53 protein-coding genes and 1 pseudogene are annotated in these 54369 nt (G+C 43.3%); 37 read left to right on the top strand and 17 right to left on the bottom strand.

Annotation, left to right across the window (positions count from 1 at the left end; all coding sequences use genetic code 11):
- The 3 genes from GPUN_RS08210 to GPUN_RS08200 form a co-directional block, all read right to left on the bottom strand.
- Nucleotides 1-553, bottom strand: a 553-nt coding sequence (locus GPUN_RS08210; RefSeq protein ID WP_040520694.1) for an XdhC family protein, incomplete at its 3' end; no start/stop codon positions are given.
- Nucleotides 553-2895, bottom strand: a complete 2343-nt coding sequence (xdhB, locus tag GPUN_RS08205) for a xanthine dehydrogenase molybdopterin binding subunit (protein ID WP_006005473.1) — start codon at nucleotides 2893-2895, stop codon at nucleotides 553-555. The genes xdhB and GPUN_RS08210, both read right to left, overlap by 1 nt.
- Entirely contained in the window at nucleotides 2888-4552 is a 1665-nt protein-coding gene (locus tag GPUN_RS08200; RefSeq protein ID WP_006005471.1) for a xanthine dehydrogenase small subunit, read from the bottom strand. Before GPUN_RS08200 ends, xdhB begins: the two co-directional genes overlap by 8 nt.
- 190 nt (nucleotides 4553-4742) lie before the next feature.
- Here GPUN_RS08200 and GPUN_RS14800 point away from each other — a divergent pair.
- The 9 genes and pseudogenes from GPUN_RS14800 to rplI form a co-directional block, all read left to right on the top strand.
- Nucleotides 4743-4940, top strand: a pseudogene (locus GPUN_RS14800) (TetR/AcrR family transcriptional regulator); the annotation flags it as partial.
- 12 nt (nucleotides 4941-4952) lie between these two features.
- Entirely contained in the window at nucleotides 4953-5402 is a 450-nt protein-coding gene (locus GPUN_RS08195) for a TetR family transcriptional regulator C-terminal domain-containing protein (RefSeq protein WP_342341483.1), read from the top strand.
- A gap of 111 nt (nucleotides 5403-5513) precedes the next feature.
- On the top strand, nucleotides 5514-6185 hold the full coding sequence (gene tmpT, locus GPUN_RS08190) for a thiopurine S-methyltransferase (RefSeq protein ID WP_006005467.1): 672 nt from the start codon (nucleotides 5514-5516) through the stop codon (nucleotides 6183-6185).
- An 89-nt stretch (nucleotides 6186-6274) separates the two neighbouring features.
- On the top strand, nucleotides 6275-6769 hold the full coding sequence (locus tag GPUN_RS08185) for a hypothetical protein (protein ID WP_006005465.1): 495 nt from the start codon (nucleotides 6275-6277) through the stop codon (nucleotides 6767-6769).
- A gap of 223 nt (nucleotides 6770-6992) precedes the next feature.
- Nucleotides 6993-7937 (top strand): SPFH domain-containing protein, encoded by a 945-nt coding sequence (locus tag GPUN_RS08180; RefSeq protein ID WP_006005464.1) that lies wholly within the window; start codon nucleotides 6993-6995, stop codon nucleotides 7935-7937.
- Nucleotide 7938: 1 nt separating this feature from the next.
- Entirely contained in the window at nucleotides 7939-8415 is a 477-nt protein-coding gene (locus GPUN_RS08175) for an NfeD family protein (RefSeq protein ID WP_006005462.1), read from the top strand.
- A 152-nt stretch (nucleotides 8416-8567) separates the two neighbouring features.
- Nucleotides 8568-8999 (top strand): 30S ribosomal protein S6, encoded by a 432-nt coding sequence (gene rpsF / locus GPUN_RS08170; protein ID WP_006005460.1) that lies wholly within the window; start codon nucleotides 8568-8570, stop codon nucleotides 8997-8999.
- Nucleotides 8999-9226, top strand: a complete 228-nt coding sequence (rpsR, locus tag GPUN_RS08165) for a 30S ribosomal protein S18 (protein WP_006005458.1) — start codon at nucleotides 8999-9001, stop codon at nucleotides 9224-9226. Before rpsF ends, rpsR begins: the two co-directional genes overlap by 1 nt.
- A gap of 26 nt (nucleotides 9227-9252) precedes the next feature.
- Nucleotides 9253-9705 carry a 50S ribosomal protein L9 gene (gene rplI, locus GPUN_RS08160; RefSeq protein ID WP_006005456.1) on the top strand — a complete coding sequence of 151 codons (453 nt, stop codon included), beginning with the start codon at nucleotides 9253-9255 and terminating at the stop codon, nucleotides 9703-9705.
- Between the two features lie 363 nt (nucleotides 9706-10068).
- Here the strand turns inward: rplI and GPUN_RS08155 are convergent, their stop codons facing one another.
- The 4 genes from GPUN_RS08155 to GPUN_RS08140 form a co-directional block, all read right to left on the bottom strand.
- Nucleotides 10069-12180: a YjbH domain-containing protein gene (locus tag GPUN_RS08155; protein ID WP_006005454.1), complete on the bottom strand. Its 2112-nt coding sequence runs from the start codon at nucleotides 12178-12180 to the stop codon at nucleotides 10069-10071.
- Nucleotides 12177-12911 carry a capsule biosynthesis GfcC family protein gene (locus tag GPUN_RS08150; RefSeq protein WP_006005452.1) on the bottom strand — a complete coding sequence of 245 codons (735 nt, stop codon included), beginning with the start codon at nucleotides 12909-12911 and terminating at the stop codon, nucleotides 12177-12179. Before GPUN_RS08150 ends, GPUN_RS08155 begins: the two co-directional genes overlap by 4 nt.
- 1 nt (nucleotide 12912) lies before the next feature.
- Entirely contained in the window at nucleotides 12913-13587 is a 675-nt protein-coding gene (locus tag GPUN_RS08145; protein WP_040520693.1) for a YjbF family lipoprotein, read from the bottom strand.
- A 67-nt stretch (nucleotides 13588-13654) separates the two neighbouring features.
- Nucleotides 13655-14041, bottom strand: coding sequence for a hypothetical protein (locus GPUN_RS08140; RefSeq protein WP_006005449.1), 387 nt, complete (start codon nucleotides 14039-14041; stop codon nucleotides 13655-13657).
- A gap of 472 nt (nucleotides 14042-14513) precedes the next feature.
- On the opposite strand from GPUN_RS08140, the gene GPUN_RS08135 reads away from it, so the two are divergent.
- From GPUN_RS08135 to dnaB, 3 genes are all read left to right on the top strand, one after another.
- A complete protein-coding gene (locus GPUN_RS08135; RefSeq protein WP_006005447.1) occupies nucleotides 14514-15701 on the top strand; it encodes an acetyl-CoA C-acyltransferase in 1188 nt (395 codons plus the stop codon).
- A 31-nt stretch (nucleotides 15702-15732) separates the two neighbouring features.
- Complete coding sequence (locus GPUN_RS08130; protein ID WP_006005445.1) at nucleotides 15733-15957, top strand: hypothetical protein; 225 nt, start codon at nucleotides 15733-15735, stop codon at nucleotides 15955-15957.
- Nucleotides 15958-16453: 496 nt separating this feature from the next.
- On the top strand, nucleotides 16454-17869 hold the full coding sequence (dnaB, locus tag GPUN_RS08125) for a replicative DNA helicase (protein WP_006005439.1): 1416 nt from the start codon (nucleotides 16454-16456) through the stop codon (nucleotides 17867-17869).
- Between the two features lie 117 nt (nucleotides 17870-17986).
- On the opposite strand, the gene GPUN_RS08120 is transcribed toward dnaB, so the two are convergent.
- Both GPUN_RS08120 and GPUN_RS08115 read right to left on the bottom strand, forming a co-directional pair.
- Nucleotides 17987-19183, bottom strand: a complete 1197-nt coding sequence (locus tag GPUN_RS08120; protein ID WP_006005437.1) for an OmpA family protein — start codon at nucleotides 19181-19183, stop codon at nucleotides 17987-17989.
- A gap of 347 nt (nucleotides 19184-19530) precedes the next feature.
- On the bottom strand, nucleotides 19531-19998 hold the full coding sequence (locus GPUN_RS08115; RefSeq protein WP_006005435.1) for a transcriptional repressor: 468 nt from the start codon (nucleotides 19996-19998) through the stop codon (nucleotides 19531-19533).
- A 326-nt stretch (nucleotides 19999-20324) separates the two neighbouring features.
- Between GPUN_RS08115 and nudC the strand changes: the two genes are divergently transcribed.
- The 8 genes from nudC (at nucleotide 20325) to GPUN_RS08070 (ending at nucleotide 27013) form a co-directional block, all read left to right on the top strand.
- Nucleotides 20325-21092 (top strand): NAD(+) diphosphatase, encoded by a 768-nt coding sequence (gene nudC, locus GPUN_RS08110; RefSeq protein ID WP_006005434.1) that lies wholly within the window; start codon nucleotides 20325-20327, stop codon nucleotides 21090-21092.
- Between the two features lie 70 nt (nucleotides 21093-21162).
- Nucleotides 21163-22227 (top strand): uroporphyrinogen decarboxylase, encoded by a 1065-nt coding sequence (gene hemE, locus GPUN_RS08105; protein ID WP_040520691.1) that lies wholly within the window; start codon nucleotides 21163-21165, stop codon nucleotides 22225-22227.
- A gap of 274 nt (nucleotides 22228-22501) precedes the next feature.
- A complete protein-coding gene (locus GPUN_RS08095) occupies nucleotides 22502-22819 on the top strand; it encodes a hypothetical protein (protein WP_040520713.1) in 318 nt (105 codons plus the stop codon).
- A gap of 136 nt (nucleotides 22820-22955) precedes the next feature.
- Nucleotides 22956-23162, top strand: coding sequence for a cold-shock protein (locus GPUN_RS08090; RefSeq protein WP_006005424.1), 207 nt, complete (start codon nucleotides 22956-22958; stop codon nucleotides 23160-23162).
- Nucleotides 23163-23642: 480 nt separating this feature from the next.
- Nucleotides 23643-24113 (top strand): Cys-tRNA(Pro) deacylase, encoded by a 471-nt coding sequence (gene ybaK / locus GPUN_RS08085; RefSeq protein ID WP_040520711.1) that lies wholly within the window; start codon nucleotides 23643-23645, stop codon nucleotides 24111-24113.
- Nucleotides 24114-24202: 89 nt separating this feature from the next.
- On the top strand, nucleotides 24203-25123 hold the full coding sequence (locus GPUN_RS08080; protein WP_006005420.1) for a glutaminase: 921 nt from the start codon (nucleotides 24203-24205) through the stop codon (nucleotides 25121-25123).
- A 95-nt stretch (nucleotides 25124-25218) separates the two neighbouring features.
- A complete protein-coding gene (locus GPUN_RS08075; RefSeq protein WP_040520689.1) occupies nucleotides 25219-25725 on the top strand; it encodes a DUF3087 domain-containing protein in 507 nt (168 codons plus the stop codon).
- Nucleotides 25726-25813: 88 nt separating this feature from the next.
- Nucleotides 25814-27013 (top strand): DEAD/DEAH box helicase, encoded by a 1200-nt coding sequence (locus GPUN_RS08070; protein ID WP_006005414.1) that lies wholly within the window; start codon nucleotides 25814-25816, stop codon nucleotides 27011-27013.
- Between the two features lie 98 nt (nucleotides 27014-27111).
- On the opposite strand, the gene dps is transcribed toward GPUN_RS08070, so the two are convergent.
- The gene (gene dps, locus GPUN_RS08065; RefSeq protein WP_006005412.1) at nucleotides 27112-27681 is read right to left on the bottom strand and encodes a DNA starvation/stationary phase protection protein Dps; all 570 of its coding nucleotides are present in this window, start codon (nucleotides 27679-27681) and stop codon (nucleotides 27112-27114) included.
- Nucleotides 27682-27970: 289 nt separating this feature from the next.
- Complete coding sequence (queG, locus tag GPUN_RS08060; RefSeq protein WP_006005409.1) at nucleotides 27971-29164, bottom strand: tRNA epoxyqueuosine(34) reductase QueG; 1194 nt, start codon at nucleotides 29162-29164, stop codon at nucleotides 27971-27973.
- A gap of 6 nt (nucleotides 29165-29170) precedes the next feature.
- Here queG and GPUN_RS08055 point away from each other — a divergent pair, with 6 nt between their 5' ends.
- The 12 genes from GPUN_RS08055 (at nucleotide 29171) to GPUN_RS08000 (ending at nucleotide 42812) form a co-directional block, all read left to right on the top strand.
- Nucleotides 29171-30676: an NAD(P)H-hydrate dehydratase gene (locus GPUN_RS08055; RefSeq protein ID WP_006005407.1), complete on the top strand. Its 1506-nt coding sequence runs from the start codon at nucleotides 29171-29173 to the stop codon at nucleotides 30674-30676.
- Nucleotides 30673-31152, top strand: coding sequence for a tRNA (adenosine(37)-N6)-threonylcarbamoyltransferase complex ATPase subunit type 1 TsaE (tsaE, locus tag GPUN_RS08050; protein ID WP_006005405.1), 480 nt, complete (start codon nucleotides 30673-30675; stop codon nucleotides 31150-31152). Before GPUN_RS08055 ends, tsaE begins: the two co-directional genes overlap by 4 nt.
- A complete protein-coding gene (locus tag GPUN_RS08045) occupies nucleotides 31149-32576 on the top strand; it encodes an N-acetylmuramoyl-L-alanine amidase (RefSeq protein ID WP_006005403.1) in 1428 nt (475 codons plus the stop codon). The genes tsaE and GPUN_RS08045 overlap by 4 nt, the downstream gene beginning before the upstream one ends.
- A gap of 30 nt (nucleotides 32577-32606) precedes the next feature.
- On the top strand, nucleotides 32607-34529 hold the full coding sequence (mutL, locus tag GPUN_RS08040) for a DNA mismatch repair endonuclease MutL (protein ID WP_006005401.1): 1923 nt from the start codon (nucleotides 32607-32609) through the stop codon (nucleotides 34527-34529).
- Complete coding sequence (gene miaA / locus GPUN_RS08035) at nucleotides 34526-35461, top strand: tRNA (adenosine(37)-N6)-dimethylallyltransferase MiaA (RefSeq protein ID WP_006005399.1); 936 nt, start codon at nucleotides 34526-34528, stop codon at nucleotides 35459-35461. The genes mutL and miaA overlap by 4 nt, the downstream gene beginning before the upstream one ends.
- A gap of 65 nt (nucleotides 35462-35526) precedes the next feature.
- Nucleotides 35527-35772: an RNA chaperone Hfq gene (gene hfq / locus GPUN_RS08030; RefSeq protein WP_006005397.1), complete on the top strand. Its 246-nt coding sequence runs from the start codon at nucleotides 35527-35529 to the stop codon at nucleotides 35770-35772.
- 18 nt (nucleotides 35773-35790) lie between these two features.
- A complete protein-coding gene (gene hflX, locus GPUN_RS08025) occupies nucleotides 35791-37074 on the top strand; it encodes a ribosome rescue GTPase HflX (protein ID WP_006005395.1) in 1284 nt (427 codons plus the stop codon).
- Nucleotides 37075-37208: 134 nt separating this feature from the next.
- Nucleotides 37209-38369 carry an FtsH protease activity modulator HflK gene (gene hflK / locus GPUN_RS08020; protein ID WP_006005393.1) on the top strand — a complete coding sequence of 387 codons (1161 nt, stop codon included), beginning with the start codon at nucleotides 37209-37211 and terminating at the stop codon, nucleotides 38367-38369.
- Nucleotides 38370-39254, top strand: coding sequence for a protease modulator HflC (gene hflC, locus GPUN_RS08015; protein ID WP_006005391.1), 885 nt, complete (start codon nucleotides 38370-38372; stop codon nucleotides 39252-39254). It abuts the gene before it with no gap.
- A gap of 258 nt (nucleotides 39255-39512) precedes the next feature.
- On the top strand, nucleotides 39513-41120 hold the full coding sequence (locus tag GPUN_RS08010; RefSeq protein WP_006005389.1) for an AbgT family transporter: 1608 nt from the start codon (nucleotides 39513-39515) through the stop codon (nucleotides 41118-41120).
- Nucleotides 41121-41256: 136 nt separating this feature from the next.
- A complete protein-coding gene (gene hemH, locus GPUN_RS08005) occupies nucleotides 41257-42345 on the top strand; it encodes a ferrochelatase (RefSeq protein WP_006005387.1) in 1089 nt (362 codons plus the stop codon).
- Nucleotides 42342-42812: a DUF4112 domain-containing protein gene (locus GPUN_RS08000; protein WP_006005385.1), complete on the top strand. Its 471-nt coding sequence runs from the start codon at nucleotides 42342-42344 to the stop codon at nucleotides 42810-42812. The genes hemH and GPUN_RS08000 overlap by 4 nt, the downstream gene beginning before the upstream one ends.
- Before the next feature lies 1 nt (nucleotide 42813).
- On the opposite strand, the gene GPUN_RS07995 is transcribed toward GPUN_RS08000, so the two are convergent.
- A complete protein-coding gene (locus GPUN_RS07995; protein ID WP_006005383.1) occupies nucleotides 42814-43176 on the bottom strand; it encodes a DUF2237 family protein in 363 nt (120 codons plus the stop codon).
- A gap of 130 nt (nucleotides 43177-43306) precedes the next feature.
- On the opposite strand from GPUN_RS07995, the gene ubiG reads away from it, so the two are divergent.
- Nucleotides 43307-44113 carry a bifunctional 2-polyprenyl-6-hydroxyphenol methylase/3-demethylubiquinol 3-O-methyltransferase UbiG gene (gene ubiG, locus GPUN_RS07990; protein WP_006005381.1) on the top strand — a complete coding sequence of 269 codons (807 nt, stop codon included), beginning with the start codon at nucleotides 43307-43309 and terminating at the stop codon, nucleotides 44111-44113.
- A gap of 129 nt (nucleotides 44114-44242) precedes the next feature.
- Entirely contained in the window at nucleotides 44243-44851 is a 609-nt protein-coding gene (locus GPUN_RS07985) for a glutathione S-transferase family protein (protein WP_006005378.1), read from the top strand.
- A 100-nt stretch (nucleotides 44852-44951) separates the two neighbouring features.
- Here GPUN_RS07985 and GPUN_RS07980 read toward each other — a convergent pair whose 3' ends face one another.
- Together GPUN_RS07980 and GPUN_RS07975 are read right to left on the bottom strand one after the other, a co-directional pair.
- Nucleotides 44952-46643: a cisplatin damage response ATP-dependent DNA ligase gene (locus tag GPUN_RS07980; RefSeq protein ID WP_006005376.1), complete on the bottom strand. Its 1692-nt coding sequence runs from the start codon at nucleotides 46641-46643 to the stop codon at nucleotides 44952-44954.
- Nucleotides 46640-47716 carry a ligase-associated DNA damage response exonuclease gene (locus GPUN_RS07975; RefSeq protein WP_006005374.1) on the bottom strand — a complete coding sequence of 359 codons (1077 nt, stop codon included), beginning with the start codon at nucleotides 47714-47716 and terminating at the stop codon, nucleotides 46640-46642. The genes GPUN_RS07980 and GPUN_RS07975 overlap by 4 nt, the downstream gene beginning before the upstream one ends.
- Before the next feature lie 121 nt (nucleotides 47717-47837).
- Between GPUN_RS07975 and GPUN_RS07970 the strand changes: the two genes are divergently transcribed.
- On the top strand, nucleotides 47838-48950 hold the full coding sequence (locus GPUN_RS07970; protein WP_006005372.1) for a cystathionine gamma-lyase: 1113 nt from the start codon (nucleotides 47838-47840) through the stop codon (nucleotides 48948-48950).
- Between the two features lie 36 nt (nucleotides 48951-48986).
- Here the strand turns inward: GPUN_RS07970 and GPUN_RS07965 are convergent, their stop codons facing one another.
- Nucleotides 48987-49427: an aldolase/citrate lyase/malate synthase family protein gene (locus GPUN_RS07965; protein ID WP_006005370.1), complete on the bottom strand. Its 441-nt coding sequence runs from the start codon at nucleotides 49425-49427 to the stop codon at nucleotides 48987-48989.
- A gap of 334 nt (nucleotides 49428-49761) precedes the next feature.
- On the opposite strand from GPUN_RS07965, the gene GPUN_RS07960 reads away from it, so the two are divergent.
- Together GPUN_RS07960 and pdeM are read left to right on the top strand one after the other, a co-directional pair.
- The gene (locus GPUN_RS07960) at nucleotides 49762-52260 is read left to right on the top strand and encodes a ligase-associated DNA damage response DEXH box helicase (protein ID WP_006005368.1); all 2499 of its coding nucleotides are present in this window, start codon (nucleotides 49762-49764) and stop codon (nucleotides 52258-52260) included.
- A 5-nt stretch (nucleotides 52261-52265) separates the two neighbouring features.
- Entirely contained in the window at nucleotides 52266-53039 is a 774-nt protein-coding gene (gene pdeM / locus GPUN_RS07955) for a ligase-associated DNA damage response endonuclease PdeM (protein ID WP_006005366.1), read from the top strand.
- Nucleotides 53040-53130: 91 nt separating this feature from the next.
- Here pdeM and GPUN_RS07950 read toward each other — a convergent pair whose 3' ends face one another.
- Nucleotides 53131-54036, bottom strand: coding sequence for a carbon-nitrogen hydrolase (locus GPUN_RS07950; protein WP_006005364.1), 906 nt, complete (start codon nucleotides 54034-54036; stop codon nucleotides 53131-53133).
- Nucleotides 54033-54369, bottom strand: a 337-nt coding sequence (locus tag GPUN_RS07945; protein WP_040520688.1) for an agmatine deiminase family protein, incomplete at its 5' end; no start/stop codon positions are given. The genes GPUN_RS07945 and GPUN_RS07950, both read right to left, overlap by 4 nt.

Raw genomic sequence — 54369 nt, 5'->3', positions numbered from 1 at the left:
TTATTACCCACGTGTTGTCAGGCAACTTCGCTAACTCCTCAGTGGGGTCATCATTCGTGATGGCTTTAACGTTCGTTAACGCTAAGGTCGACTGGGCTACTGTGCTTGATTCGCCATTAAAGAAGTTTTCACGACTGTCTACCCAGCTTATTTGCATGGGCAACTGCGCTAGCATAGGCACTATAGATTGCGCGACATGACCTGCACCAAACACGGCTATATGCTGATGATGATTTACATGCACCTCATAAAGTACTTTTACCGCGCCGCCGCAGCATTGACCTAAGCGACTCGACAAGGGATAAGAAACTGTTTTTTGAGCCTGCTTGTTATTGGCCAGTAATTCACGGGCTGTTTGTACCGCTTCGTGCTCTAAATGGCCGCCGCCAATAGTGTCGAACTGTTCACCGGCGCTTACAACCATTTTACAACCCGCTTCGCGTGGGGTAGAGCCGGCGCTTAAAAGAACGGTAATAATGACATAGCCAAGCCCTTGCTGCTGGCAGACATTAATGGCTTCATACCATGTTCTAACGTGAACAGGTGCCTGCATCACTGCTGTGCCTCAAGGCTAGCAATAGCATTCATTACGCGCTCTGGGGTTGCCGGCGTTTCAAGCTGCGGGTCAAGCGTATAGTTTGTTAAGCTCGACAGTGCGTCTTTCATTGCGCACCACACTGAAATAGCCAGCATAAACGGAGGCTCACCCACCGCTTTTGAGTGGTAAATACTGTCTTCTTCATTTGGTCTGTCAAACAAATTAACGTTGAAAATGGCCGGCGTATCACCAATTGCAGGAATTTTATAGGTGGCTAAGTTATTGCTTATGAGCCTTCCTGCTTCATCCCAGACTAAATCTTCGGTGGTTAACCAGCCCATGCCTTGAATAAACGCGCCTTCAATTTGTCCAATATCGATGCCTCGGTTTAGGCTTTTACCAACGTCGTGCAATATGTCTACGCGGTCCACTTTGTGCTCTCCGGTAAGCGTGTCTACGCTTACCTCGGTTGCTGCTGCGCCATAGGCGAAATAGAAGAAAGGGCGACCTTTGCCTGTTTCGCGGTTGTAGTCTAGTTTGGGTGTTTTATAAAACCCGCTGGCGGATAAAGACACGCGCGCATAATAGGCCTGATGAATTAGGCTTTCCCAGCTAAGCTGATGTTCGCCGCAGTGCACCGCACTGTTAGAAAATGTGACTTGTTGATCCCGTAAACCCACTAATTGTGCATAAAATTCAGCCAAGCGCTGTTTAATAATAATACACGCATTTTGCACTGCTTTACCGTTTAGATCTGTGCCGCTTGATGCGGCAGTTGGCGAGGTGTTAGGCACTTTGTCAGTGCGCGTTGAGGTAATTTCAACCTCATTTAGGCTAACGCCAAATTCATTAGCCACGATTTGGCCCACTTTAGTGTGTAAACCTTGGCCCATTTCTGTGCCGCCATGATTCGCCTGTATACTGCCGTCGGTGTATACATGAACCAGTGCGCCCGCCTGATTCAAATGTTTTGCGGTAAAAGAGATGCCAAATTTTACGGGCGTTAGCGCTAGGCCTTTTTTGATGATAGGGCTATTTTTGTTAAAGGTAGTTATAGCAGCCCTGCGAGACCAATAATCGCTCGACTTTTCTAAGGTTTCGATAATAGCGGCGCTGAAGTCATGCTCTATCTGCATGCCGTAGGGGGTTGTTAGTCCGTTATGTTCACCGTATAAATTAAGCTTGCGCACGCTCAGTGGATCTTTGCCGATGGCCCTTGCTACTTTATCAATCATGGCTTCGGCCATTATCATGCCTTGGGGGCCGCCAAAACCCCGGTAAGCGGTATGCGACACTTGATGTGTTTTTAGGCGATGCCCGTCAATGTGGCAATGCTCTAAAAAATAGGTGTTATCAACGTGAAACATCGCTCTGTCTACTATGGCGTCTGACAAATCGGGCGAATGGCCGCAGTTCCCATTAACTTCTATTTTAGCGGCGCTAATTTTTCCGCTATCGTCAAAACCAACTTCAAAACTGTTTTCAAAGGGATGGCGCTTACCGGTCACTATCATGTCTTGGCGGCGGGGAAGGCGAAGCTTTACTGCGCAGTCTTTGCGGGCAGCAAAAAGCGCGGCTATGCAGGCCCATTGAGCTGCTTGGGTTTCTTTTCCGCCAAAGCCTCCGCCCATCCGGCGCATATCCACAACGACTTTATTGAGTTTGATGTTGAGTACTTCTGCCACCAGTTTTTGTACTTCACTAGGATGCTGGCTGGAAGAGTAAATAAACATGCGGTCTTCTTCTTCAGGTATTGCCATAGACACCTGACCTTCTATATATAAGTGTTCTTGGCCGCCAATGCTTAATGTGCCTTTTGCAGTATGTTGCGCGTTTTTAAGGCCTTGGGCTGCATCTCCCTGCGACATTTTCTGAGAAGGGCGCACAAAAGACTGCGCGGCTTTAGCAACTGCCACGCTTAAAATAGCAGGCGTTTCTTCAATCTCGATAATAGCTAGCGTAGCGGCTATCTTAGCTACTTCTACGTTATGCCCTAATACCGCAAAAATGGGTTGCCCATGAAACTTAATTTCGCCGTCGGCTAACACCGGGTCGCCTTTGAATACTGGGCCTATGTCGATATGGCCGGGTACGTCTTTTGACGTAATGACGTCTATAACGCCGGGGCTGGCCCACACTGCATCCAGGTTTATGTGTTTGATAATGCCGCTGGCAACGGCGCTGATGCCAACCGCTGCGTGTTTTAGATTGGCGGGCTCGGGGATATCGTCAACGTATCGCGCGCTTCCGCTGACTTGGCGCACCGCACTTTCATGCGGACTGGAACGCAAATTAGCGATCTTTGCTGTAGGCTTATCAGCGGTATCTGGATGGATTTTTTCTTTTAATTTACGCATGTTGAATAACCCGTGTTGCTATTACATTGTCTTGGGCATTGGTTTCAAGCCAGAAGCGATGCCACAAGTTCACCATCATCTTATTGCGATACTGCGCGCTGGCGCGTACGTCGCTTAAGGGCGTAAAGGCGCTGGCTAATATGTTTTGGCCTATGTCTACGCAGCTTTTATGATGCCAGCTTGTACCCACTAAGCTTGTTTCTAGCTTTTCACAAAATGCCGGTGTGGCTGCTACGCCACCAAACCCTGTGCTTAGTTGCGTTACTTTACCGTTTTCTACCGTAAGATTTAAGGCCATGCATACAGCTGAAATATCGTCTTCAAAGCGTTTGGATATCTTATAGGCCACTAGGTGCTGGTTAGCCGACAATAAAGGAATATTAATGCTGTGGATCCATTCATTTTTGGCCAGTTGAGTAGTGCGGTAACCGGTAAAAAAACCTCTTAGAGGAAGCGTGCGGGTGTTAATGCCATTGTCTACCACCACCGAAGCATGCAAAGATATAAGCACTGGAGCCATATCGCCTATTGGAGAAGCACCGGCGATGTTGCCCCCCAGTGTTGCTTGATTTCTGATGGGGATACTAGCGAAGCGCTCAATAATTTCATGAAGGCTAGGAAAGTGTTTTAAAAGAGCAGGTTCCATATCGCTAAGCGTACAGGCGGCGCCTATACTCAGTGTATTATTGTTGACTGAAATCTCTTGTAGAGTGCTCATGTAGGACAGGCTGATTAATTTTTCTAAGGGCTGTAATTCTTGGGTATGCAGCAGTGCTAAATCGGTACTGCCGGCTACCAGCATCGCCTTTGGAAAATGCTGGATGCATGCGGCTAACTGCTGACGTGTTTTGGGTAGGTATAAATTGTCGCTAGCGGGCGCGTCGCTATTATTATTTTGCTGGTCGTTTTCTTTATTAATGTGTTGACCATTTTTGCTCATGTTCATTGTGGCGCTAGTAAAGCCTGCGTCGTTATCTCGAATCTCGTTTAGCTGCGCTATTATACGCTTACTCTGCGCTGTATCTTGGCTAGGTTTTTGTTCCCGACATACCGCAAGTGTGGCTTCGATAATAGGCTTGTAGCCAGTACAGCGGCATAAATTCCCCGACAGTGCGGTGATCACGCCTGCTCTATTTACGGCTTCTTGTTGCTGATACAAAGCGAATATCGACATAACAAACCCGGGTGTACAAAAGCCGCACTGCGTTGCATTTGCCGTTACCATTGCCTGCTGTACTGGATGCAAGGTGTTGTTTTGTCTTAAATGTTCAACGGTAATTACTTGCTTTCCATGAAGCGCAGATAAAAAAGTAACGCAGCTGTTAATTGCCTTATAAGACAAGGCTGCGGATTTGTCTGCTGAGACTTCAGCTATTTGGGATTCAGTTGTTCGAGCCACATTCGTTTCTTGCAAACCAGAGGCTTTTTGGAAACCAACAGCTTCTTGCAAACAGGCAATGCCTTGAGCTTCAGCGGCATCAAAAGGCACTAAAGTAGGTTGTGCAATGACAACGGTACAAGCCCCGCAGTCACCTGAAGCACAACCTTCTTTAGTGCCTGTTAGGCGGCGATTCTCTCTTAAATAGTTAAGTAAAGTGAGATCTGCTCGTTCATTTTCGATGCTTACTTTTTGGTCATTTAAGAGAAACTGTATCATTGTCTTTAGGAGCCTCAAGGAATTCTCAAATTTTAGTATAGCGCTATTATCTTATAAAAAGTAGACCGTTTGGTCAGTTTTCTATAATCTCCATAGCATCGCAGTCTATTTAAAAAGACGTGGGTAGTGCTCACTTCTCGGGTAAACAATAAGTCACTTATGGGCCGAGCTATCGCTAAAACGTTTTGGAGTGTTTCCTATTACAACAAAAAAGAAGTCAAACCCCACCACATCGATAGGGCTTAAACGGCGAACGCTTATCATTTCTGCGGCATTAAAGGCTTTTGCGGAGCATGGCTATAGCGGCGCATCGATACAAAAAATTGCAGATAGCGCAAACTTATCAAAAACTAATGTGCTGTATTACTTTAGATCTAAAAAGTTGCTTTACAGTGAGGTAATGAGCTCTATTTTAAGTATATGGGATTCGAGCTTTGACAGGGTTACCGTAAACGACTGCCCTGCCCAAGCTTTGGCTAATTACATTGCTGAAAAAATGGAAAACTCGCGCACAATGCCCTTGTCTTCAAAGGTATTCGCGATTGAAATAATAAACGGTGGGCCAAATTTAGATACCTCTTTTAAGCACACTCATAAGCTGTGGGTGCAAGACCGCATTACGCTTATAGAAGATTGGATGACCGCGGGTAAAATGGACAATATTAACCCTGAATACTTATTGCATCACATATGGGCAAGTACTCAATATTATGCTGACTTTTCATATCAAATAGAAAATGTGCACGGGGCACACATGTCACAGCAAGAATTTACACATGCAACAAACACGGTGATTAAATTGATTCTGAAAGGCTGTGGATTAATAGTCCCTGAGCACTACCTTAGCTAAGCGATTCGGTCTAGCTAGTTCTTCATGCTAACATTGCTAGGGTTCGAGATTTTTATAAACGCAAGAGCCTATTTTACTAAAGAAAATTAATGAACAAACAGGGACAAAAAAATGCAAGCAGACTTCTGGCACCGAAGATGGCAACAAAATGAAATAGGCTTTCATGAGGCCGACGGAAATCATTTACTTAAAGCACATATTGATGCACTAACACTAGCAGATGGTGCGCGCGTGTTTGTGCCTTTATGTGGCAAAACCCGCGATATTGCTTGGCTTTTATCTAAGGGCTATAGCGTGGTGGGCATAGAACTGAACGAATCTGCGGTGTTACAACTGTTTGGCGATCTCAATTTAGCTGCGAAACCATCATCAAACCTTAATAAAGACACTGGTTTACAGTATTTTCACAACACGTTCTCAAATGGACTTACGCTCGACATTTATCAAGGTGATTTCTTTGCCTTTCACGCTAAGGTGTTAGGCGATATAGATGCAGTGTATGACCGCGGCGCCTTAGTTGCCTTGCCTGCTCAAATGAGAAGACAGTATTGCGCCCACCTCTTAAATCTGACGCAAAGCGCCAAACAGTTGTTAGTATGTTATCAGTATAAAGATGGCTTAATACAAGGACCTCCTCACAGTGTTAGCCACGAAGAAATAAATTCACACTATCGGCATACTATGCACATACAAGAGTTATATACGGGTCGTGTTGAAGGCGGATTTAGAGAAAAGTCAGAGGTTTTTGAAAGTGTTTATTTACTGTGTTCTCATAAAAATTAAAAAACAATTCAACTTTATTCCAACTGTCTATTTCGTTTCTAGTCAACAAGGTCTATTATGTTTGACTGTTTATTCAATCAAAGTTAAATATGTCCACTCTCGTCCGTCAATTAATCGCCTTCGATATCATTAAGCAAGAGCTTGAAGAAGTAAGCTTACTCAACGACGAGTTAGACAAAGACAGTATAGAACAAGCCCACCTGCAGTTACTTAAACATTGCTCTGCGGCCAATCAAGCTATTATAGACAGCACCTTGGGTATAAGTGAATACGATTTTGCTAAAATAGTGAGTCAGGTTGAACTTGAATCACCTGTTTCAACTAAACAATTGCTCACTGTGCATAATAAATTATTGAGCTGGGCAATTAGTTTTTTTGTTGCAAAAGAAAGGGCCAATAGTATTACTTCTATCGACTTCTCCGAACAAGCTGAAATAAGGCTCGACCTGTGGCAAACCAAAGCAGCGAAAGCTAAAAATCACATCAAAACACTTGCTAGTGCGCTAGGCAAGGGCGAATATATAGAGTTTATTAGACAATATCGCTTAAACAAAACTGAACTAATGTGGCCATTGGGAAAGTAACACCCTTACAAAGCTAAGCAATAGAAAAGCGTAAATCGACTTTTATTTGTTTTGATTTTTAGTACCAATCTTTAATCTTCTTGCAAAGCGAAACTCTCTCGCTAATTCTTAATTTCGTTGTACTAATGTCACTCATGCAGTAGTCTAAGCGTAAGCCCCCGGGGTCTTATCCGTAATACCTCACTTAGCAATTTGTACCTACTCTTTTAAAAGGAAGTATCCTATGGAGCTACTGTTTGATTATATTCTAACGGTTGAAGTTGCCATTATCATTTTAGTGCTGGTTTTTTTGAAAAACAGTATTAAGTTTGTCCCCCAAAACCGTGCTTTCATTATCGAACGCTTTGGTAAATTCCAGTCAACTAAAGAAGCTGGTCTTAATTTTATTTTGCCGTTTATCGACAAAGTGTCGGCCAATCGCTCTTTAAAAGAGCAGGCAGTTAATATACCCGAACAAAGTGCGATTACTCGTGACAATATATCGCTCATGGTCGACGGTGTCTTGTATTTCAGAGTACTTGACCCCTACAAAGCGACTTATGGTGTTGAAGATTATATATTTGCTGTTACTCAGTTAGCGCAAACCACTATGCGTTCAGAGTTAGGTAAAATGGAGCTTGATAAAACATTTGAAGAAAGAGATATCTTAAATATCAATATCGTAAGTGCAATTAATGCTGCTGCTGTGCCTTGGGGAATACAAGTGATGCGCTACGAAATAAAAGACATTATTCCACCGCCGTCAATTATGGAAGCAATGGAAGCGCAAATGAAAGCTGAGCGGGTCAAGCGTGCGCAAATACTTGAGTCGGAAGGCGACAGACAGGCCGCTATTAACCGTGCAGAGGGCCAAAAAGCATCTGTTGTGTTAGCCGCAGAAGGAGATAAAGCAGAGCAAATATTGCGCGCGCAGGGTGAAGCTGAAGCAATTATAGCGGTGGCTAACGCACAGGCAGAAGCGATTAATAAAATAGGGGTAGAAGCTAACACGGAGTCAGGACAAAAAGCGATCCAATTAGATCTTGCCACTAAAGCGATAGCAGCAAAGCAAGCTATTGCAAAAGAATCATCTGTGGTGTTGTTGCCCGACGGCGGCACCGAAGCGGCCGCTATGGTTGCTCAGGCCACAAGTATTATTCATGCCTTAAGCAAAAATAAAGGAATGTAAAATGGAGTGGTTTGCCAACAATTTTATCCAAGCGATTTTTATTATTGGTGTGGTATTGCTTATTTTCGAGGTAGCAGTGCTAGGGTTTAGCACCTTCTTTTTATTCTTTGCAGGCTTAGCCGCAATAGTAAGCTCTATTCTGATGTGGGTAGGCATTATACCCGATACATTTTTATACGGTATTGCGTCAATAGCAGTTTTTACCTTTATCTTTGCACTGTCGCTTTGGAAGCCAATGGTGAGAATGCAGAAGACGGTGGATAAAACACGTGCCAGCAGTGACCTTATCGGATACACCTTTGTGTTACCTGAAGATATAGTGGCAATAGCAGCTATTAATGATAAGCCTTTATATCAATTTTCAGGTGTACATTGGCGACTTCAAAGTGAAGTAGATGTGTCCAAAGGCAGTCTTGTAGAAGTATCGCAAACTGATGTTGGAGTGCTGTGGGTTAAGCCCAAGCAAAAACAAGTTTAAAGCAGCCTCTACTAGTATTTTTATAAGGTAAGTTTTACTTGTCAATGCTGCGCTATTTCTATAATATACGCGCCCTTGCAGCTACCAACCAAACTCCTTGTCTTTATGATAGCTAGCTGCACTATCCGAGGCTACAACCGTAGGGAGCAGTAATGCGTCATTACGAAATAGTATTTATGGTTCACCCAGATCAGAGTGAACAGGTACCTGGTATGATCGAAAAATACAAAGGTATTCTACAAACTGACGGCGGCACTATCCACCGTTTAGAAGACTGGGGTCGCCGTCAATTGGCATATCCAATTGAAAAGCTTCACAAAGCACACTATGTTCTTATCAACGTTGAGGCTACGGCTGCAGCAGTTGAAGAGTTAGAAACTGCTTTTCGTTTCAACGACATCATTCTTCGTAACTTAGTTATGCGCACAAAAGGTGCGGATTCTGAACAGTCACCAATGGCGAAAGAAGAGCGTCGTGACGAACGTAAAGAAAGACCAGCTCGCAGCGAAGCACCGGCTCAGCCAGCCGCATCAACTGAAGCTGCTCCAGAAGCGGGCGCAACTAATGAGAAGGGAGAGGAATAATGGCGAGATTTTTTAGACGTCGTAAATTCTGTCGTTTTTCTGCAGAAGGCATAGTCCAGATTGATTATAAAGATATTGCTTTGTTGAAAAACTACATCACTGAGAGCGGCAAGATTGTACCTAGCCGTATTACCGGAACTAGTGCGAAGTACCAGCGTCAGTTGTCAACAGCTATTAAGCGTGCGCGCTTTTTATCTTTGCTTCCTTACACTGATTCACACAAGTAATTATTGGCCATTTAAAGAGGTAGCAAATGAATATCATTCTACTAGACAAAATCGCCAACTTAGGTGGTTTAGGTGACAAAGTCACAGTAAAGTCAGGTTATGCTCGTAACTTCTTATTCCCACAGGGAAAAGCAGTGCCAGCAACTACAGCTAACGTAGAGAAATTTGAAACACGTCGTGCTGAGCTAGAATCTGCAAACGCAGAGAAATTAGCTAAAGCACAAGCACGCGCAGACAAATTAAATGCATTGGAAAACTTAACAATTGCTGCTCCAGCTGGCGATGAAGGTAAGCTTTTCGGTTCTGTTGGTACTCGCGACATTGCTCAGGCAATTACTGACGCTGGCATTGAAGTCGCTAAAGCAGAAGTTAAGTTACCTGAAGGTACTTTACGTGAATTAGGTGAGTTTAACATCGACATTCAAGTGCATTCTGAAGTAATGGCTAATGTAAAGTTAGTCATTATTGCAGAAGCTTAATGTAAGATTATTTTGAACTTACTAAAACACGCTTGTTGGCGACAACTAGCGTGTTTTTTTTGTCAATTTTTGGCATCCCAGTAGGAAGCAACGTATCCATCAGCGAACCCACCGATAGCGCACCAACATTCGAGGCCGGTGTTAACGGCCTTTATGAACTTAGACTTTTGTTAACGACGGTAAGGGCCAACTGCAAGTACAGCAGTGTTAGTAAATAACACTTTGCCTACTCTTAGCTTTACACGTCCTCTTGTTGGCACATGTATAGTGCAGTTGATTGTAAATAACGGCATACAAAATAGTCTTTCTTTTTTGATCGGGCTTTTTTTAACTTCTACAAAAAAGTATCACGATTTTTAGCTACTAGTCATAAAAGGGAGAACGACTTTCTGTCAGGTTTCTTAGTTTGATAGGGCGCTGCAGCATTTGACCACCGTCTCGACCAATTGGTATCCAAGGAATGTTGCCACGGCCCTTAGCGGGTGCAAACGAAAACAGGTCAAAGGGAATAGACAGGTAGAACCCTTTGGTAAAACTACCTTCCCCATAGTCTTGGGCCGATACGTCTGTGAATGCGGCATAGGCGCCTACAATAATGCCGCTGTCAAAGCGTTTTGCAAAATCGATGTTTACACCTTTGTCTTTAGCTAAAAACTGTCCCGCGCTCACCGTAAGCTGAATGTCGGGTAAAAACTTAGGTTGCCAATACATAGTTACATGGCCCGTCATTGCCTGGTAATCAAAAAAAGCGGTCTCGCTGTCAAAGTCACGCTGTTTTACGAAGTTTACATCTATACCAAATGCCACTTGGCCGTTTACTGGGCTGTATAAAAGCTCACCTCCGACTCCGCCAAACATGGTTTCTAAATAACCGCCGTAGGCTTGGGCATAAACATTAGGTGCAATTCTGTCAAACCAGTGTAAATAGGCATTTTCCATGCTTACTTTACTTCGGGTTACATATTCCCTTACAAAGGTGCGCACTCTTGGCAGCGGCGATTCTTGACCATCAACTTTGAAATTAAATTTGTCAAAATTTTCAATCAAAGTGACCTTTAGGCCTGTGCGAACCGAGAAGTTGCTTTCAAAAAGGTAGCCAGTATTGATATAAGCACCGCCCTGATACAAATAGAAGTCTTCTGGGTTACCAAATGTTTGGATCCAGAATGCTTCTGAACTTAGTAAAAATCCCGAAAGTTTGTTAGGGTCAAAATTTTCTACCATGTTGTTGGACGGGTCAATGCGCTCGTAAGTTTTTGCTATCGCTGTTTCAAGGCGCGAGTAAGAAGCGGCTATCTTAAAGTCTTTAGCGTTAATTTTAGTCGCCACAATGGGAGTACTCGCGGCGGTTTCAACAATGTTATAGGTAGTGATAGATTCAGGAAGTTCCGATGCCAAAATTCGTCCAACGCGCTGCGTCGCCTCATCATGATCCCTATAGCCTAGTTGCACGCCGTAAAACGTCATTTCGTCGTTGTACTGATGAGTCGCATTGATTAAGAAACTGCCTTGGTTGACTAAATCAGCGTATAAGCGCTCTCTGTTTAAATCTTCTAAACTTTGTGCTGGGGTGAAGTCGACAAGAGAACGCGGTGGGTTGTCAAACTTGGCTTGCGTGATTGTGTGCATGTTAAAGCTGTAAGATACCCCAAAACCAAGGGTATTGCCGCGCTGATAGTTGAGGCTAAAATCCCAGTTTTCATACTGATAAACGGCGCCTACATTCCATTGGCTATCTTGTTTGAGCTGGCCTGCTCTATCGTTTATGTAGTCGTTGCCATCGTATTCGAGCGTAAGCTGCAGACCATTGATAGGTGTTTGATATTCAATGCCGCCAAAAATTGATGTAGGTCCTTTGAAAAATGCGCCAAACTCTACTTGTCCGCCAGAACCTGAAAAGCTAGAGGGGCGATCGCAAAAGGATTCTGTTAGCTCACACAGAGGATTACTAGTGTTGCCGCTGGCGCCAAGATAGCCGGTGCCAATACCAATATGAAAATCGAGCTGCCCAAATCGTTTGCTGATATTAACGAATTCGCTAGCAAAGAAACCCGTACCTCCAATGTCTGTAAAGCCAATGGATAAATCGGGCAAGTAGTAGCTTTCTTGCAAAAGTCTAAATTTTACATCAATGCCCTTGTCCTTTAAGGTTTGATCACCACTGAAGCCTTCAAACCGACTGTAACGTCGTGTACGCACATCCGTATAGCGTACGGTTGATTCCATCCATGGGAAAAGCTGCAGACTGGCTGACCAGAAACGATACTCACCAATATCATTGTAATTAACACTAAAGTCGCCTTCTTTTGCCATTCGAGCAGTGGGTGTTTGTAAAAGTCCTGTGCCACCTCTGACCATTTGTGTGGGCTTTCCATTGCTGTCTACACCAAGGCTAGATGTTTGAGACGCGTATGTACTTGTCGTATGTAGACTTGATGCCAACACAAGCGAGACAAAAATACGAGTAGCTTTCATTGTATTGTTATCCTATTGACTGCTAACTCTGCCATTTTGCTATTAATTATGCGGTGCTGAGGCGAAAACAGACTTTCGCGTAATGGAATATATATCATTGCGCCTGGCATGAGTAAGGTACACTGAGTGTTCCAATAGGCTATGGGCTTCTTTGTGATTTGGCCTTGAGCAGAGATGACATAAATATGGCTTTTATCCGCCAAGTCAGAATAAGCGACTTCAGCGCTAAATGCTTCAATGCAGGTGTCGTTTTTGTAGGGTAAATTTACGTCTTTTTCGAGCGCACCAAACACGTATACACTAGAAGCACGTTTAGATAAAAATATTCGGTACTGGCCATTTTCTACGAGAGGATTATGTTCTGCGGAAACGCGCGCTAAGTCAAAATCAATCGTTAAGGGCACAAAATCGGCAATATCCCACATTATTATTTGGTCAGACATGTCATTGTAAACTAAGCCATGCTTTCCATCATTTTGTTTTTGTTGAAACAGTATTTCAATAATTTCGCTACGCAGTGCTTGAGATTTACCTGTATTTGTTCTGAATAATTTGCTTTGCGGCCAGTACCAATCATCTGCTAGGGCCATTGGCGCTAAAATTTCAGCTAAACGTGGATTAGCGCTGTAGGAATATGCGGTGTTGTTTACGCTTATTTCTACCTTGGCATGTGCTGAAAATGAGAAATGACTATAGATTAATGCCAATATGAAGCTTAAACGAACCACCATACTATTTCTCCAGTAGTCGTAATGCGCGACTAATATACGTTATTTCTATTGCGTTGCTGTGTGGTGACATTTTCTGCGACGACTTAAGTAGTTGCCCTGAGGATTGATCTAACCAGAAGGTATTTATCCACGTGTGCTTGCCATGCTTCTGGCTATTATAGTGAACGGTTTCAAGATATTTCTTGGTCATTAACTGCGCATCTTCTATGTCAACTAACTGGTTGATGAAAACAGAAGTACTCGATGATACGTTTACGCCATACTCACCATGTTGCGTGTCAATGACTCTGTCCCACTGCAAGTCTTTGTCGTAGAAAGAGGGAAGTGCTAAAGGGTCGAGTGAGAGGTTACTAACATATAAAAGGTTTTTGTCTAGGTTAAGCGTACGCACTAAACGGCCGTTTTCAGTGATGAACATTACACCGTCTCTAGACACCCATTTATACTGCCCATTTTCTATAAAAGCTAAGGCCATTGTCACTTGAGAACGATCGCCATTTTTTACATAGATAAGATCGGCTGCAGATTGCCTTATTTCTTCAGTGGAAAGATTAACGGCAGTGTTGCTTTCAAAGTACATTTCGACATTTCGAATATACGCTTGTTGTGTAGTGGAGCAAGCGGTGACAAATAGAATTGAAATGACAACTATTAAAGATACCTTGAGCGGGTTCATGATCTCTCGCAGGGTTTACGTCCAATAAAAAAGCCGCTAGAAAGCGGCTTTCAGGGTATGTGGCAAATTAATTTGTTGGTGCGTAAGTAAATGTTACTGGCACTGTTACCGCTACTGTGCCGGTGTTAGTGCCGGTACCTGTTCCCGTTACGGTAGTCGTTACAGTGTTGCCAATACATACGCCGTCAACTAAAGCATCGTCACCGTTACACGTTGGTGGGGTTGGCGCAGGTGGCGTCGTTGGGTCAACTATGCGCGCTGGCGCTGATGCATTACCGTTAGAAATTATGGCTGCTGCAACGGTAAGCGCTGTTGCCGCTGCCGCAATAGCTTCTTCTTTTAAACTACCGTCGGCCGAACGAAATGCGCTTTCTTCCCCAGTCCGTTCTTGCGCCTGTAAACTAACAGAAGCAATAGATGCTGCAAGTGCAAAACAAATCAAACTCTTTTTCATAAATTCACCTTAAAAAAATATACTTGCTGTGAAGAGTACTTTACTAGGAAGTTCATTTCAAGATATAAATTCAATATCTGCTGTGTTATTACAATATTCTTTTACGATTATTGCTCAGACCCTAACAGGGTTAAATAAACGTCAATGATACGCTAGTATATCGGCTGCGAGATCCGCAAACATTACGTAAATTTTCGTCAAGTTATCGAATGTTTTGACCATAACCTTAGCAATATAACAAAGACATGGAACACGGTGCATACTGCATGGGTAAATTTTATAGACTCAATCAATTGTTAATAACTAATTATAAATATTAAAAATGACCTAATTCGCGTCACTATATTAGTATAGACACATGAACCCATAAGCACATGTATATTCTTATCTACCGTTATGCGATGCTTATCAAACGTACAGTTTTGCGTTTTACAAAACTGTACGACAACTATCACTTTAAAAAGGTCTTACAATGAAAGAAGCCGTAATTGTTTCAACTGCCCGCACGCCGATTGGTCGCGCTTTTAAAGGTGCTTTTAATAACACCAAGTCGCCTACTATGACCGCGCATGCTATTAAACATGCTGTCGCTCGCTCTGGCGTTGACGCTGCGCAAATTGATGATGTAATTATAGGCTCTGTGCTAAACGCTGGTAGTGCAGGCGGTAATATTGCGCGTTTAGCAAGTTTGGCGGCTGGTTTACCTTACAGTGCGTCAGGTCAAACAATTGACCGGCAGTGTTCATCGGGTGTTATGGCAATAGCCACCGCAGCTAAACAAATCATGGTTGATGGCATGAAAGTAATTGTGGCAGGAGGCCAAGAGAATATTTCAGAAGTACAGCAAAAGTACTTTGAATGGGCCAGCAAATGCACCGATGAAAATGTGCTTAAGCACGCACCAAATGCGTATATGCCTATGCTACTTACCGCTGAGCACGTGGCCAAGAAATATAAAATCTCACGTGATGCACAAGATGAATATGGTTTACAGTCGCAGTTACGCACAGCTGCGGCGCAAGAGGCAGGAAGGTTTGACCAAGAAATTGTGCCCATGTCTACCACTAAGAGTGTTTTCAACAAAGAAACGAAAGAACTTACTTTTGAAGAAGTAACCTTAAGTACAGATGAAGGCAATCGTCCGTCCACTACTTTAGAGGGTCTGCAAAGCTTAAAGTCTGTCATTGAAGGCGGTTGTATTACCGGCGGAAACGCTAGTCAGTTGTCTGACGGTGCATCAGCATGCGTCGTGATGGATAGAGCATTAGCCGAGCAGCGTAATCTAGATATTTTAGGTACTTACCGAGGCATGATGGTGGCTGGTAATAAGCCCGAAGAAATGGGTATTGGGCCTATTTATGCGGTGCCTAAACTGTTAAAAGTACATGGCTTGAGTATCAATGATATTGGTTTGTGGGAGTTAAACGAAGCTTTTGCCTGCCAAGCACTTTACTGCCGTGACAAATTAGGCATTGACCCTGAAATTTACAATGTTAACGGTGGCGCTATTTCAATAGGTCATCCTTATGGAATGACAGGCGCACGCACAGTAGGGCACGCATTAATTGAAGGCAAACGTCGTGGTGTAAAATATGTTGTTGTCACAATGTGTGTTGGCGGCGGTATGGGCGCGGCCGGTTTGTTCGAAATAAATAATTAATAGCGGTTAATTTTCGATTGAACAGCTTACTTTGGCAAATGGTGACGAAAAAATACTGCTAACCAGTAAAAAAATGTTCGAAGGAGTAGACGGCAGCAAGTACCGCATGTCGGTGTTTCGTGATGTGACTGAAAAAGAGATTTTAATACACGATTTAAAGCGTCCAAATGAAGATCTTGCGGAAATGTTAAAGCGCATTAAAAATGCCGGTAGTTGCTCAAGGAATAGAAACTTAAGCGCATTTGGACATGTGTAAATCGTTGAAAATTGACCATGGACAGGGATTCTTTATAGGCCGTCTTGCAGCAGCTGAAAGTTTCGATGATTACTTGAGTTGAGTTGTGGTGATTTGTATACTCGCATTAAAATCAAAAGGCTAATTTTTCTGCGTATACTATTAGGTAGCTTTGTATTGGCGGGCGCATTTTTTTTGCTGTTATCTTTGTATATTGATGGTGTATAAAACACTCCTTGGACGAGCATGAAGCAGACGGCAAAACACTACTGGCATGGATTGAAGAGCAAGGTTTGAGTAGCCATCCTGTAGGCTCGCCTGCAAACAAATATTCAACATACGATAGGCATTTCATAGTGCTTTATCTCGTAATTTATATCGTGTAATTTCGCCAGTGCGAATGCCTATTTCAAGTAAAACTGCCATACAAAGGTATGCTATCTTATCCAATTCTGACGAGACAAACCGTTTCGCTTAGCGCATAATAACCAACTGTTTTTAAACTTTAAGGATTTTTGTGGCCCAGGCACCCAATCAACCGTCTTTTTCTGCGACTAAGAACAAATCGCAAGACGACGATATCGCAAGACTCAATACGCCCCCGCACTCTTTAGAGGCAGAACAGGCTGTATTAGGCAGTATTATTCAGTCGATAGACGCATGGGATAAAGTCGCAGAAGTACTCATACAAGAAGATTTTTATAATCGCTCTCATCGCGTTATCTTTACGGCCATTACGCGTCTAATTTCTAAGAGCAGTGCAGCCGACCCAATAACCTTGAAAGCTGAGCTAGAACTACACAATGAACTTGACGATGTAGGTGGTTTTAGTTACCTAGTTAATTTAGCCAGAAACACGCCTAGTTCTTCAAACATAACCGCCTATGCAAACATAGTGCGAGAGCGCGCGGTGGTGCGTGAACTTATAGGCGCGGCTAACGACATTGCCGATGTTAGTTTCAACCCACAAGGCCGTGACAGTAGAGAGCTGCTCGATTTAGCTGAAACCAAAGTGTTCGAAATAGCAGAAAAGCGCACAGCGGCTAACGAAGGTCCTATAAGTGTGTCTACCGCTTTGCAAAAAACGGTTGGGCGAATTGAAGAGTTAGCTAAGTTAAAGAAAGCGGTGACGGGTGTATCAACCGGATACACTGACCTTGATAAAAAAACCAGTGGCTTACAGCCCTCTGATTTGATTATTGTTGCTGCACGTCCCTCAATGGGTAAAACAACGTTTGCCATGAACTTAGTTGAAAATGCTTTACTGCTGGAAGATAAGCCAGTGCTGGTGTTCAGCCTTGAGATGCCGTCTGAACAAATTATGATGAGAATGCTTGCCTCTTTGAGCCGAGTTGATCAAACCTCAATACGCACAGCGCGCTTAAACGACGACGACTGGGGTAAAATTCAATCAAGTATGGTGATGCTAAAAGAAAGAGATAATCTTTATATAGATGACTCATCAGGACTAACGCCCATGGAAGTGCGCACGCGAGCGCGTAAATTAGCGCGGGATAAAGGCGGTATCTCTATGATAATGATTGATTATTTACAGTTAATGCGTGTGCCTACTTTGTCAGAAAATAGAACCTTGGAAATTGCAGAAATATCAAGATCGTTAAAAGCCTTGGCAAAAGAGTTGAAGTGTCCCGTTGTTGCGTTATCGCAGCTTAATCGTGGCTTGGAGCAAAGGGCTGACAAACGACCCATTAACTCAGACCTGCGAGAGTCGGGTGCAATTGAGCAGGACGCCGATCTTATTATGTTTATATACAGAGATGAGGTGTATAACGAAAATAGCGACATTAAAGGAGTTGCTGAAATTATTATTGGTAAACAAAGAAACGGCCCTATTGGTACCACACGATTAACGTTTCAGGGTCAGTTTTCTCGTTTTGATAATTATACGGGTGCAGCTTACGGTGAAGACTAACTTACGATTTTGTCAGTGAACGTAGCACACAACTATGACCATAAAAAAAGCCCCGAAGAATTAGCATCTTTGGGGCTTTGTTATTTGGGGCTAGTGCTTTACTAGCCTTTTTGTTTCTTAGAGATTAACGTTAGTATCGACCAAGGTGCTAACTTTAACTTCTATGCGACGGTTAAGACGGCTTGCTTCAGCTGTATTAGCGGTGCTCTTAAGTCTTGTCTCGCCGTAACCAACTGTTTGTAAACGAGTACCATCTACACCGTATTCTTCAATCAGAAGGGTACGTACTACATTGGCGCGCTTTTCAGATAGCATCTGGTTGTAGTCAGTTTCACCTACCGCTGAGCTATGGCCTTCAATAACCGCTTCGGTAGTGGGGTGCTGCTCCATGAAAGCAGCGAACTCTTGAATGCGAGCCGAATCAGGATTTGCCACTACGCTGCTGTTATTAGCAAACAACATATTAAGCGCCACTGATACTTCTCTTTTTTCCATGAGGCTACAGCCGTCAGCGCCCACTTTGTCGTTTGCAGGTGTGTTTAAGCACTTATCAACGTTGTCAAGAATACCGTCGTTGTCTGCATCGCCAACTACACAGCCGCGTGCGTTAACTACCGAGCCGGCAAGTGTCATAGGGCATTCATCTTGTGCGTTTAATACGCCATCGTTGTCCATATCGATGGCACAGCCTGTCGCATCAACCTGCGTACCTGCTAACGTTCCTGGGCAACGGTCTATGCCATCGCTCACGCCGTCGCCGTCGCTATCAGGGCTGTATACGCTGGTGTTAACACCAAAAACGTAGGCTAAACCTACTTTTGCGCTATATTCTCTGTAGCTTTCACCGAAGTCGTGATAGGCAGCAAGCTCAGTTACTAAACGAATATTATCAGTTAATTCCCAATGCTTACCAACACCGGCAGCGGCCATGCGGAAGTTGTCACTGTTAAGCGATTGCTCGCGCATACCGCCGAAGAAATATGCAACATCATTTTCTAAGAAATACATGGCGTCAACGCCTAGTAAAGTGCCGTCTTCGTCTCTTGCTAATGGATCATTTTTGTCGTTGTCGATTAACAAACGACCTAATTCAAATCTTATTGCCCATGAAGGATCAAAACGAAATCCACCTTCAAGGCCAAAGCCTCTGCCGTCATTAAGTCCGCCAACAGGTTCGATCTTTTCAATGTCAGCACCATAATACTGCGCGAATCCGCCTACCCAGCTTTCATAGGGAGGGGCTTCTTGTGCTTGAACTGAAGTAGTCAATGCCGCAGCTAAGGCCGCAGCCACACAGATTGTAAGTTTTTTCATTATCAAATTTCCTTTTCCTGTATTCGAAGTTGTTCTTGTACACAGCATTTGTGGTGCAATGTAAGTAAGTATTAATAGCGCCGACGTTTTATACTAGGTATCTACACAAAATTTTAAGTAAGCGCTGCCAAAATTGCTAATAGTGTGCGAATATTTTTGGGACCTCTCGCTTTGATGTGCATAATATAGATGTCTATTGATAAAACAAGCGCTGATATACCAAAGTAGCAAATAATTTTTCTAATTCTTGTTATATTGCTACGTCGTCTGGTTTACGATTTCTATGAGTAATTTCATCTGAAATTAGCCTTGTCCTTTATTTACTTGCTAAAAATATAAATGAAAGATTAGCTATCTCTGTTGTTAACTTGGCACTTTTGACAAATGCCATGAGCTTCTATGGTTTGACTAATTATTTGAAAGTTATTTTGTCTGGCTTGTAGCTCTAGTGTTTCTTCTACCCCTTCAGAGCTGATTTCTTGAACGTCGCCGCAGGCGTCACAAATTAAAAACTGCACGGGGTGTGAACAGCCGAAATGATGACATGCCTTAAAGGTGTTAGTCGACTCAACTTTATGCACAAGGCCCAGTTCCAAAAAGAAGTCTAACGCTCTGTATACGGTAGGTGGCTTAGCAGAATCTTCAATTAGTTTTAGTTTGTCGAGCAGGTCGTATGCGCCTATCGAGGAATCTTCTTGTAGCAGTATTTCGTAAATCCGAGCACGAAGTGGCGTAAAGCGAGCGCCTTTTTCTTCACAAAAAGTTCGAGCCTTGATAAACAAAAGTTGTTTACTCTTATTAAGGGCTACGCTCACGATTTTTTCATACTTTTGGCACGCCTCTTGTTTACAATAGCCCAAATTACCTTAGCGCAATTTGTCTCAATTCAATGTATGTTAATAGGATCTTTGAATGATAGCATCTTAAGTCTACAGGATTCCTATTTCATGATCACCTATTAATAAGCCTAAGTATATCATTCAAGGGATTGTGAACAAGTCGTTATATACGTAAAGTGTTATAGTTGTAAAATAAAAAATGTTAAATCTAAATTATTTATGCACAAGGTCAGTGTCCATTGAAAAGTAAATCCCGCCTATTTTTTGTATTTATCAATCACAAGATCCTATTAAAGCGCTCAGTGGCCAAGATTAATAGTGGCATTAGCAATGAGCAATCTTTAGCCGATTTAGTCGGTTTACCTGCGGCATTGGCTCATTATCAAGAACAGCAGCAGTCCCTAGTAATGAGCAGTGAACACGGTGAGCATTGGTTAGTTGACATTCACCATATAGAATTTGTAGAAGGGGAATATCGTTTACATACATTAAGAGAGTTGTTGGGTTTTTTATCACGCGAACATTTTCAATATATTGCGCAAGCATGGCAATATGCATTGTTTTTACGTACACACCGATATTGTGGGCGCTGCGGTGAAGAGCTACGAAAGGTTACATGGGAAATGGCGATGCACTGCGATAAGTGCAAACATAGGGTCTATCCACGTGTATCTCCGTGTATTATTGTGGCTATTCATAATGGTTCGCAAATTTTATTAGCGCAAGGCGTAAGGCAATCAGGCGGGGGGTATTATTCAACCTTAGCCGGGTTTGTGGAAAGTGCAGAATCGTTAGAGCAGGCCGTGCACCGAGAGGTTATGGAAGAGGTAAGCGTGCGCGTAAAAAATATTGAATACTTCGACAGCCAGCCGTGGCCATTTCCTCACTCATTAATGGTGGGGTATATTGCTGAATATGACGGCGGTGATATAAAGGTAGACGGTAAAGAAATTCACGATGCACAGTGGTTTGATATTGACAATATGCCCAACACGCCACCTAAAGTTTCCATTGCAGGACACTTGATAGAAGAAACGCTGCGACGAATAAAGAAAAATCAAAAAAAATAGCGTATACTTTCGCGCAAAATTAATAGTCAGACATTCCTTATATTAGTTAGACAGAGATTGCAGCTACCTTATGACGACATTGAAAAACGATAGATACATCCGCGCATTACTCAAACAACCTGTAGATGCCACGCCCGTATGGATGATGCGCCAAGCAGGTAGATACTTACCAGAGTATAAGGCTGTTCGCAAAGAAGCCGGTGATTTTATGGCAGTGTGTACTAATCCTGAATTGGCATGTGAAGTTACATTACAGCCACTTCGCCGATTCAAGCTAGATGCCGCGATCCTTTTTTCTGATATTCTGACTATACCAGATGCAATGGGTTTAGGTTTGTACTTTGAAGCCGGCGAAGGTCCGAAGTTTAAGCACCCAATAAAGAGTCTGGCGGATGTTAAAAAACTGCCCAATCCTGATCCTGAAATAGAGCTCAAATACGTGATGGACGCGGTACGCACAATACGTAAGAACCTCAAAGGTAGTGTGCCGCTAATTGGGTTTTCTGGCAGCCCTTGGACGCTAGCTACATATATGATTGAAGGTGGTTCAAGCAAAGCGTTTACCAAAATCAAGAAAATGGCCTTTGCTGAGCCGCAAACATTGCACTTATTACTCGACAAAGTTGCTGATTCTGTCATTACATATTTAAATGCACAAATAGCGGCTGGTGCCCAGTCGGTCATGATATTTGATACATGGGGTGGGGTGTTGAGCCCTCGAGACTATAAATTGTTTTCACTGCAATATATGGAAAAGATCGTGGCTGGCCTTACGCGCGAGTACGAAGGCAATAAAGTGCCTGTTACATTATTTACGAAAAACGGTGGCATGTGGCTCGAGTCTATTGCGGCAACAGGTTGCGATGCACTTGGGCTAGACTGGACTATTGATATTGCTGATGCTAAAGCACGAGTAGGTGACAAAGTTGCGCTGCAGGGTAATATGGACCCATCGGTTCTGTATGCAAGTAAAGAGAGGATAGAACAAGAAGTGCAAGATATTCTGGCCGGTTTTGGCGCGGGAGAAGGACATGTGTTTAATTTAGGGCACGGCATTCATTTAGATGTCCCGCCTGAAAATGCCGGTTATTTTGTTGACGCGGTGCATAAGTATAGTAAGCAGTATCATAAATAAAGACTCCATTTATAGGCGGTGAGTTGTGCCTTTGTAAAATAAAATTGTACGCCTAAGTATATTTTGCATAAAGTAATGGGCACAATTTCCGATAAAGAACCCGCCGCAAAAGAACTTGAGGTGACTTATGATAATCGTTTTGAGCTAGGAACTATTTACTTTTTTACGTTAACTGTATATTATATGCAGGAGCGAATGGTTAATCGTAATACCTGCTGTTTTACGTGTGTGTCTTTTGCAAAGCCAGCAACCATGTAAGAGTGAAATGACAATTATGAAACCTTATGCAAATATAAGCGAGTTAATTGAAACCTTAGAGTTGGAAATAGCATCTTTGAGTGATACAATAAAAATCTTGAATAAAGAACCGCAAAGCGTTAACGAACAAATCATCTTTAAGTATATCGATACTCGCAGTACAGGTAAAACAAAAGATTACGTTAGGGGCTTAGATATTAAATCTGAGCGTGGCACTTTATTTTCGTCCGGCGATGTAAGCAAGCTTATTAAAGACGGAGCAGATGATATTTCATCTGAATTGCTAGGAATAGCGAAAAAAGTCGTCAATATAAGAAAAAATAGCGGTAATTAACGTTAATTCGTATTATAGTAAGACGTAACAATTCAAAGCTCTACCGCTATTGTGGGTGAGCAAGATTAAAGTTCTGATTATGTGATGGTGATAGCAAATCAGAATTATATTTTTCACCAAATATAAAGAGAGTGTTATGAGTAAAGGTACAGTTAAGTGGTTCAATGCAGATAAAGGTTTTGGCTTTATTACTCCTGAAGACGGTAGCAAAGATTTGTTTGTTCACCATTCAGAAATACAAGCTGGTGGCGGTTACGCTACATTGAACGACGGCCAAGCGGTAGAGTTCGAAGTTGGCCAAGGACAAAAAGGTCCATGTGCAAATAAAGTTGTTGCTATCTAAGTAATAATGCATATTTGGGTAGCGGGAGGTTTTACCTCCAGCTACCACATTTCAAAGATGCTTTCCTCAAGCAAATAACATTCATATTTTCCTGAAAAATTCCCCAGCTGCTTACTCTAAAAAAATTCTTCCTTTCTAAAAAGCTAGTATCATTTCTAAATTTTACTGAGAATAAGTGCGAACTTAGCGTTTAAATTGCTTTTATATAGCTACAATTCGGTAGGAGATTGTTTCCCCCTATATTTGGAGCATATACTTGTTTGATAATAAGCACGTATTAATCACAGGTGCAACTGGTTCCTACGAAAAAACGTTTTCTTCCTTAACCGCTCTTAATACCAGATTCTATGTGCTACATTACGTTGAGTACCATCAGTTAACTTAATGAGCTACAACACTTACTTACTTTTACTAGCGCAGCATAATGTGGGCTCTATTGACACAATGTATGTATGCATAAAGGTACAAGCGAGCAACGATATGACCCCTGCGATTGATATCCTAATAGAGCAAAAAGTAGTATTTCAACTTCATCGTTATTCGCACGACACGCAAGCAGGTGCATATGGAGAAGAAGCTGCGAAAAAGCTAGGTATTGCCTATGAGAAAGTGTATAAAACGCTTGTTATTGCAGGAAGCCAAGGTCAAATGGCGGTAGCGATAGTGCCTGTGTCTCACAAATTGAGTATGAAGAAAATGGCAAAAGCACTCGCTTGGAAAAAAGTAGCATTGGCTGACAAAGAACAAGTAAGTCGTTCTTCAGGGTATGTGATCGGTGGCGTTAGCCCTTTAGGGCAAAAGAAGTCCCTAAGGACTATAATTGACAAGTCTAGTGTTGCGTTTCCTACCATTTTTATCAGTGCCGGAAAAAGGGGCTTGGAGATAGAGCTAAGTTCACAAGATTTAGCTTTCCTAACTAAGGCCAAATTTGCTGATATTAGCGGAGACTAGCAAGCAAAGCTTACCTTATCACATCCACAAAACAACCTAAATTCAGTTATAATGTTAGCGTACAGCATCCATAATAAAATAGGATAATTTTGCAAATAATCATAGATGAAATAGCCTCGAACATGATGCAACTGCAGGATAAAGGCAATGTCGCTAGCTATATTCCTGAGCTTGCGAAAATAGATGCAAATCAATTTGCAATAAGTGTGGCTTTGCCTAACGGTGAGATTTTTAATGCGGGATGCTTTAAAACCTTGTTTTCTATCCAAAGCATTTCAAAAGTATTCACGCTCACTTTAGCCCTAGACAAGTTAGGTGAAACGCTTTGGTCTCGCGTAGGTCGAGAACCTTCGGGAGACCCATTTAATTCCATAGTGCAGCTTGAACATGAACATGGTAAGCCTCGGAATCCATTCATTAATGCAGGCGCCATTGCGGTAGCTGATGCAATTATGCAGGGTCATAAATCTAGCAAAATGTTAGCCGAAATACTCCATTTCGTGCGTTTTTTAGCCGATGATCAGAGCATTGGGATTGATGAAAATGTTGCGCGCTGTGAAGCACACAGCGGTGCTAGAAATATCTCATTAGCCTATTTTATGGCCTCATTTGGACAGTTTGAGAACCCTGTTCCGGATGTGTTAAACACTTATTTCAGCCATTGCTCAATTGCGATGAACACAGAACAGTTAGCAAAAGCTGGACTATTTTTGGCGAATAATGGGAAAAATCCAAATACAGGTTTCCCTATTGTGTCATCTCAACGCGCCAAGCGTATTAATGCACTCATGCTAACATGTGGACACTACGACGGTTCTGGCGAGTTTGCCTTTAGAGTCGGCTTGCCAGGCAAAAGTGGGGTGGGTGGCGGAATATTGGCTATTGCACCTGGCAAAGCTTCCATTGCCGTATGGTCGCCTGGTCTTGACACTATTGGTAATAGTAAATTAGGCACTTATGCGCTTGAATTATTTGCGGCTGAAACGGGCTGGTCGGTTTTTGGTGATTAGCCTCAAACAAAGCCAGCCCTAGTGGCGCGCCGCCTTGGTTAATAATATTATATGCTTATTTTTTTGTTTTACATTTACCCTTAGAGCTACCTTATATGCAATTAATAAATATAGATAAAACGCGCTACCGTCGGCACTTAAATCGAGTAATTGTTGCTTGTATAGCGACCCTGGCGATTGGGAGCTTAGCAATTTCACAAACGCTTATTGCTTTGTTTCCTGATGAGACCGGAAGCCACTTTCATTGGAACTTGACCGGCGTCATAATTTGTACGTTGAGTGTCGGGTTGCTGCTCAATAAGTATCGTAAACATACGTTTATGACAGAAGTTGTTTATGTGTGGGACCTTAAACAAGCGCTCAATAAAATAAATCGAAAAATGATGAAGCTAAGGCCAGCTAGCCTTGCCGGTAATGCCGATGCAATGCTGGCCATTCAATATAGTTTTGCAGGCTCTAAGCTACTGTGGCAACTAGACGACAACACCATAATCATGGATGAATTAGTTATACAGCAAGCAGAGCTAGACAGTCTAGCCACAAAATATGGGATAACTATTGATGTTGAAAAATATGATGACAGCATACTGCGCAATTTCTAAATCTAAATAAAGTCAACATTAATATTTGCTTGGCGCCGTCTGTGCTATACTTTGTCGCCTAAATATTTCACAACATAAGCAAACACACATGAGTTTTTCCGCTTTAGGGCTTAGTAAAGAGCTGGTCAGTGCTGTAACTGACAAAGGCTATACCACCCCAACACCTATTCAAGAGCAAGCAATTCCGGCAGTATTGTCAGGAAAAGATGTAATGGCAGCCGCGCAAACCGGTACAGGTAAAACCGCAGCGTTTACACTGCCTTTAATTCAGCGCTTTGCCACAAATTATTCAGAGCCAAGGCCAAATCATATTAAAGCCTTAGTATTAACACCTACTCGCGAATTGGCTGCTCAAGTAGCAGCGAATATTGACGAATACAAAGTGAATACTCCTATTCGATCAACGGTGGTTTTTGGCGGCGTGTCAATAAACCCGCAAATGAAACATTTACGCCGCGGCTGTGACATTTTGGTGGCAACACCAGGGCGTTTACTCGATTTGTTTCAACAAAATGCAGTTAAATTCTCTGACGTGTCAGTGCTTGTGCTAGACGAAGCTGATCGTATGCTTGACATGGGCTTCATACACGACATAAAACGTATTTTGAAACTGTTGCCTCAAAAGCGCCAAAATTTATTGTTTTCAGCAACCTTCTCTGAAGATATACGTGGTTTAGCCAGTCGCTTGGTCAATAATCCCGTTGAAATTTCCGTGACGCCAAACAACGCAGCTGCCCCAAGCGTAGAGCATTCAATTGTATATCTTGAAAAAGCCAATAAAAGTAAGCTTTTAATTCATTTAATTGAAAGCAATGGTTGGCAACAGGCCTTGGTATTTACGCGCACGAAACATGGCGCGAACAGATTAACTAAGCAGCTATGTAGTCACGAAATTTCAGCAGCAGCGATCCACGGTAATAAAAGCCAAGGTGCACGCACTAAAGCACTGGCATCGTTCAAAAATGGTGAGTTACGTATTTTAGTAGCCACTGACATAGCTGCGCGCGGCATAGATATTCAGCAGCTTCCTAACGTAGTGAATTATGATCTACCCAACGTACCTGAAGATTATGTGCATAGAATTGGTCGAACCGGTCGTGCAGGTTCAGTCGGGCAGGCCGTCTCATTTGTAACGGCCGAAGACTTTAAGCAGCTTAGTGATATACAAAACTTAATACAGCAAGTCATTCCAGTGCTACATGTTGAGGGTTTGTCTTCTAAACAAAAATTGCCTGAAACTAGGCTCAAGCAGCCAAAAGTCAAAAAACCAAAAGTGAAACAGTATTAAGTTAGGAAAAAAAAGTTAGCAACAAAAAAGCGGTCCTGGAGACCGCTTTTTTATTTTCTGGCGCTTTGATTAACAGCTTTGCACAATAGTTCTCAAAACTATGATGCTGCCGATGCTGCGCCAGATTCAGTACTCTCACCGGCCGTTGACAAATTGCCATCGGCAGATTCTAGATGCGCTCTTACAAACCACTGAAATTGTTCAAGTGCGGTTAATTGCTCTATCAACATATCTTCCGATACTGGGTCAAGGCCGACCATTTTGCCGATCGCCTTTCGGTGATCGCCATTTACGCCATTATAAACCATGTCTAGCGCACCCAGGTGCTCAAGCACTAAGGCTTTACCCAAAGAATAGTCTTGCCATGACCGACGATCTACTATCGACTTAGGCGTTCCTACGGGCACGCCGCCCATAGTGGCAATTCTTTCGGCAATGGTGTCAACCATTTCACGAACAGATTCAACCTGTGGGTCTAACATTTCGTGAACACCAATAAAGTTTGGCCCTACTACGTTCCAGTGAACATGTTTTAGGGTAAGGGACAAATCGAGCAGTGAGACCATGCGATTATCTAAAATAGCAACTGCTTTGTCTGCATGACTGTCGTCCATTCCAGGTACTGTAAATTGTGTATTAGCTTGGTTATTTTGATTACTATTAGTCATTATTCCTCCAGTGTGGTTAAAACTAAGCGATAAGTAATAAGGTGTATAAAACTGAAAGCTAGATAAAATGTTTTAGCTCAAAGGTTTGAATAATTACTTATCCCCACGTTCAAATAACCAAGCATTAAGGATGCCAATTGACGCACAGTACAGGTGAGCGCCCTTGATACCGAGCTTTGGCTAGGAGCACGTAAAATTAAATAAAGCAATGAAGGGCCTTTTGTAAGCAAAAGTGGGAAAAATTGGCAGAGAATTTTGTAAGAGTTACATGTACAGGTAGGCCAATTGATTATGCGTCGCGCGGCAGGCCCTTTTGCACAATACGGATAAGGCGCTCGTGTTGTCTAGTGCTGACTGCCTTTTCCGGATTTGCCTTACGTGTTTTTTGCTCGGCAATAGCCCACGCGAAATGTTCTTTTAATACATCTGACACAGCACAAGACAGCGCTCGCTGCAAACTTGAAAGTATCTGTTCGTCAAAACCCGCATTGCCCATGGCAATGGATAGGTTTCTTTGCCAACTTTCATACCCTATTCGGCGAATGGGCGAACCTTGGGTTTTTTCTAAAAACTCAAGCTTTGTTAATTCAAATAGGCTAACAAGACTAGCGCCTTGCAGAAATTCTTTAGCGAAAAAATCTTTCTCTTGCGTTACTTCCGCATACCTATTCCAAGGGCATACCAGTTGGCAATCATCGCAGCCATAAATACGATTTCCCATTGCTTTTCTGTATACCAATGGGATGACACCTTTATGTTCAATGGTGAGATATGAAATACAGCGTCTTGCATCTAATTGGTAAGGCGCTACTATCGCTTGAGTGGGACAAATGCTGATACATGCAGTGCAGGTGCCGCAGTTTTCTTGGGCACTTTCATCAAGAGGTAAAGGAATATTCACAAACAGCTCGCCCAAAAAGAACCACGACCCAGCTTCTTCATTCAGGGTAAGTGTGTGTTTGCCCGTCCAGCCTAAACCCGCTTTTTGCGCAATAGCGTGCTCTAGCACTGGCGCAGAATCTACAAATGGTCTGTAATCTAAGGCTTCACAATGCTGCTTTATACGTTCTCCTAGTTTTTTTAGACGAGAACGCATCACTTTATGATAGTCACGCCCAAGCGCGTATCGGCTGATGTAGGCTTGTTTATCATTTTGTAAGTTGTTTGCAAACTGAGCTTCTGGCGGAAGGTAGTTCATGCGCACGCTGATAATACGACAGGTGTTAGGGTGAAGTTTTTCGGGCGCTAAGCGCTTGTCAACGTTGCGCGCGAGGTAGTCCATACTGGCGTGATAACCCTTCTCCAAATAGGCTTCAAGCATGGGTTTTTGCTGGCTTACGTCAATGTCACACACGCCCACTTGCTGAAAGCCTAGCGCCTTGCCCCAAGCCTTGATATTGTTAGCAAGTGCAAGTAAGTCAAGGCAAGAGCTGTCATTGACGTCTGCGTGCGCGCTACCGTTAGTTGAATTTATTAAGGACATTCATTTATGCTGCAAGAGAAATTTAACCATAGCTTAACACAAAAATTATATCGAACTGATCAAGTAAGAATGCATGAGCAAGCCGCGGCAAAAACACTCGGTATAGATATGTTTAGCTTAATGCAGCGCGCAGGTGCCTGCGTGTATCAGCACTGCGTTACTCTATTTCCTAATGTAGATAATTATTTGGTAGTCGTGGGCAGCGGCAATAACGCAGGCGATGGCTATGTGGCGGCGCTTAGTGCTTATAACGCGGGTAAAAATGTGCGCCTGTGCGCCGTGCAAACAAATAAAGAAGTTGCTGGTGATGTGAAGCGCGCGCAGGTTGATTGGCTTGCGTGTGGCGGTAAAGTAGAGGGGCTGACAAAAGCCTTTGTAGATAAAGCAGATATCATTATTGATGGTTTATTAGGTACCGGGATAAGTGGCGCAGTTAGACCAGACTTCGCGCAAGCCATTACACTTGTCAATAACAGTAATAAGCCTGTGGTTAGTATAGATTTGCCTAGCGGCTTAGATGCAAACACAGGCGCTGCATTGGGAAAGTGCATTGTAGCAAGCGCTACGGTCACTTTTGTGGGCATAAAACTTGGCTTAACCACATCAACTGGCATAGAGGCCTGCGGTCAGCTTATATTTGAAGATTTAGGCATTGGAAAAGCGTTTGCTAGTATTGCTAAAAGCGATGCAAGCGCATTAGATTTGAAATATCTTAAGGGTTTAGCGCCGCGCTCAGTGAACAGTCATAAAGGCACGCACGGCCGCTTGTTATGTGTAGGTGGAAACGAAGGAATGTCAGGCGCTATTCGCATGACATCCGAAGCGGCGCTTCGTGCTGGTGCGGGTCTGGTGAAAGTATTTACACATCAAAATTCTATCGTACAAATTAGTGCAGGCAGACCTGAACTTATGGTGGTAAGTTCAGGTCTCAAAGAGATGCTAAAATGGGCAAGCTGTATCGTCATTGGTCCTGGTTTGGGCCAAGACGAATGGGGTAAACAAGCTTTTGACGCGGTAATGCTGCACTGTCAACATACGTCAAAACCAATAGTGATAGATGCAGATGCCTTGAATTTAGCCGCGCTTGATACCGAGTTTGTTACGCTAAGAGACTCTATTATTACGCCACACGTGGGTGAAGCAGCGCGTCTGTTAAACGTCTCTATTGCAGAGGTTGAGGCAAATCGATTTGATTTTGCTAGGCGCTGTTCAATACGCTATAAGGCTACCTGCGTATTGAAGGGAGCGGGCAGTATCGTCGACAATCAACGCCATGCTTGGGTCTGCAGGCATGGTAATCCGGGCATGGCAACGGGCGGTACGGGCGATGTATTAGCCGGTATCTTAGGCTCTTTAATGGCGCAAGGACTCAGTAAAGACATGGCTTGTTTATACGGGGTGTCGATTCATGCGAAAGCAGGTGATATAGTAGCGCAAAAATATGGGCAGCGCGGATTATTAGCTAGTGATTTGTTTGCCACCGTTAGATTACTAATAAACGAAAAAGAATGAAAATAAAGCAGTATTGCAGCAGCGAAGCCGACACCCGTAATGTCGCGTTTATTTTGGGAAAAGCCTTTACCGAAGAAGGTTACGGGGGGACATGCACATTTTTGCGCGGTGACTTAGGTGCCGGTAAAACGACTTTTAGTCGTTTTTTATTGCATAGCTTAGGGCACAATGGCAATGTTAAAAGTCCTACCTATACGCTAGTAGAACCCTATGAACTAGGCCCTAACACCTTATTTCATTTTGATCTATACCGGGTAGCAGATCCAGAAGAGCTTGAGTTTATGGGCATACGGGACTACTTTACTCCTCAAAGTGCTTGTTTAGTGGAGTGGCCAGAAAAAGGACAGGGGCTATTGCCGGTCCCCGATTTAATTGTTGATATTAGCTATCATCGCAGCGGCCGTATGTTCGAATTTGAAGGATTTAGCCCTTTTGGTCTGCTTTGCATAGAAGGGCTAAAGAGTAACAGGCAATGAAAAAGTCAGCAGGTACCTATGTAAAGCAGGCCAACAGCGCTATTGCGTTATTTGTATATCTTACGTTTACAGTGTTTGCGCTTTTTATAGGCTGTGTTCAAAGTGTGTCTGCAAAACAGGTAAATGTGACAGATGTGCGCTTTTCTGACTCTCGCGATTTAGCGCGCATAGTACTCGAATTCGACGAACCACCAAGTTTTTCTTACTTTTCGCTGGCTAATCCCGAGCGCGTTGTCATCGATTTACAAAATGTAGACAACGCATTCAATTTTTCGAGTATAGGGCTGTCGGGCAATAAAGTCAGCAAGTTGAGACATTCCACGCCAATAACGTCTAAAGATAGTCGCATAGTGATTGAAACCAACAAGAAACTTAGCGTTAGACTATTCACTTTAACGCCAGCGGATGAAGACGTTAAGCAGGCGAGGCACCGGCTAGTGATTGAACTTATTGACCCTAATCCTCCATCTGAGGTCGCCATAAGTAATGCGCGCTCGAATAACGCTGATCCAAATGTTGCCGTTAATGCTTTGGAACCTGACCGTGACAGAGATATTATAATAGTAATAGATGCAGGGCATGGAGGTGTTGATCCCGGCTCAATTGGCCCCGCGGGTACCTACGAGAAGCACATCACATTAAGCATTTCAAAAATGCTGGCCAGGCAAATTAATGCACAACCTGGCTTACGCGCAGTGCTAACCCGCGAAGGCGATTACTACATATCTCCAAACGACAGGCCTGAAATTGCGGTTAGAGAAAACGCCGATTTGTTAGTCTCTATCCACGCTGATGCATTTACTTCACCCCAGCCAAGAGGTGGTTCGGTTTGGTTTTTATCTAAAGGCAGAGCCGACAGTGAACTGGGCCGATTGCTGGAACAAACCGAGCGTAGCTCACAGCTTCTTGGCCCCGCCGCAGATATAATTGAAGATAGAGATACCGAACGTTACTTTGCAGAGACTATTTTGAATATGTCGATGGATTTATTTCGTGCATTAAGTTACGAGCTTAGCCACGAGCTGATAAAGGATATGAAAGGGGTTACAAGGATGCATAAAAGCCTGCCGCAAAGCGCCAGTTTAGCAGTGCTTACAGCACCAGAAACGCCTTCTATTTTGGTAGAAGTTGGTTTTATTTCTAATCCTCAAGAAGAAAAAAATCTTAATTGGGCTGAGCATAGGCAGCGTTTAGCAAATGCAATGTACACGTCTATTAAACGTTATTTTAAGAAAACGCCACCCGATGGAACCGCTTGGGCTTTAGCTAAGTATTCCCAACCCCTTAGTCATAAAGTGGTCAGCGGCGAGTTTCTATCACTCATTGCCCAGCGTTACGGGGTGAGTGTTAAAGCGTTAAAAATGCAAAATAAGCTCAACTCTGATTTGCTTCAGGTTGGCCAAGTATTAACGATACCCAAATAGTGTCCGATTTTTCTTCGTGAGCAAAGTATAATGGTAGACATAACGAATACTTCACCAAGCGGCTCAGCCGTGCACAGGCCAATAAAGATATTGTCGCCTCAATTAGCAAACCAAATTGCCGCAGGCGAAGTGGTTGAGCGCCCGGCGTCGGTGGTCAAAGAATTACTTGAAAATAGCTTAGATGCGGGGGCTACTGTGGTGCTCATTGAAATCGAGCAAGGCGGCCAAAAGCGTATATTAATTCGTGACAACGGCGCGGGTATTGCTAAAGATGAGTTAGCCCTTGCCTTGAGCCGTCATGCTACCAGTAAAATTAGCAATATAGATGACTTAGAACACATAACCAGCATGGGGTTTCGCGGTGAAGCACTTGCTAGTATTAGCTCGGTAAGTCGATTAAATCTTACGTCAAAACCCAGTGCTCAGGCACAAGCATGGCAAGCGTGCGCTGAAGGTAAACAAATGCAGGTTGAGCTTAAGCCTGCCGCGCATCCAGACGGTACTTCAATTGAAGTGCTTGACCTTTTTTTCAATACTCCGGCAAGACGCAAGTTTCTTCGCACTGGTAAAACAGAGTTTCAACACATTGAGAATATTGTCAAAAGAATCGCGTTAACCCGACCCGATGTGCAGTTTGAGCTAAAACACAATCAAAAGCTTTGCTGTAGATATCCCCGCGTTAAAGATATTGCGAAGCGAATTGAGCAAGTGTGTGGTAAAAATATGCTGCTTAACTGCACGCCAATAGACTATTCCTTTGATGGGATGGTGTTAAGCGGCTATTGCAGCAAGCTAGGCCACGGCATTGCCACCCGTGATTTACAATATACTTTTGTAAATGGTCGCATGGTGAAAGATAAGCTCCTTGCGCATGCACTGCGGCAAGTTTATGAAGACACACTGCCACCGCAAAGCTTTGCAAGTTACGTATTATACTTGCAAGTATCACCTCAGCAAATAGACGTAAACGTACATCCAGCGAAGCATGAAGTCAGATTCCATCAGTCAAGACAGGTCCATGATATTGTGTTTAAAGCCGTTAACGACGCTATTAGTTACTACGCTGATAACGCTGCGACGAGCGGCAAGAATGTGCTAGAGGCGCCCAGTCATAACTATATTCAAACCTTAAGTCCCGCTCGCAGCGATAGTTCAAACAAAGATGGTATGAGCACTAATTTTGTAAATAACGATTATAGCGACACTCAAGGCAGCAGGTCGCAATCACCGCTTGGATTGGCGAAGTCTTCACAGCACCGCTCAAATGTACCCGCAAGAAGAGAAATAAAAGCCAACCATGACTTTTATGCAGGCATAGATTTACCAAGCTCTTCGCAGCACCCCTTACCAACAGTTGAGCTCACTAAAGCCACCCAGCATAATCAAGCGGCTCATTCTAACGAAGGCCAAAATGAGCAACATAGACAGCTAGCAAGTCCTTCTTTGACTATGCATCATTATCTTTATAATTCACCATATGTAGTACTAGCTCGCGGTGAAAATCTAGATGTGCTGCCTATAAGTAAATTGCTGGCAAAGATAGTTAAGATAAGAATCTTGGACTCTACCATTGCACAGCCTTTGCTAATGCCGGTGTCTGTTGAAAACAAGCTAAGCATAAAACAAACTCAGTTAGATTATTTTGCAAACATGAACATGCTAATGTCGGTAAGCCATCAAAAGCTTATTTTGAAACAGGTCCCTTGTGAGCTTCGTCAGTTGCCTTGGGCGAGTATTTTTCCCCAGCTCATAAGCGCTGAAATTATTGCTCATAAACTTGATGCAGATATACTTGCCAGCACAATCGCGTTAGCGTGGCTCAGGAGTCTTGAGGTAACAAGTAGTATGCTGAACGGGTGGATGAATGAGTTAGGCGCACAGCAGTTGCAAACATTGTGTGAAAAACATGCGAAGTCACTGCATTTGTCAACTTGGATGTCACCAGATAAATGAGTATTGAGGCAGAAAAGAATGATGCGCTGCCCACTGTAATATGCATAATGGGCCCCACTGCGTCTGGCAAAACAGCTTTAGCAATTGAATCGGCCAAGGTTTTAAACGGTGAGGTAATAAGTGTAGATTCAGCGCTGGTATATAAAGACATGGATATAGGCACCGCTAAACCGAGCTTACAAGAGCAAAGTGGGGTTACTCATCATTTAATTGATATTATTAGCCCTCAAAACAGCTACAGTGTGGCTAACTTTATGTCAGATGCCCAAAATGCAATTGTTACCGTGTTGGAAAAAGGTAAGCAGCCTATACTGGCCGGTGGCACCATGATGTACTTTAATGCTCTTATAAATGGCTTAAATGAGCTACCAGCCGCTGAACCAAATATTCGTCAACAAATTAGTGAAATGACTTTAGCTAGCGTACATAAGCAGCTAAGCGAAGTAGACCCTCAAAGTGTCCTGCGTATCGATAAAAACGACGCCCAACGTCTAACTCGCGCGCTTGAAGTGTTCATGGTGTCGGGTAAATCACTGAGCCATTTTCAGGCGCAGCAAAAAGTGCGTTTACCATTTAACTTTTGTCAGTTTACCATAATGCCTCGTCAGCGCGCAGATCTCCATGTGCTAATAGAGCAGCGTTTTGACAGCATGTTACTCAGTGGACTTGTACAAGAAGTGAAAGAATTATTAGTGCGTTATTCGCTAGAAGCTGACATGCCCTCTATGCGAAGCGTCGGCTATAGGCAAGTGTGGCAATATTTAGAGGGTGAGTATAGCTACTCACAAATGCGTGAGAGAGGAATTATTGCAACACGACAGTTAGCCAAGCGCCAGCTAACTTGGTTGCGGGGATTCAATGATGTTACTGCACTTGATAGTGCAGATTTTAATAATCTTCAAAGACTTGTACAAAAAGTGGGTGCAACCTAAGACACAATTATGTACACTCAAAGCGGTCGTATAATATAAGCCGATAATAAAAATAAGGATGACTAATGGCAAAAGGTCAATCACTGCAAGACCCGTTTTTAAACGCACTACGTAAAGAGAGAATCCCTGTAGCCATATACCTTGTTAATGGTATAAAATTGCAAGGACAAGTTGAGTCTTTTGACCAATTTGTGGTTTTATTGAAAAACACAGTCAGTCAGATGGTTTACAAACATGCTATTTCTACTGTTGTGCCTTCGCGCGCAATAAGCATGCCTACAGAGCAGTCAGACGACACCACATCAGATTAACTAAGCTGGAGCATTTATTTGTTTGATCGTTACGAGGGCGGTGAACAGGCCGTACTAGTTCATATAGACTTTTCAGACGAACAAAACAAAGAAGATATAGACGAACTACAGCTGTTAGTATCTTCTGCTGGCGTAAATAACGTGGGCATTGTTACTGCATCGCGCAAAGCACCTCATGCGAAGTTTTTTGTGGGCACTGGAAAGGCACAAGAGATAGCAGACACAGTGGCTGCACTTTGTGCAGACCTTGTAATATTTAACCATGCTTTATCACCTTCACAGGAGCGCAACCTCGAAAAGTTGTGCTTGTGTAGAGTCCTAGATCGCACCAGTCTCATTCTTGACATATTTGCTCAACGTGCGCGTACCCATGAAGGTAAACTGCAGGTTGAACTTGCGCAACTTCGTCATATATCAACACGCCTCATTCGAGGCTGGACACATTTAGAAAGACAAAAAGGCGGCATAGGCTTGCGCGGGCCGGGCGAAACGCAACTTGAAACTGACAGACGCTTATTAAGAGGGCGCCTTAAAACTATTTTGAAACGCCTTGACAAAGTGCAAAAGCAGCGTGAACAAGGACGACGATCTCGTAAGCGGGCGGAAATACCCACCGTTTCCTTGGTAGGGTATACTAACGCCGGCAAATCTACCTTATTTAATACCATAACCGACGCTGGGGTTTATGCTGCTGATCAGTTATTTGCTACCTTAGATCCCACCTTGCGCAAAATTGAATTACAAGAGGTGGGTCAGGCTATTTTGGCTGACACGGTAGGATTTATTCGTCATTTACCGCACGATTTGGTGGCCGCATTTAAGGCTACACTGCAAGAAACGCAAGAAGCGACGCTATTACTACACGTGGTTGACTATGCAGATGAGCAATATGCAGAAAACATGGGTCAAGTAAATGACGTGCTTAAAGAAATAGAGGCTGATGAAGTTCCTCAGCTTATAATTTGCAATAAGATTGACCGCCTAGACGGTGTGGTGCCTAAAATTGATCGCGATGATGAAGGTAGGCCAACAAGAGTATGGGTGTCGGCTCAAAACGGCACAGGGATTGATTTATTAAAACAAGCCCTAACTGAGTGTTTACGCCAAGAAATGGTGAACTATACCTTAGCAGTCCCGGCGGGAGATGGAAAAATTAGAGGCATGCTGTATGAGTTAAATTGCATTAATGAGCAAGAATACTCTGATACAGGTGACTGGATAGTTAGTATCACCATGATGGCCTCGGACTGGCATAGGATGGATAAAAAAGTGGATAACAGACTCAGTCATTACATCATTTAATAATCCACACAAGCAAATCAGTTTTTAAACAATAAAAATGCGAATACTTTATAAGAATTTAATTTGATTTTTACAAATCTATTCATCTACAGACAGCGTATAAAGCGTGTAAATTTTAACTTCGGAGTGAATGTATGGCTTGGAATGAGCCGGGTGGTAATAAAAACGACCCTTGGAAAAAAAGCGGTGGCAAAGAGCAAGGTCCACCAGATATAGATGATGTACTTAAAAACCTGTTCGGTAAATTCGGAAAAGGCGGGGGTAATGGCGATGGCGGAGGAACATCAACAGGGCCTAGCTTAGGCGGAAAGAGTATTGGCTTGATAGCAGTAGTTGCTCTGTTGATTTATGCATTAAGCGGAATATACACTATTAAAGAAGCAGAGCGTGGTGTAGTACTTCGCTTCGGTGAATTTCATTCTTTGGCTTCACCAGGCTTGCAGTGGCGCTTTCGCTTCATTGACGATGTAATCCCAGTCAACATTCAAGAAATCCTATCTTTGGGTTCGTCGGGCTCTATGCTAACAGAAGACGAAAACGTTGTTACTGTGGACATGGAAGTGCAGTATAGAGTGGTTGATCCCAAACAGTGGTTGTTTGCTGTGCAAAATCCACAAACGAGCTTGTCTCAAGCTTTTGATAGTGCAATTCGCTATGTGGTGGGTCATTCTAGAATGGATGAGTTGTTAACGGCTGGTAAGGAAGTTGCTCGCCAACGTGTGTTTGAAGAACTTCAGGGTATTATTGATCCTTACCAGATGGGTGTTGCGATTGTTGACCTCAACTTTACTAACGCGCGTCCACCAAATGAGGTTCGTGCAGCCTTTGACGACGCCATAGCAGCGCAAGAAGATGAAGAGCGTTTTATTCGTGAGGCCGAGGCCTATGCGCGTGAAATCGAACCACGTGCTCGTGCCTCGGTGAACAGATTAAACGAAGAAGCTCAAGCTTACAAAGAAAGGGCGATACTAGAATCCCAAGGTGAAGTTGCCCGCTTTGAGGAATTGTTGCCACAGTATGAAGCTGCACCGGTGGTGACCCGCCAACGGCTTTATTTAGAGACGCTCGAGAGTGTTTATTCAAACGTTACAAAAATAATGATAGACACCGAAGGCGGTGGCAATATGATGTTCTTGCCCCTCGATAAGATAATGGAGAGACAAGGCCAAGCGCCAGCAACAGGCACGATGGGCACATTGGAAGGTTTGCGTAATCAAGGGGCAGATTCTGATAATCAGCTCCCTGACCCCATGCTTAACACCGGTCGCATAAACAACCGTTCGGGGAGAGATTAAATGGTAAAAAACTTATCCATAATTATAGTAATTTTAGCACTTCTTATTGGCTATAGTTCAGTATTTGTAGTTAAAGAAGGTACTCGTGCAATAGTGATAACCTTTGGTAAAGTTCAGCAAGAAGCTGATGGTACTACCGCAGTGCGTGAACCAGGCTTACATTTTAAAATCCCTGTGTTTGACAAAGTAAGAACGCTTGACGCCAGAATACAGACGCTTGATGAAGGCTCTGATCGCTTTGTGACGAGTGAAAAAGAAGACTTAATAGTTGATTCGTATGTTAAATGGAGAATCGAAGATTTTGCTACGTACTTCCTTTCTACAGGCGGCAACAGAGTGCAAGCTGAGGCGCTGCTTAAACAGCGAGTTAATAACGGCCTGCGTGCAGAGTTTGGTACCCGTACAATCCAGCAAATTGTATCAGGTGAACGTACTGAATTAATGAATTCAGCTATGTCACAGGCTTCTGAAGGCTCTGACGAGTTAGGCATTAAAATTGTTGACGTTAGGGTAAAGAAAATAAATTTACCTGAAGAAATCAGTATTTCAATCTTCAACCGTATGCGCGCCGAGCGTGCAGCGGCGGCTAGAGAATATCGTTCACAAGGTAAAGAGCAGGGCGAAATTATAAAAGCGAATATAGATGCGCGAGTTGAAGTAATGTTGGCTGATGCCCAGCGTAATGCTCGACAGCTTCGTGGCGAAGGTGATGCCCAAGCAGCTAATATATATGCACAAACCTATAATAAAAATCCAGAGTTTTACGCATTTTTGCGCAGCATGGACGCTTATCGTAACAGCTTTAACAGCAAGCAAGACGTGCTTGTCATAGAGCCTAACAGTGACTTCTTTCGATTCTTGAACGACAGTTCAGGTAAGCCATAAAGAGTGTTACTACCGTAACAGCAGGTCAAGAGGATTGATAAAAATCCCACAGAATTAAAAATCTGTGGGATTTTTTTTTGTACTGCTGTGAATTGTTTGAGTATTAAATTGTATTGGCTTTGCAGGCAGATTAAGCAATGAAATAAACAATTATTTTTGTTATTCTTTAGCCGTTTAGTAGCAAACAAATGTTGAAAAATCTAACGTGGATTAGTTTAGATATAATCGTTTACCATAAAAATTATAAAAGAGGTTGTTTTGTCGAGTAACAATGCAAATAAAAATACACCTAATAGCGCAGACACGCACAATGCAAACGGCTGGTTTTCTCGTTTTCTAGCGAGCGTAGAATGGCTAGGCAACTTGCTTCCGCATCCCATTACCTTGTTTGCTTCGTTAGCCGTCTTTATTGTGATACTCAGCGGTATTCTTGGCTACTTTGATGTCAGCGTAATGGATCCTCGTCCAGTAGGCGCAAGTGGTCGTGAAGCCGATGGTATAATAGAGGTCATTTCTTTATTAAATGCCGACGGTCTGCGCCAAATTGTAACGGGCCTGGTGACTAACTTCACCGGCTTTGCACCTCTAGGAACAGTCCTTGTGGCGCTTCTTGGGGTGTCGTTAGCGGAGCATTCAGGTTTATTAAGCACTATTATGCGTTCAATGGTAATGAACGCATCGCCGCGCATGGTAACGCTGGTTATCGTCTTTGCGGGGATAATTTCTAATACTGCATCTGAGCTTGGTTATGTGGTTATGATCCCGCTCGCTGCTATGATCTTTCATTCATTAGGTCGCCATCCTATTGCAGGCTTAGCGGCCGCCTTTGCCGGCGTATCGGCAGGTTATAGTGCTAACTTATTCATTGGTACGGTAGATCCACTGCTTGCGGGTTTTACTCAGAGCGCTGCTCAAATTCTCGATCCTGAATACTTGGTGAGCGCAGAAGTGAATTGGTATTTCATGATTGTATCAACCTTCTTAATTGCGGGCCTTGGCGCATTCGTTACTGAAAAAATAGTAGAGCCGCGCTTAGGTAAATACGATCCTAGCGAAGCAACAATCGATTTAGCCAAGCAAGAAATAGGTAAAGTAACCGCCTTAGAAATAAAGGGCATGAAATGGGCCGGCGTCACATTTGTGGCCTTATTAGGTCTTTTAGCGCTAACCGTGGTGCCTGCGGATGGCGTGCTGCGTAACCCTCAGACCGGTCTGGTGGCAGGTTCTCCATTTTTAAAAGGTATTGTTGTTTATATATTTGTCACATTTGCAATACCTGGTTTTGTGTATGGCAAGATAACGGGCAGTATGAAAAACGATCGAGATGTAATAGAGGCGATGTCTAAGTCAATGAGTTCAATGGGCTTGTACATAGTGCTAGTGTTTTTTGCAGCTCAGTTCGTGGCTTTCTTTAAATGGACTAATTTAGGCACAGTATTAGCAGTAAAAGGTGCCGCTTTTTTACAAGCCACAGGGTTTGATGGACCTGAGGTATTCGTACTCTTTATTTTAATGTGTGGTTTGGTTAACTTATCACTTGGCAGTGCTTCGGCGCAATGGGCAATAACTGCACCAATTTTTGTGCCTATGCTGATGCTAGTTGGTTACTCACCAGAGGTAATTCAAGCGGCCTACAGAATAGGAGACTCGGTGACTAATATTATTACCCCTATGATGAGCTACTTTGGCTTAATACTCGCTATTGGCGTGAAATATAAAAAGGATTTAGGTATTGGGACCTTAATTGCAACAATGCTGCCGTACACTATGATATTCACCGTTGGTTGGATAATTTTATTCTATCTATGGGTATTTGTGTTTGCCTTACCGGTAGGACCAGGTGCACCTACATTCTATAAGCCCTAAGCGGTGTATTAAATTGTTTTTATACCGGCAATGCTTTATCACAGCTTTGTGAAGCATTGCCGGTAATTCAATCAGTCTAAATCCGCTTAGCCTGCGTACCTAAATTAATATCTTAAATAAAACAAAAAGTTGAACTATGAAATATAAGTCTCAGACTGGCTTCACGCACAATCAAGCTGACAAAATTGGTGTACTTATTACTAACTTGGGCACGCCTCAGGCGCCAACGAAGCAAGCCGTAAAACCTTATCTTAAACAATTTTTGTCAGATACTCGGGTGGTAGAACTACCCAAAGCGATTTGGTGGTTTATATTAAACGGCATAATTTTAAACACAAGACCAAAGCGTTCTGCGGCGGCCTACAAAACGGTGTGGAGTGATGAAGGCTCGCCTTTGCTAGTGCACACTAAAAATCAGGCCAAGGGCCTAGCTACCCGTTTTGCCGAAACATGGGGTGACAAGGTCATAGTCGATTATGCCATGCGCTACGGTCAACCTAGTATCGATAGCGCTATTGACTCATTGCTTAATGCGGGCGCACGTAAAATCGTTGTTTTACCATTATATCCTCAGTATTGCGCTTCAACCACCGGGTCAACCTTTGACGCTATTGCAAACGATTTTCTCAAGCGCCGATGGTTACCTGACTTTCGCTTTATCAGTCAATATGTGGATAACCCTGGTTATATTAAATGCATAGCTGACACTATAAAGGCGCACTGGGATAAGCACGGCAGGGCAGACAAGTTACTTTTTTCATATCATGGCATTCCCAAAAAATACCTATTAAAAGGTGACCCTTATCACTGTCAATGCTACAAAACGACGCGCTTGGTAACAGACTTGCTAGGTTTAGGCCCTGACGAATACATGACAAGTTTTCAATCAAGAGTGGGTATTGATGAATGGCTAAAGCCTTACACCGACGACACTATGAAAGCTTTACCGAGCCAAGGGGTAAAGTCGTTGCAGGTAATATGTCCAGGCTTTTCGTCCGACTGCCTAGAAACGATAGAAGAGATTGGTGAGGAAAACCGCGAGTATTTTGAAGAAAATGGTGGTGAGCGCTACGAATATATTGCTTCTTTAAACAGCGACGACGCTCACCTTGATATGCTGTTTGAACTTCTACAAAACAATATGCAGGGATGGCAGCCACAGCATGTTGAAGACGAGTTTGAGCAAAGAGGCCTGCGTGCAAAACAATTGGGCGCTGAAAGATGAATGAAAAAGAAGGGCTGGCTAATATATCACAGGGTGTAGAAATTGATGAGAACTTCAAGGCGCCCTCTGAGTTATTGAAAGCACAGTCCTTAGGCAATTTGCTTGATACTGCGGTTAAGCTGCCGTTTATTAAATTTAGAGTAGGTCTCGATTTTTTGGTTGGTCTCATTCCTGTTGTTGGTGATACAGTTATGTTGGCAGCTTCCATGAGAATTGTGCATTTAGGCCATAAAATGGGCCTACCTAATCCGCTGAAGTACAAAATGATACGCAATGCGATCTTCGATTACGGCTTGGGTTTTGTACCAATATTGGGTGACATAGTCGATATGTTCTTTAAAGCTAACCAAAAAAACGTCAGAATAATGGAAACATGGTGGGTGTCGCAAAATAAAGTACAGATAGACGCGCTGGCCAAACGTGAGTTAGACGCTTGGCAAAAAGAGCACGATAAGCAGGATGTCTAGCTTAGGCCTTATATTCGTGTTGTTTTAGGGTGTCTAAAGAAACTACTTCCAAGGCTTTTTTATTGGTCGCCTCAAGCACAACCGGGGGTGCCACTTTCGCCGAGGAAGCGTGATACCAGCGAATAGCGCAAAGGCACCATTTGTCACCGGCTTTTAAACCAGGAAATTCGTATCCAGGATTAGGTGTTATTAAGTCGTTGCCTTGAGATTTGGAAAATCGCAAAAATTCGTCGGTCATGATGGCGCAAACACTATGGTTGCCGGCGTCAGATTCAGGTACATAGCAGAAACCTTCACGGGTGAAGCCGGTGTTACTACAGCACAACTGCAGACGAGTACCTAATACATTATATTGATTGGCCATATTATTCCTTATAGTGAGACTATCGCTAGCATAACAATATTATTATTGTGCATCATAATGGTACTGATGTTTAATGAATTAACAAGTACTTATTCTTATCCATAATTAAATTGAGATTAGTGAATTAACAATGTTAGATAAAAGTAAACTTACGCCATTAAAAAAAGGTGCGGCATCTGGGGAAGATATTGCCTTAAACTTTAGTTCGCAGGAGATTGCAAAGTTCGATGCGCTAGCCGAAAATTGGTGGGATCCAAATGGCAAGTACAAAACCGCTTTAGAGTTTAACCGGGCGCGGGTTGAATACTTTATTGCGCAAATATGTGACTTTTACAAGCTAGACATAAACGCTGAGAAACCTTTAAAAGGTTTACGAATTTTAGACGTTGGCTGCGGCGGAGGCTTAGTATGCGAGCCGCTTGCACAAGCTGGCGCAGAGGTTACAGGTCTAGATGTGAGCGAAATGAGCATTGAAGTGGCAAAGCGCCATGCCTTAATGTCTAAACTTAAGATCAATTACATTCATGAACATACGCAAAATTTTATTGAAAGTAATGAAAGCCCTTTTGATGTGGTGATAAACGCTGAAGTTATAGAGCATGTGCCTAATCAAAAAGAATTAGTGTCGCACTGTAGCAAACTTTGCAAGGCTGGTGGCTGCGTTATAATGGCAACGCTTAATCGCACCATTAAATCTTTTGTAGTGGGTATTGTTGGGGCTGAATATATTATGCGTTATTTGCCAAGAGGTACCCACACTTGGCATTTCTTTGTAACGCCTTTTGAGCTCAACAGTATGGGCTCAGTATCAAGACTAAAACTGATCGCTGAAATAGGCATGTCTTATAGTTTGTTTACCAAACGCTGGCGTTTGAGCAAAAGTGTGGCAGTGAATTACGTGCAAATTTATGAAAAGCTTGGCAGTATTCGAGATTAGTGACTGTGTATTTTAAAAGTAAGTTCATCAAGGCATAAGTACATATAATGAAGGTATATAAAGTAAGCCACTTGGCATGTATGAATAGAAACCTGTAGGCTAAGGTAAAATAAGAATAAAGGTGATTACATGAAAATTTATGATACTAAAACCGCACCCACTCCTCGCCGAGTCAGAATTTTTTTAGCCGAAAAGGGCATAGAAATGGAATACGTCCAAGTAGACTTAGCTAAAGGCGAAAACATGTCGCCAGAAATGCGCACCAAAAACCCTATCGGTAAAATACCCGTGCTCGAATTAGACGACGGTACCTGCATAGGCGAAAGTGACGCAATTTGTCTGTACTTTGAAGCACTGCATCCGCAAAATCCTCTCATGGGCACAACGCCGCTTGAAAAGGCCACTATTGCTATGTGGCAGCGGCAAATAGAACTTTGCTTGTTTAACCAAATTGGCATGTGTTTTCAACATACCTCGGGCTACTTTAAAGATCGCATGACGCCAATAGCAGAATTTGGCAAAGTGTCGGGTATTAGTGCGAGTAAATATTTGAATGTGCTTGAAAAAAGGCTTGTTGACAACGAATTTATGGCTGGGACAAGCTTTAGTATCGCCGATATTACCGCGTTTTGTGCTATAGACTTTGGCAAAGTAGTCGACATCCGTATAGGCGACAGCCAAGTTAATCTTACCCGATGGTACGATAAAATGAATGAACGGCCATCTGCAAGAGCGTGATTTACTGACGCTGTTCACTTCCTTGGCTTAGGCTCACGAAAGGGGTGAAGGTTTTTGGAGTGTGGCCCTGTCAACCTGCAAACTAGGCACGGGTGAAGCCTTATTCAATCATATCAATCAACGTGGATAGCTGATCTGCCTCAGCAGCAGATTTATCCCATCTTATCCTATGGATCCTTGGAAATCGAAGCGCCACTTTAGATTTATGGCGGTTCGATGGCGCAACTGCATCAAACGCAACTTCAAAAACAAGTTCTTTTTTTACCTCTTTCACCGGCCCAAACCGGGCCAAGGTATTGCGTCTTACCCACGTATCAAGCTTCTTAAGTTCTTCATCGGTAAAGCCTGAATACGCTTTACCAATAGGCAACAGTACATCATCTTGCCAGCAGCCGAAGGTAAAGTCAGAATAAAAGCTAGAACGCTTGCCGTGGCCGCGCTGGGCATACATGATCACGGCATCTATCACTTTCGGGTCGCGCTTTAATTTGTACCATTGACCTTTTGGCCTACCGGCAACATAAGCGGTGTCTTTACGCTTAATCATAATACCTTCGATATAGCCGTTAGACAGCGCGCTAGCACGCACTTTTAGGGCGGTTAAATCGTCTGGATTTGAAAATAGCAGTTTCTCCGAAGGGAATAGATTTAGACAAGTCCCGCGTTCTTCACCTGCAATTTTTTGGTCTTTAGTAAAAAGCTTCGCGATTTTGGCCGATCTTATCGACAAGGCTTGCTCTCGTAAATCTTCATGCTTAATTTGAAGTGCGTCATAGATTATAAGACCCACAGGGATAGACTGCATCAGCGCTTTCGTTGGCTTTTTTTTGTTTAAACGCTTTTGAAGTTGATTGAAGCTAGCAATGTGCGCGTAATTTTGCGGTGCATCGCCAGTGGGAGCAGAAGATACCGATGGATATAAAGCAACAAGCTCACCGTCAAAGCGGCCTTCAAGCTTAGCGGCTTCAACGCTGCTCACTAAATCGGGAAAGCTAGCCGATATGTCATCTCCTGTGCGGCTAAATAAGGCGGTTCCGGTGTGATTACTGACAAGCTGGGCGCGAATACCATCAAACTTCCATTCAGCTTGCCATTCTTCGTGGCTAATACGGGCAAGCGCGGCTTCGTCAATTGGGTGTGCTAGCATAACGGGTTGGAAGGTAAGCTTGTTGCTAATGTCGGGCATGTCGGCCTTGCCTTCAAGCCATGCCAGTAAATCATTATACGGCGGTTGTACACCGTGCCAAACTCGCTCTACGTCTTCCACTGTAATACTGGGATTATGTTTAGCCCCGTGTTGCGCCAATATTTTTTTCATGAAGCGCGCCGACACGCCGATGCGCAAACCCCGCGTGCCTAGTTTTAATAATGCCCAGCGCTGCGTGGGCGTCATTATATCGAGCAAGCTCACAAGGTAAGGTTTTATAGACGGTTTGGGTAAGTGTGTGAATTGCGTCACTACTTCATCCAAACTAGGTACCCCTAAGGCTGTTTGCTTTGCGAAGGCCTCGGCATCAGCGGTGGTTGACCATAAATGTGCGACAGTTTCGCTCATCTCGCCTACATAATCGTAGCTTAATGCAAAAAGTGCTGGGTCGACCCGCTCTACTATAATATCTTTTACGGTTTTGCGTTTAAAAAACTCAAAGTGTAAAGTACCTGCTATGGCGCCTATTGCCCAGCCTCGGTCTGGGCTTGGGGCTGTGGCTAAATATTCTAGCAATAACTCTGATTTTGCATTGTTACTGTTTAAGAAGTAGAGGTTGTTGACTAAGTCTGCAAAAGCTTTCATACGCGCTGAGTTTTTTGTTTGCTTTCAGATTTGCTAAGTTTAGCGCTTGGCGCTTCGCTGTTAATATCTTCATCGCCGTCACCGTAGCCGACCAAATTCAAAGCTTTAGCTTTATATCCCATTTGCTTAGCCTGATGCACCAAAGCCTGCTCGCGGCCATGAGTTACCCATACTTCTTTGGGGTTCACCTGCTTGATGGTAGTAATCAAATCTTGCCAGTCGCTATGGTCTGAAATAATCAGTGGAAGCTCCGCGCGCTTTTGTTTACTTCTGGCGCGTATTTGCATCCAGCCAGAGGCCATCGCAGTCATTACATTGGGCAACTTGCGTGACCATCTGTCACTTAAGGCCGAGGGCGGTGCTAGCACTATTTGTCCTTTTAAGATTGATAAGTCAGTTAGGCTAGCCACTTCAATTAGCTCGCCAAGGGGTATGCCGTGTTCCTCATAAAGCGCGCACAAATTAACTAACGCGCCATGAATATAAACTGGTTTGTGATAACCCAACTGACGCAAAGCAATGAGTAAGCGCTGGCATTTTCCTAAGGCATATACGCCCACTACATGACATGATTCGGGCAAGCGCACTAAAGACGCCAGCAGCTTTTGGGTTTCATCTTCAATTGATGGATGTTGAAATACGGGCAAGCCAAAGGTTGCCTCAGTCACAAATACGTCGCAGGGAACCGGCACAAAAGGTGCACAGGTAGGGTCGCTTTGGCGCTTAAAATCACCTGTATGCACTAAGCGTTGTCCTTTGTATTCAATGAGTACTTGGGCTGAGCCTAAAATATGCCCGGCTGGATAGAGCGTTAATTGCCCTGCATGCAGGTTTATGGTTTCTTCGTATGCTAAGGCATGTGTATTTTGTGCATGATCTTCGCCGTAGCGTACACGCATAATATCCAGTGTGGCGGCGGTTGCATACACATGAGTATGGCCTGCACGCGCGTGATCAGCATGGGCATGCGTAATAATGGCATGTTCAACCGGTTGCATAGGATCTATGTAGGCGTTTAAGGCTCTACAATATAAACCTTTTTCGTCTGTTTTAATCCAGTTTTCTGGGTGCATTTTACACTACCAATGACGCAATAATTAATAGTTTTTACGCACTAAGGCCTTAATTTGTTTACTCACTGGTAAAGTATAATTATTATCTACGTTATATAAACTTATAAGGTGTCACACCGCTATGCCCCGCAAACCTTCATTAGCCTCTTTAAGCATAAATGCAGGTGCGCCGTTGCCTGAAAATGGACGTGCCTTTCGCCACGGGCCTGAATTTGCCAGTACATTTCACTTGTCTGGCGATGTAGATCCGAATGCCTATCAATACGGTCGCTTTGGGCAACCAACGTGGACTAGCCTTGAACAAGGTTTAGCACAGTTAGAAGGCGGCGATACCATCGTGTTTCCATCAGGAATGTCAGCAGCTGCGGGCATTTTGACTAGTTTGCTTAAGCCCGGCGATACTATTTTACTGCCAAGTGATGGTTATGCGCCTGTGCGTTTTTACACCGAACAATACTTAGTTAAGTTTGGTGTAAAACTGAAAACCATTCCCACTCAAGAGATTGATAATTTCGATTTTAGCGGTATTGACCTAGCGCTGTTAGAAACGCCCAGTAATCCCATGCTTGACACTTTTGACATTCAAGGTGTTGCCGCGAAAATTCATAAAAGCGGTGGCCTTTTGGCAATAGACAACACTACTCTTACGTTTTTAGGCCAGCAGCCACTAGCCTTAGGCGCCGATATTTCCATGAGCGCAGACACCAAAGCGGTAAACGGTCACAGCGATGTTGTATTTGGGCATGTAGCATGCACCAGCCAAGCTTTAAGCGACAAAATAAGACAGTGGCGTAAATTTTCGGGTAATATTCCAGGTCCTATGGAAACTTGGCTGGTGCACCGCAGTTTATCAACGTTAGACGTTCGCTTGCAGCGTATGTGCGACACGGCAATGCTGCTGGCCCAAGCATTATATGAACACCCTAAAGTGAAGAGCGTGCGTTATCCGGGTTTGCCTAAGGACCCATCGTATAATATTGCTAAAACACAGCAGCAACTGTTTGGTTTTATTATTAGTTTTGAGCTTGATAGTAAGTGTAAAGCAGACGCATTTCTTAAAGCATGCAGCCTTGTATATGAGGCAACTAGTTTTGGTGGCGTGCACAGCACCGCAGAAAGACGCGCGCGTTGGGGAACCGATAATATTGCACCAGGTGTTGTTCGATTCAGCGTAGGCTGCGAAAGAGCAGACGACCTTATCTATGACGTGATGCATGCCCTTAAGCAGTTATAGAATAAGGAGAGTGCTCTTGTAATGTTGATATTAGCTTTATTCAACAACGTAATCTTCGCCTGAAGGTGCGGTGAAAGTATCTTGTGACACAAGCTCTATTTTTATATCTTCAGCGCCTTTCGCAGTGTTGAGAATAACTTCAATATGCACGTTATTTTCTTTGAGCACAATCGACTCTGGTAATTCTTTTTGCCCTGCGTATGCAACAAACTGACTTGCTTGTTTGAGGCCGCAATGAGAACCATCTACAAAAAATGCCATTAAATGGTTAAAGTAAACAAGATACTGTTTGACGTCTTTATGAGAGCCATTTTGTAGGGCAAAACGATGGTCGAGCATTTCGCTAGGGCTAAGGTAAGTATCGAGTCTGCTAGCATCTGACTGCTCAGTTATATTTGCTACAGGCATAACTTGCAATGCTGCAAACGCTTGGGTTTGTTCTTGGCGGCGATTAATTTCAGCGATTGGCATATTCATGATGTACTCTCCAGAATGTCTTGTGTAATGCTTAACGTTTATAGCTTGTTATTAAAATAAGACGTGCAAGTTAAAGATAAAACTTAGCAAATCTACAAGCTAAGAGACTAATGTCGGCAGCCTTTGCTATCTCCATTTACAAAGCATAGCCTAATTTTCATAAAAATTTTACAAAGGAAATTTCACATAGTAAATTTTACAAATAGTAAAATAATTGTTTACAAATTTTTTATGAAATAACGGGTTCAGAAATCTCAATAATTAGTAAACCTAGTGAGTCGCGCGGTAGTATTGATTACGAGATTTTGTGATTATGATAAAGGAAATACACGACTTGCTAATAACAGACACACCTGTGGTAGTAAAACGCGCGTTCATCCCGAGTGTTTTTAAAGCGTGGTTTGCCGCTCGCCATTGGAAGATTAGGCCATATCAGCAAAAAATGGTCAGCGCTTTTGTCAATCAGCAGTCAACCTTATTGATTGCGCCTACGGGCGCAGGTAAAACCTTGTCTGGATTCTTGCCCAGTTTAATTGATATTCACAAACTGCTTGAAAAAGGTAAGTCTAACAAAGCAATTGGCCTGCATACTTTATATATATCGCCGCTTAAAGCCTTAACCTACGACATAAATCGTAATCTTGAAATGCCAATTAGTGAAATGGCACTAGGCATGACGGTTGCCTCTAGAACGGGCGATACGACTAGTTATCAGCGTCAAAAACAGCGCAAGTTACCGCCGAATATACTGCTTACCACGCCCGAATCTTTAATGCTTATGCTGTCGTACACTGACGCGGCGCGAATTTTTGCAAATTTAAAATGTGTCATTGTGGATGAAACACATTCTTTTGCCAATTCTAAGCGAGGGGACTTTACCTCGCTTGCCTTAGCGCGCCTGTATTGGCTGAATCCGCATTTTATACGCGTGGGCCTGTCGGCAACTGTTGCCCACCCTGATTCACTCGCCGCCTGGCTTGGGGTAACGGGCCAGCCTACCGGTATTATCCTCGCTAAATCGCGTGTGAAACCTCGTTTAAAAATGCTGACCAACAAAGAATATATTCCGTTTGGTGGCTACATGGCGAAATACGCCAAGAAAGAAATTTTAGCGGCTATTAGCAAAGCAGGCACCAGCCTTGTATTTGTCAACACCCGCGCCCAAGCTGAACTTATTTTTCAAGCGCTTTGGGAGGAAAATAGTGAAGGTTTAGCCATTGCTATTTATCACGGAAGCTTAAGCAAAGAACAAAGGCAAAAAACAGAAAAAATGATGGCCGCGGGTAAACTGCGCGCGGTGGTTACAACCTCTGCTTTAGAGCTTGGCATTGACTGGGGCGACGTTGATTTAGTTATTCAAGTCGGCGCGCCTAAAGGCGTGAGTCGCCTAATGCAGCGAATTGGGCGTGCAAATCACCGCATGGATGAGCCTTCTAAAGCTTACTTGGTTCCCGCAAACAGGTTTGAATCTCTGGAGTGTTTGGCGGCTATAAAAGCCATTAAAAAAGGTGAGCTTGATGGCGAACCGCCAATGCCCGGCGCGCTTGATATTATTCCGCAGTTTATTATGAACTGCGTGTGCAGTGAGCCTAGCGACATGCACAGTATTTATCAGCAAGTACTTAATGCAAGCTCCTATTCGGGCCTTGATTTGGATACTTTCAAACAACTTTTTTCTTTTACCCAAGACGGCGGCTACGCCCTGCAGGCCTACGAGCGATACTTCAGACTAGTACAAGATAAGGGTCTATATTCACCCGCCAATAAGCGCGTGATCATGCGCCATAGACAAAATATAGGCACCATTGTTGAAGCAGGCCGACTGAAAGTAAAAAGATTAAGACGATCGCATCAAGGTAAAATTGTTGGCGAAGTTGAAGAGTACTTTGCGCAGCAGCTTTGCAAAGGAGACAGCTTTTATTTTGCTGGTGAAATACTGGTGTTTGAAGGTATTCGCGACATGATAGTAGAAGCTAGACCGGGTAAAGCCAAGGAGCCTAAAATACCGAGTTTTCAAGGTGGTCAAATGCCTTTGTCTACTTACTTAGCCGACGCGGTTCGCAAGCTTATTAATGTGCCTGAGTCATGGCAAGAGCTGCCTAAATTAGTCCGCGACTGGCTGCATCTGCAGCAGTCATTTAGCGCGCTTCCAAGTATGGAAAAGTTACTGATTGAACAGTTTCCTTTTAGAGGCGCATTTACCACTTTGTTTTATACTTTTGAAGGACGTAAAGCCAATCAGACACTGGGTATGTTAATTACGCGGCGCATGGAGAATCGCGGATTTAAACCTTTAAGTTTTTCAATTACCGACTATGGGCTGTCAATATCGTCGGTCATTCAAATTGAGAAAGGGCACATAACAGAGTTATTTACCCCCGACATTTTAGGCGATGAATTAGAAGACTGGATGTTAGAAGCCAGTATGCTAAAGCGTAGTTTTCGCCAAGTCGCGGTGATAAGCGGTCTCATTGAGCAGCAGTATCACAGCAATAAGAAAACTATGCGTCAGGTTACTTTTTCTACCGATTTAATTTACGATACTTTACGGCAGTACGATCCCGATCATATTTTACTGAAAGTAACGCGCGACAATGCTCAGCGTGAGCTCCTCGATATAGAGCGCACAAGCGCGTTGTTATTCAGATACTGCGACTCTTTTTTATTCAATGCGCTTGAAAAACCTTCGCCTATGGCCATTCCTATCGTGCTTAGTGTAAGAAGTGAATTGATTACAGGCGCTGGTACCCAAGCGCTATTAGAGCAAGCAAGTTTATACCAAGAAGCCGAACTAATGTTAGACGACGTTCGTGCTTTGTTACAGGGAGATTAAGGTACATGATTGAGCTCACCGCGCTTAAAGCCCTGTTGATGAATCATCAGATTATTCCAATAAAATTTGCAGGCCATCGTATGTTGTTAGACGCTGGTGGTGTGCTTATATGGCCGCAGCAAGATCTGCTTATTTTCAGTGATTTACACTTAGAAAAAGGCAGTTTTTTAACGCAGTTTGCCAATCCACTGCCGCGTTTTGACAGCAAAGATACATTAAAACGAATGCAGCTTATAATGGCACGCTACGACTGTGGTCATATTGTGTGCCTAGGCGATAGCTTGCACGACGGTAATGCCTTAGCGCGTATGCAACCAGACGATTTGGTCAGTCTTAATGCATTGGTGAAGTCAGTGCCAAAATGGACGTGGGTATTAGGCAATCATGACCCCGACATACCGCCTGAAATTTTAGGCGACCGAGCTCCGTTTTTACATATTCAGAATTTATTGCTCGTGCATGAGCCAGAGGACATTAATGCCATAAATAAAAAGAGCTCACTGAAGCCACTTTTATCCAAGGAAGCGTCAAAGATTGAAGGGCAGATTATTGGTCACTACCATCCAAAATCTAGCTATAGACTGGCTAATCGCAAAGTGACAGGCAAAAGTTTTGTGTGCGGTGACGATATATTGCTGATGCCTGCATTTGGCAAATATACAGGTGGGCTAGATATCAAAGACGGCGCTTTTGAGCCCTTGTTTAATTTAAAAAAAGTGCTTGTATATTTGACCTATCATCATAAAATTTATTTGTTTATGTCGAAAATTAAGCGGTAAATGTGAGCGAGCATGGTTAACGTCAATCCCTCCCAAAAAATATAATCGCGAATGTAATGCGGCGACTAGAGCGTAATTATGTTGGGGGATGTCAGCTGCGCCAGCGTTTGGTCAAATCTTCATACGCGTCGATACGCCTGTCTCTAAAATAAGGCCAAATACGTTTAATATGTTCTGATTTTTGCATGTCTAACTCAACCATAAGGGTTTGTTCAACGTCGTTTTCAGCCATGGCCAGAATTTCACCCTGTGGCCCTGCAATAAAACTATGCCCCCAAAATTGAATGCCTGCATCGGCTTCATTGGGCGAAGATTCAAAACCAGTGCGATTAGCCACAATAACGGGCACTGAATTGGCCACCGCGTGAGCGCGCTGTATGGTTTCCCAAGCGTCTTGTTGTCTTTGCTGTTCCTGAGGCGTGTCATTTTTATCCCAGCCAATGGCGGTGGGGTAAAACAAAATCTCAGCGCCAGCCATAGCCATTAAACGCGCGGCTTCTGGGTACCACTGATCCCAGCACACTAATACACCTAGTTTGCCTACGCTGGTTTGAATGGGTTCAAAGCCAAGATCGCCTGGGGTAAAATAAAACTTTTCATAAAAGCCTGGATCATCAGGAATGTGCATTTTGCGGTACATGCCAGCAATATCGCTGCTTCTATCAAATACCACTGCAGTGTTGTGGTAGAGACCGGTGGCGCGCTTTTCAAACAGCGATGCCACTAATACTACATTGCATTCTTTAGCCAAAGCACCAAAAAATATGGTTGCGTCACCGGGAATGGGTTCTGCTAAGTCGAACTGATTAACGTCTTCTGTTTGACAAAAATACAGGGTAGAGTGAAGCTCTTGCAGTAAAATACACTGGGCCCCTTGGGCAGCGAGTTTACGCACTTGCTTGGCAGACTTTTCCCAGTTTTCATGCTTGTTATTAGTGCTTACGCTTTGTTGAACCACGGCTATTTTAAGCGTGTTTAGTGACTGTGATTCACTCATAATATAGACACTCCTAATTGCGCCTTGGCAATAATTTCATGCTTTATGGTGTTGGTGGGTACTTGCATTGTAACACAGTGCAGGCTGCCGTTTTGTTGCACCAAACTATGGCACAGTACGGGTACTATTGTATAGTTCGGATGGGCACTTTGTATAATAACTAGCGCGTTTTTATCTTCACTTTGGCCATAAATGGGCATAATAATGTGCTGGTTCACAATCAGGTAGTTAGCATAGGAGGCGGGCAGTCGCGTCCCTTCGTCATCAAGCACAAGCGGCAGCGGTAGGGAATAAATTTTATGCGTGGGCAGCGCTTGGCTTACTTCGTATTGT

Source organism: Glaciecola punicea ACAM 611, from assembly GCF_000252165.1.
Taxonomy (GTDB): domain Bacteria; phylum Pseudomonadota; class Gammaproteobacteria; order Enterobacterales; family Alteromonadaceae; genus Glaciecola; species Glaciecola punicea.
This window is presented reverse-complemented; position numbering and strand designations above follow the sequence as displayed.

Bases quoted from the DNA above. Each gene is read 5' to 3' on its own strand.
- GPUN_RS07950 (WP_006005364.1), bottom strand. From the start codon at position 54,036: ATGAGTGAATCACAGTCACTAAACACGCTTAAAATAGCCGTGGTTCAA.
- xdhB (WP_006005473.1), bottom strand. From the start codon at position 2,895: ATGCGTAAATTAAAAGAAAAAATCCATCCAGATACCGCTGATAAGCCT.
- GPUN_RS08185 (WP_006005465.1), top strand. From the start codon at position 6,275: ATGTCCACTCTCGTCCGTCAATTAATCGCCTTCGATATCATTAAGCAA.
- ubiG (WP_006005381.1), top strand. From the start codon at position 43,307: ATGTTAGATAAAAGTAAACTTACGCCATTAAAAAAAGGTGCGGCATCT.
- GPUN_RS08140 (WP_006005449.1), bottom strand. From the start codon at position 14,041: ATGAAAAAGAGTTTGATTTGTTTTGCACTTGCAGCATCTATTGCTTCT.
- GPUN_RS08200 (WP_006005471.1), bottom strand. From the start codon at position 4,552: ATGATACAGTTTCTCTTAAATGACCAAAAAGTAAGCATCGAAAATGAA.
- GPUN_RS08070 (WP_006005414.1), top strand. From the start codon at position 25,814: ATGAGTTTTTCCGCTTTAGGGCTTAGTAAAGAGCTGGTCAGTGCTGTA.
- GPUN_RS08055 (WP_006005407.1), top strand. From the start codon at position 29,171: ATGCTGCAAGAGAAATTTAACCATAGCTTAACACAAAAATTATATCGA.
- GPUN_RS08195 (WP_342341483.1), top strand. From the start codon at position 4,953: ATGAGCTCTATTTTAAGTATATGGGATTCGAGCTTTGACAGGGTTACC.
- rplI (WP_006005456.1), top strand. From the start codon at position 9,253: ATGAATATCATTCTACTAGACAAAATCGCCAACTTAGGTGGTTTAGGT.
- hfq (WP_006005397.1), top strand. From the start codon at position 35,527: ATGGCAAAAGGTCAATCACTGCAAGACCCGTTTTTAAACGCACTACGT.
- dps (WP_006005412.1), bottom strand. From the start codon at position 27,681: ATGACTAATAGTAATCAAAATAACCAAGCTAATACACAATTTACAGTA.
- hflK (WP_006005393.1), top strand. From the start codon at position 37,209: ATGGCTTGGAATGAGCCGGGTGGTAATAAAAACGACCCTTGGAAAAAA.
- GPUN_RS08090 (WP_006005424.1), top strand. From the start codon at position 22,956: ATGAGTAAAGGTACAGTTAAGTGGTTCAATGCAGATAAAGGTTTTGGC.
- GPUN_RS08045 (WP_006005403.1), top strand. From the start codon at position 31,149: ATGAAAAAGTCAGCAGGTACCTATGTAAAGCAGGCCAACAGCGCTATT.
- pdeM (WP_006005366.1), top strand. From the start codon at position 52,266: ATGATTGAGCTCACCGCGCTTAAAGCCCTGTTGATGAATCATCAGATT.
- GPUN_RS08150 (WP_006005452.1), bottom strand. From the start codon at position 12,911: ATGGTGGTTCGTTTAAGCTTCATATTGGCATTAATCTATAGTCATTTC.
- ybaK (WP_040520711.1), top strand. From the start codon at position 23,643: ATGACCCCTGCGATTGATATCCTAATAGAGCAAAAAGTAGTATTTCAA.
- tmpT (WP_006005467.1), top strand. From the start codon at position 5,514: ATGCAAGCAGACTTCTGGCACCGAAGATGGCAACAAAATGAAATAGGC.
- GPUN_RS07970 (WP_006005372.1), top strand. From the start codon at position 47,838: ATGCCCCGCAAACCTTCATTAGCCTCTTTAAGCATAAATGCAGGTGCG.
- GPUN_RS08145 (WP_040520693.1), bottom strand. From the start codon at position 13,587: ATGAACCCGCTCAAGGTATCTTTAATAGTTGTCATTTCAATTCTATTT.
- GPUN_RS08120 (WP_006005437.1), bottom strand. From the start codon at position 19,183: ATGAAAAAACTTACAATCTGTGTGGCTGCGGCCTTAGCTGCGGCATTG.
- GPUN_RS07995 (WP_006005383.1), bottom strand. From the start codon at position 43,176: ATGGCCAATCAATATAATGTATTAGGTACTCGTCTGCAGTTGTGCTGT.
- hflC (WP_006005391.1), top strand. From the start codon at position 38,370: ATGGTAAAAAACTTATCCATAATTATAGTAATTTTAGCACTTCTTATT.
- hemE (WP_040520691.1), top strand. From the start codon at position 21,163: ATGACGACATTGAAAAACGATAGATACATCCGCGCATTACTCAAACAA.
- GPUN_RS07985 (WP_006005378.1), top strand. From the start codon at position 44,243: ATGAAAATTTATGATACTAAAACCGCACCCACTCCTCGCCGAGTCAGA.
- rpsR (WP_006005458.1), top strand. From the start codon at position 8,999: ATGGCGAGATTTTTTAGACGTCGTAAATTCTGTCGTTTTTCTGCAGAA.
- rpsF (WP_006005460.1), top strand. From the start codon at position 8,568: ATGCGTCATTACGAAATAGTATTTATGGTTCACCCAGATCAGAGTGAA.
- miaA (WP_006005399.1), top strand. From the start codon at position 34,526: ATGAGTATTGAGGCAGAAAAGAATGATGCGCTGCCCACTGTAATATGC.
- GPUN_RS07975 (WP_006005374.1), bottom strand. From the start codon at position 47,716: ATGCACCCAGAAAACTGGATTAAAACAGACGAAAAAGGTTTATATTGT.
- GPUN_RS07980 (WP_006005376.1), bottom strand. From the start codon at position 46,643: ATGAAAGCTTTTGCAGACTTAGTCAACAACCTCTACTTCTTAAACAGT.
- GPUN_RS08180 (WP_006005464.1), top strand. From the start codon at position 6,993: ATGGAGCTACTGTTTGATTATATTCTAACGGTTGAAGTTGCCATTATC.
- GPUN_RS08000 (WP_006005385.1), top strand. From the start codon at position 42,342: ATGAATGAAAAAGAAGGGCTGGCTAATATATCACAGGGTGTAGAAATT.
- GPUN_RS08175 (WP_006005462.1), top strand. From the start codon at position 7,939: ATGGAGTGGTTTGCCAACAATTTTATCCAAGCGATTTTTATTATTGGT.
- queG (WP_006005409.1), bottom strand. From the start codon at position 29,164: ATGTCCTTAATAAATTCAACTAACGGTAGCGCGCACGCAGACGTCAAT.
- GPUN_RS08135 (WP_006005447.1), top strand. From the start codon at position 14,514: ATGAAAGAAGCCGTAATTGTTTCAACTGCCCGCACGCCGATTGGTCGC.
- hemH (WP_006005387.1), top strand. From the start codon at position 41,257: ATGAAATATAAGTCTCAGACTGGCTTCACGCACAATCAAGCTGACAAA.
- GPUN_RS07965 (WP_006005370.1), bottom strand. From the start codon at position 49,427: ATGAATATGCCAATCGCTGAAATTAATCGCCGCCAAGAACAAACCCAA.
- GPUN_RS08095 (WP_040520713.1), top strand. From the start codon at position 22,502: ATGAAACCTTATGCAAATATAAGCGAGTTAATTGAAACCTTAGAGTTG.
- mutL (WP_006005401.1), top strand. From the start codon at position 32,607: ATGGTAGACATAACGAATACTTCACCAAGCGGCTCAGCCGTGCACAGG.
- tsaE (WP_006005405.1), top strand. From the start codon at position 30,673: ATGAAAATAAAGCAGTATTGCAGCAGCGAAGCCGACACCCGTAATGTC.
- GPUN_RS08075 (WP_040520689.1), top strand. From the start codon at position 25,219: ATGCAATTAATAAATATAGATAAAACGCGCTACCGTCGGCACTTAAAT.
- GPUN_RS08155 (WP_006005454.1), bottom strand. From the start codon at position 12,180: ATGAAAGCTACTCGTATTTTTGTCTCGCTTGTGTTGGCATCAAGTCTA.